Genomic DNA, 41,662 nt, shown 5'->3' on the forward strand with positions numbered 1-41,662 from the left:
CCGCCGTAGATATAAATCCCGGCGCACAGATCGGCTCGGGCGTGTTTTTCGACCACGCCACGGGGCTTGTCATCGGAGAAACGGCGATCATCGGCGATAACTGTCTGATCTATCAGGGCGTCACTCTCGGCGGCGTGAGCTTAGAGCACGGCAAGCGCCATCCAACGCTACAAAACGGCGTCGTAGTGGGCGCGGGGGCCAAAGTGCTAGGCAACATCACCATCGGCGAAAATTCCAAAATCGGCGCAAATTCCGTCGTCGTAAAGGACGTCGAGCCAAACTGCACCGCCGTGGGCGTGCCCGCTAGAATTTTAGGAAGCTGCTCGCATGAGCCTTTGGCGCATAATAAAATTCCCGATATCAGCCAGGAGCTTATCAAATATCTCATCAAGCGTATCGAAATTTTGGAAGAGTGTATCTGTAGCGGCAGAAAAGATATCGCCGCAATGGATGAGGATCTAAATAAATTCTACGAAGAGTATCTGAAATCATTAAAATAAAAGGCTTAAGGTGAAAAAAGCTCTATTTTTTACGATCTGTGCGATTTTATCGGCAAGCGGTAGCGATGCTAATAGCGCGAAAAATTCTGCGAACGATGCCGGAATAAATTTAGTAAAAAGCCTGTATAGCAAAAATGTATATTTCGGCGATCACAAAAATATCCTATCGGCTTCTTTCAAATCCGCGCTTATGCAAGATGAAGCATCTACCGGCGAAGGCGAGGTAGGCTGCTTGGACTACGATCCTGTGATTGCGGGCCAGGATGTCTGCGACGATGCGAAATATGATTTCGAACTAGCAGAGCGCGACACCATCGTAGTGACGCAGACCTGCCCCTACGGCACGCAGACGATAATATACAAACTCGTCCGTAGCGGAGGCGATTATAAAATCGACGATACCTACAACCAAAACCCGGATGGCGGCAGGGCTTTTAGCGTCAAAAATCAAATTTTAAATTGTCTAAACCAATCCAAGGAGAATAAATGAATCCGGTACTTTCTAATCGCGTAAAAATGCTCACAGAGAGCATCACGATAGCAATCAGCACGCAAGCTAAGCAGATGAGGGCACGGGGGCAAGACGTCGTCATTCTAAGCGCGGGCGAGCCTGATTTCGATACCGCCGAAGTCGCTAAAAAAGCGGTCATCGAGGCGATGGCTAAGGGTTGCGGCAAATATACGCCGATCTGCGGCACGCCCGAAATTTTAAATTTAATCGCGCAGAAGCTAAAGCGCGACAACGACCTAAATTACAGGCCCGATCAGATCATTACCAACGTTGGCGCCAAACACTCGCTATTTAACGCTTTTAGTTGCGTCGTCGATGATGGCGACGAGGTTATAATCCCTGCGCCCTACTGGGTCACCTACCCCGACATCGTAAAATTTTGCGGCGGCAAGCCGGTTTTTATAAACGCAAAGCCGCAAAACGGCTATAAAATCACCGCCGCAGAGCTTAAAGCCGCGATCACGCCGCGCACGAAGGCGCTGTGTCTTTTCAACCCGAGCAACCCCGCAGGCGCCGTGTATTCGCGCGAGGAACTACAAGAGCTTGCGGAGGTACTAAAAGGTACGGAAATTGTGGTGATCTCCGATGAAATTTATGAAAAGATCGTTTACGATAAAAAATTTGTAGCCGCGGCAAGTATCAGCGAGGATATGTTCGGGCGCACCGTGACGATCAACGGGCTAAGCAAATGCGGCGCGATGTGCGGTTGGCGCTTCGGATACACCGCGTGCGCAATCGACGAGCTAAATAAAGCGATGATCAGCCTGCAAAGCCAAAGCGTCAGCAACGTTGCAAGCATCGTCCAAGCGGGCGCGATGCCTGTGCTGCGGGGCGAGGCGGATGATTATATCGAAATGATGAGGCACGAATACCAGCGCAGACGCGATTTCGGCACCGACGCGATAGGTGCGATCCCTGGGCTTAGCGTCGTAAAACCCGACGGAGCGTTTTATCTATTCGTGGATTGCTCGCAGGTGGAGCCTGACAGCGCGAAATTTTGCACGCGAATGCTCGAAGAAGCGCTCGTAGCGACGGTACCTGGAGCGGGATTTGGCATGGACGGATACTTCCGCATAAGCTTTGCGTGCGGAATGGAGTTGCTAAAAGAGGGGCTCGCGCGCATAGAGCGGTTCGTAAAAAATTATCGCGGCTAGGCACGTGCTCATGATAAGTGGGATAAATTCCCACGGGTTTTTCATAGAAGATTGCGGCTAGACGCGACGGCAGAATTTTGACGTAAATTTAATGCAGCTAGGTAGCGAAATTTTACATAAATTTAATGTGGTGGCGGCAAATTTAGCGCGGTACAGCTTGGCCTAGTGCAAAAATTTAAAGCAAATCCAGTGCGACGCAATACAGAATTTAGCATAAATTTAGTGCGCCGCGGCGCAGCTCAGCTAGGAATTTAACGCGGTTGCGATAGCTAAGCACGATTAAATTTCGAGTCGCTTTATTCAAGAATGTTTAAATTTCACGCTGTTTTATTCAAATTCAAATGCGGCAAAATTTTACGCCGTTATATTACGGCGGACGCTACGTTTTGCGCTGCTTTACCGCTCCGATTTAAAATCTACGTTGCTTGCCGCTACCACGCTAAATTTAGCCAAACAGGGCAGTCGTACAAAATACGACGAACAAGACGAGCGCAACGAACACAACCTACGCCGCAGAGCAGAATATGTCGAACCAAAAAGCGCGCGGCGCAGATCGCAAACATGCTAAATTTTAAAATTTTACCGCGTCCGAGGCCTTGCACAATTTAAAACGCGATAAATTTTTATAATCCAGCAGACACTTGAGCCCTGGCGCATCAAATGAATTTTAAATGAAATTCTAACGCCGCCGCGCTATTTTATATTTTTATAAAGACTATTTTAGTAAAATCAGAGCTTTATGAGCGAAATAAAAATTTTAATCACCGACGAGGATCTGCGCGCCCCGAGGCGACTTTTGAGCAGGCGCGATAAGAAGCTAGCGCGCGAGCGAGCCCATCTGCGCGAGTTTCGCGTTTCGCGGGCGCTTAAGGCGCGCTTTAAAAAGCGCGGCAGATTTTGCATCTCGCACAAAAGCGCGGAAGGCAAAACGATCGTCGCCGTGGGTTTTGCGAGGCAAAAGTTCGGGCTCGATCTTGAAATTTTAAAACCGCGGGATTTTGCTGCAGCGAGCGAGTTTTGTTTCAACGCCTTTGAGCGCGAGCTTTTAGCGGCAGCAGACGAGAGCGAAAAGGCGCTCGTTTTTTATAAAATTTACACAATCAAAGAGGCGCTGATTAAGGCGCGAAGCCTGGGTTTTTACGCGCTTGCTCGCGTGGGGCTGGCGCGCGGCGCAGATGGAGAGGCTTTGGCACTTGATGAGCGCGGCAGGGCGTGGCCCTACAAGAGCTATATTTTGGAGGGCGAAATTTTGATTTCGCTCGTTTTTAGGGAGAATTTTTGAGACCTGTTTATCATTTTTACGCTATTTCTAAAACGGCTTTCATTCTGCTTTGCGCCGCGTTTTTTATAGGCGGATGTGCGCGCAAGGCGCCCGAGCAAATAGCGGAATTTAGCCAAAAGCAGTTCATCCTAACTGATCCTAACGGCGTAAAAAGCAGAGCCCTGATCTCAAAAATTTCACCCACAAGCGGCGAGGAGAGCCGCTACAAGCTCGTCTGGCTCGATATGCTAGGCGCGCCGATCGCACGTAAAATTTTATCGATCACGGGCGGTGAGGCTAAATTTCGCAACGACGGCTTCCTGCCGCCCGATTCGCAAAGCGAGCGAGTATTCTTAGCCCTGCTTGAGAATGCGGATAAAGCGAATTTCACCATAAACGCAAAGGGGCGCCGATATGACGCAGTATCTAAGTAGCCCCGGGCTCATCTGTGCGGGCGCAAACAGCGCCGCAGAGCTTTTTAGCGCGCTGTGCGAAAAAAGATCCGCGCTGCAAAAGCTTAGCGTCTGCGGTAAAAATTTCATCTTCGGGCGCGTGGATACGCCGCTGCCGCAGATCAAAGATCGCGCCTACGCCACGCGCACGAACGCTCTGGCGCTTTATGCCTGCCTCGGCGTGCAGGGGCAGATCGAGCAAGCCGTGCAAAAATTCGGCGCGCACCGCGTAGGCGTGGTGTTTGCGACCACCAACACCGGCGTGCAAGAAAACTATGCGGAATTTTTCGCCTGCGGCAAAGACGCAGGAAATTTTATCTCGCAAGACGGCGAAAATCCCGCTCCGTGCAGTGAAATTTCTACTGCAAACGGCGAAAATTTCGCCAAAAATTCGAAAGCCGCAAACGATAAATTTAAAAACTTCTGCTTCGAGCGCAACTCCCACGCAAACCCCGCAAATTTTATCCGCGAACGCTTCGGACTAAAATCCGTCGCGATCGGAGTTTCGAGCGCCTGCACCAGCGGAAACAAAGCTCTGATAGAAGCTTCGCGCCTCATCTGCGCGGGACTTTGCGACGCGGTCGTATTCGGCGGCGCCGACGCATTAGACGAGCTCACGCTGCAGGGATTTAGCGCGCTTGAAATTTTAAGCGAGCAGCCGCTAAAGCCGTTTTCAGAGGCGCGATCAGGCACAAATCTAGGCGAGGGAGCCTGCGCATTCGTGCTTTCGCGCGAGTGCATAAGCGATGTTGCGCTTTTGGCTCACGCCGCAAACTCCGACGCCTACCACATCACCAAGCCCGATCCCGGCGCGCGCATGCAGATCAAAGCGATCAAAACCGCGCTAAAATCGGCGCAGCTACAAAGCGTGGACTACGTCAATCTGCACGGCACCGGCACTGCGGCCAACGACGCGATGGAGGCCTTAGCTATGAGCACCGCCCTACCCTTAGCGCCCGCAAGCTCGTCCAAATGGGCGACCGGACACACCCTGGGCGCAGCGGGAGCGATCGAGCTTGCCGTGTGCTACGAGGCGATCAAACAAGGCGTGATCCCGCCAAATTTTACAAACGATAAAATTTGGCGCGGCTCGGAGGCTGAAATTTTTCGTGGCGCGCAGGCGCGGCACGGCTCGAACGATGAAATTTTAAACAGCGCAAGCGATCAAATTTTATGCAGCTCGGGCAGTGAAATTCTGCAAAACGCGCAGAGTGAAATTTCAAAAAGCAGCGCGGATGAAATTTTGGCTGCGTCTAAAGCTTTGCAAGGCGCGGACGATAAAATTTTAAAAAGCGACGCGGATCAAACTTCGCAAACGAGCGAAATTCCAGCGGCGCTATCTAAATTTAATCTCGCGTGCGAAGCAAAAAAAGCGCGCGTAGATACCGCGATGAATCTAAATTTTGCTTTCGGCGGCGACAACGCCGTAACCATAATAGGACGAGTATGAGAGCCTCTAGCATCCTACCGCAGAGCGGATATATGGTCTTCGCGGATGAAATTTTAGAGATTAGCGACGGGTATGCGAGCTGCGCGTTTAGCGTTAAAGAGGACTCGCCGTTTACCGAAGACGGCGAGCTCGGCAGCTACGCGTATATGGAGATTATGGCGCAGTGCATCGGCGTGTATTCGGGCTACAGAAACGACGGCGAGGCGAGGCTTGGGTTTTTGCTGGGAGTGCGAAACCTGGATATTTCGCGCGCAAGCTTAAAATTGGGCGAGCGCGTGATTACGACGGCGAAGCAGAGCGTGGGCGACGGCGAGGGGCTATATATCTTCGATTGCGAGATCCGCTGCGGCGGCGAACATATCGCAAGCGCCACGCTTAGCGTAATGCGCGCGAGCGACGAAATGATAAAGAGTATAAATGGCTAAGAGAATTTTAATTACCGGAGCAAGCGGCGGTATCGGCGAGGCGTGCGCGTTAAATTTAGCGCAAAAGGGCTATGGCTTGGCGTTAAACGGGCGTAATGAAGCGAAGCTAAAAAACGTAGCGAAACGCTGCTTGGACGCAGGTGCGGCGGAAGTTCAAATTTTAAAATTTGACGTCGCAGACACTGCCGCGGCGCAGGAGCGTATCGAAGCAGACATAGAGGCAAACGGCGCATACTGGGGCATCGTGCTAAACGCGGGCATTACGCGAGACAACTCCTTCGTGTGGTTTGAGCGCGAGGATTGGCAAAGCGTGATAGATACGAATTTAGGCGGGTTTTATAACGTCCTAAAGCCCGCACTGATGCCGATGATCCGCGCCAAAAAGGGCGGGCGTATCGTCGTGATGAGCTCGGTTAGCGGAATTGCCGGCAACCGCGGCCAGAGCAACTACGCCGCTAGCAAAGGAGGCCTAATCGCCGCGGCAAAATCGCTAGCGATAGAACTTGCAAGCCGCAAGATCACGGTAAACGTCGTAGCTCCTGGGCTCATCAAAACGGCGATGAGCGAAGGTATAAACGAAGCCGCAAGCGAGCAAATTTTAAGCGCGATTCCGCTAGGGCGCATCGGCGAGCCGAGCGAGGTGGCGCATTTGGTGGAGTTTTTACTAAGCGAAAATTCCGCATATATCACAAAAGAGGTTATTAAAATAGACGGTGGATTATGTTAAATAGAGTAGTTATTACGGGTTTTGGCAACGTCTGTGCATTCGGGCGGGACTGGGCGAGCATCAAGCAGAATTTGGCGCAGCAAAAAAGCGCCGTAGTTTATATGAGCGAATGGGATATTTTCGGCGAGGAGCTAAACACTAGGCTTGGCGCGCCGATACCAAACTACGCGCCGCCTGCGCACTGGAGCCGCAAAGATACCCGCTCGATGGGCAAGGTAGCGATGCTTGGCGTAGATGCCGCGGGTAAAGCTCTGGCGGATGCTAGGCTTTTAGAGGATGAGCGCATAAAGGACGGTCGTATGGGCGTCGCGGCGGGTAGCTGTAGCGGCGATGCAAAGGCTACTGGCGAAGTCGTAGATATTTTGCACGGCAAGGATAGCACCTTCAACGCCAACTCCTACGTCAAGATGATGCCCCACACCGTCGCTGCGAATATCGCGATCTACTACGGACTAAAAGGCAGACTCATCCCCACCGGCTCTGCGTGCACGAGCGCGTCTCAAGCGATCGGATACTCATACGAAGCGATAAAATTTGGCCTGATAGATATGATGCTGGCAGGCGGCGCAGACGAGCTGCACCCAAGCCAGGCGTTCGTATTTGACAAGCTCTACGCGACAAGCTGTAAAAACGACACCCCTACCCTCAGCCCCGCGCCGTTTGATATAGCGCGCGACGGGCTGGTTTTGGGCGAAGGCGGCGCCATATTCGTGCTGGAAAGCCTCAGAAGCGCACTTGCGCGCGGCGCTAAAATTTACGCCGAGATAGTGGGCTTCGGCACGACCTGCGACGGCACGCATATCACCCGCCCACAGAGCGAAACTATGCGCGCGGCGATGCAGTTGGCGCTCAAAGACGCCGCCATTTCGCCGGATCTCATCGGGCACGTAAACGCCCACGCCACGGCGACCAGACAGGGCGATATCGCAGAATCTACGGCGACGCATGAAATTTTCGGCTCGCAGACGCCCGTGAGCTCTTACAAGGGCTATTTAGGTCATACTTTGGGCGCGTGCGGAGCACTGGAGAGCTTCATCTCGGTGATGATGATGAACGAGGGGCTGTTCTATCCGAATCTAAATTTACAAGCTATCGATCCGGAATGTGCGCCGCTTAGATACCTCACGCAGCCGCAGGAGATAAAGACGAATTACGTCATGAATAATAACTTCGCTTTCGGCGGCGTAAACACCTCTTTGATTTTTAAAAAATTTATCGACTAAAGGAGAGAAAATGAAAAAATTTCTATTTTTCGCAGTTGCGGCGCTTTTCGTCGCTAATGCGGCTTATGCCAAAAACGACATCGTGCGCTTCCCTATCGCCGCGGCACTCGCAGAGCCCGACGCTAAAGCCAAGCTTGATCCGAACATAAAATTCTACTTCGGCAACAAATCCGCAGGCAGAAAGATCACGCAGCAGCTAAGCTCGAATAAAAAAGCAAACGGCGTCGGCAAGAGCGATCAAGCCGCATGCAACCGCGCGTTTTTATCGGCGCTACTTAGCTTTCAAGATCGCGCCAAAAAAGAGGGCGGCAACAAGGTCGTCAATATCACGAGCTACTATTACAAAAACGTTTTCGTGAGCGACAAAGAGTTTGAATGCGGCGTAGGCTCGATAATGAGCGGCGTCACGCTAAGAGGCTATATTGCAAAATAAACTAAGCTTCGGCGTAGCTTACGCAAGCGCGATAATTTCGGGCGAGCCGGCGGAATTTTATAAAAATTTCGCCGCTTGCTTGGACGGAATTTCTGAAGTAAATTTAGGCGGAAATTCCGATCTCGCTTGTGATGCAAATCAAAATTTTACGTATGATTTAGCGTTAAATTCTACGCAAGATTTTACAAATATTCCAGGTTGCGAGCAGAATTCTACAAATCTCGCAAATTTTGCAGCGTGCGAAAATGGTGAAAGCGTGGGGCGCGACCTTGCCGCAGAAGGTCTTTATAAAAATTATGCCAAGCTCGACTCGGAGCGGAGATTAGATAGTGAAGCGAACGGGTCTAAATTTAGCGTCTCGCGAGATTTCGATTGCAGCTCTGAGGAGACGGCGGAGATTTATAAAAATTTCGTCGCCTGCGAGGATGAAGCTTTACAAAAAAGCTCTGGAGAAAATTCAGAAATTTCTACCCACGCTCGCTTAAAAGAGGAAATTTTAGCCTTGGAGCCTTTAAAGAAAAAGCCGGCTCTTGAGCACATTCCGCCGTTACAGCGCCGCCGCTTGGGGCTCGGGGCAAAACTTTGCATCTCGCTTTTAGGCGAAATTTCTCAAAACGCGCCGCAGAGCTTAGCCGATAAGAGCTCCTTAAATTCCGTTCCGCAAAATTTAGATTTGGATAAAAACCACGCCGCTGTGCAAAACCCACCGCCGCAGGATTTTGCAAATGAAAATTCTTTAAATTTTATGCCGCAAAATTTAGATTCGGCGCCGCAGGATTTTGCAAATGAAAATTCCTTAAATTTCGCGAGGCAAAATTCCAAAACAAACGAAAGCTCGGGAGCCTGCGATCATGCGATGCAAAGCTCCGCAACGCAGCGCGAAAGGATGCCGCTCGTCTTTTGCTCGCGCCTAGGCGAGATCAACCGCTGTTTTAGCCTGCTCGGCTCGATGGACGAAAGCATCTCGCCTTCGAGCTTTTGCGTCAGCGTACTCAACGCGATCGCGGCGCAAAATGCGATTTTTACGCAAAACCATGCCGAAATTTCGACGATCTCCGCGGCGTGCGCGCTCGAAAACGGCGCAATAATCGCGGCTGCAAGGCTGAAAGAAAGCGCAGGGGAGTTCGGCTCCGCGCAGGACGCAAACGAAGCAGGCAAAAACGGCGAATGCAAGTCGGATAACGATAAAATCGCCCTGCTCTGCTATTTTGAGGAGGTAAATAACGATTATCTGAAGCGCTGCGACTTCGCCTGTGCCCTACTTCTGGTGCTTCAGCGCGGAGATGACGTGCAGATCGAAATTTCGCCGCACGTTGCGGACGCGACGGCGCAGAGCCTAGAGCCGCAAAATCCGAAACCGCGAGCCGAGAATGAAATTTTACGAAGTTTTAAAGAGGGCGGCAAAATCCCGCTAGATACCGCGGTGGAATTTTTAGCTAAAATCCTCTCCGGCAAGCGCGAATGGCGCAGCAGCGACGGGGTTTTGGACTATCTTTGGCGCGCCAAAGATCCAGCCAAAATCGCAGCTTTTTTAAGGCAAGATCGTGAGCACTAAAATAGTAAAATTTTATCGCATGAGCAAGCGCAGCGAGACGAGCAAATTTGATCAAAATCTCAGGCTACGCGGAGCCGCAAAGGCGCGAACGACGAGCTTTAAATTTAGCCGCTCCGCCAAACGCGGATATAGTGAAAGTTTTAAATTTAGCCGCGCCATCAAACACGAGCTCGCCCAAACGGCGCATCTTAAAAGCACGCCGAAAGGGCGCGCGCCGTGCGCCCCCAAATCGCGTTGCAGTAAGGCGCGCTACGAAAATACGCCGCCGAGGCATACGCAACGAACCCAAAAAAATCCACCTAAACGGTGCGAGTTGCGAGCTATAAAAATTTTACTGCAGCGGCGCGTAGAAAACACCGCACAATTCCGCTATAAAAACAGGTGCGGCGAGCCGAAACAGTACGCGCGGCGGGCTGTAAATTTTATAAATTTAGCAGAACAAAGTTTGCGCTACGAGTTTAAATTTAGCCGCGCGATGAACCGAGTAGCCGCTCGGGCAAGATGCGCACGGCAAGGCGGTTGCGATGAATTTTAAATTTAACTGCGCCGCGAGCTATAAATTTAACCAGACGGCGCGTCGTATGGCGGCGTCAAAACACCGCATATGGCGCTTCGCAGAAATTCTATCGCAATGGCGCGCGTGGCAAACCGCTGAAATTCTACCGCAACGATATGTGCAGCAAAAGATAGAAGCTCCATCGCAGCAATACGCACGACGAAGCGTGCGGCAAGCTACGGAAATTTCACCAAGGCAGCACATGCCGCAAACGGTAAGAATTCTACAAAAATGCAGTTTGCCGTGCGCCGCAAAAATTCCATCGTTTCGGCATATGCACGGCGCCGAGATCGACTCCGCTCAGACCATGAAAATTCTATTGCTTCGGCACACATCGCAAGGCGAAATATCGCGCGCAGAAAATCGCGAAAACTACGCTGCGATGCGGCAGGCGGCAAGCCGTAGAAATTTTATCGAGATCGCGCGCATGATGAGCCATCAAATCCCCGCCGAGAACCACAAAATCATCGCCGAAAGCTGTAAAATTCTCATCGAGAGGCATAAAATCCCCGCCGAAAGAGGCGTCGCGCGATGAAGCAGTTAAATCCGCTAAGGCGCAAGCTTAAACAGATCGGCATCGCGTTATCCTTCGCAAGCTTCGGCGCGCTGTGTATGTTAGGCAACCTACTCTTCCTCCCCGTAGCGCTACTACGGCTAAACCGAATAGAGGTCGTGCGAAATTTCGTGCGCGATTTCATAATGATCTCGTGGCGCATATTTTTGCTGCTCGCGCGACTTTACGGCAGCATCGGCGTGAGCTGGCGCTACACGCTCCCGCCTAGCGGCGCTCTCATCATCGCAAACCACCCTAGCCTGCTCGACGTGGTGATCTTTTTAGCTCACGTGCGACGCGCAAACTGCGTAGTCAAGGAAAGCCTGTGCAAAAACCCTTTCCTCTCCGCCGCCATCGCAGCTGCGGGCTACATCCCAAACACCGGCTCGGAAGCGATGATAGATGCGTGCCGAAGCGCCCTTGCGCGAGGAGAAAGCCTAATCATCTTCCCCGAGGGCACGCGCACCGCGGATCGCATCGCCATGCACAAAGCGGCGTTTTACATCGCGATAAATTTCGCAAAAAGCATAAACTGCGTCGCGATAAAAATGGATCCTAAAAGCCTAAAAAAAGGACAAGTATGGTACGATACGCCCGAGGTTCGGATGAAATACGACCTCTACGAGCTGTGCGCGCTGGATCTAACGGGCTTTGAGCCGGATCGCCCAAACCCGATCCGAGTGCGCAAACTCTACGAAAAAATATCAAATCTATATGAAAAGGAGAAGCTGTGAACGAAGAAATTTTGGAGCTTAAGGAGCTGATCATTTCGGGGCTGAACCTCGAAGACGTAGCGCCGGGCGACATAAATGACGATGAGCCGCTTTTTGGCGACGGGCTCGGGCTCGATTCGGTCGATGCGCTGGAGCTCGGGCTTTTGGTGCAGAAAAAATACGGCATCGTGCTTAACTCAAAAACCCAAAATTTAAAGCAAATTTTCTCATCCGTTGCGTCTTTGGCGCAATACATCGCCGAAAATAGGAGTAAAAATGAGTAAAGATGAAATTTTTGAAATTTTAAAAAAGGCGCTCGTGGAACTCTTCGAGATCGACGAGAGCAAGGTTGTGCCTGAGGCTAAAATTTACGAGGATCTGCAGATCGACAGCATCGACGCGATCGATCTGGTCGATTACGTCAAGAAAAACACGGGCTATAAGCTGATGCCCGATGATTTTAAAAACATACAAACCCTTGGCGACATCGTGGATGCCGTAGCGGCGAAGCTCGATCAAGGCGCGAGCGTGGAAACTACGGGCGGCGAGAGTTAAATTTCGCCGTGCGGCGCGGCAAGATCGCGTGCGTTGCGGTTTGGCAGTTTACTTTGCGGCGGCACAGAGGCGGCGATTGACTTGATAGATAAAACATACGGCAGCGTTTGTTTGACGACGCATGTTGAATTGATAATGTGCGGCACATATTATCAAAGGTGCGCGACGAGCGGCGAACGTTTTATTGAAAGAGTGTGGGGCGAGCGGCTTTTGCAGGCTTAGCGGTTAAGCGACATAGCGCAAAGCTCGCTTATTTGCCGCTTTTGAGCTAGCATGCAAAGCGCTTTGTAGATCAAAATTTTAAAATTTTAATCCGCGAGCTTGAGTGAAATTTTGAAATTTTAAAGGCGTTGTTTCTTTTGAGACCGTCGTTTTCGTAAAATTTCAAAATTTTAAAATTTCGGCTAAATTTGATTTAGCGGATCTGATCGCAAGTGCGGCGCCGCGAGTTAAATTAAGGCGCAGCTAAATTTAAAAGCGGCGCTGCCAGAATTACAATGCGGCGAGCAAGGCTAAATTTAAATTTTAAAAGCATAGCGCCTAAAATTTGAACGCCGAAGCTAAATTTAAAATATCGAAGCGCGGTAATAATCGCGCCGATCGCGCCTGCGGCAAGAGCCTAACCGCCGTAACAAAAACCAAAACCACCGCAACAAAGCCTAGCCGGCCGCGGTAAAACAAAATTGCCGCGGCAAAAAACCAAGCCCTCGCGGCTAAATTTAAGGATTACAAAGATTGCGACGAACGATATTTTTAAAAACAGCTACCATAATTTTAAGCGTGTTTTACCCTTTCGGCCTCTATTTTTTGCACGGCGGCGCGCGGGTCTGCTTGCTCGCGGCTATGAGCGCGCTATGGGGCGCGCGAGCTGTTTTTGAAAGTAAAGATCGCGCTATTAAGGGCGCGAGCGCGGCATTTTTTGCGCTGTGCGCTATATTTGGCAGCGGAGCGCTTGCGTATCTGTATCCACTCATAATAAATTTCTCGCTCGCGGCGCTTTTTGCGCTCAGCCTAAGATCGACGCCCGCGATCACGCGCCTAGCGCTTTTGAAGCGGCCAGGTCTCAACGAGCACGGCCGCGCCTACACGCGCAAGCTGACCGAAATTTGGCTCGGATTTTTCGTGCTAAACGGCCTACTTAGCGCGGCGCTGCTGTTACCGCGAGATAAAATTTATTGGAGCGTTTATTGCGGCGCGATCTCATACGTCCTCATCGGCGCGCTGATCGGCGGCGAGATGATTTTTAGGAAATTTTATGTTAAAAAATTTGATTAGTTATTTGAGGCCTTACGAGCGCGAAATCCTTGCCGCGGCGGCTCTTGCGCGCGATTTGGCGGAAACTCGGTGCAAGCAGAGCGAAGCGGCAAGCTTAAAAGGCGCGGATAAACTCCGAAGCAGCGCGGCAAGCGCAAATTTAAAAGGCGCGGAAAATTCCAGTAGAAGCGCAAATCTCAATGATGCGAAAAATTCTATCGACGGCGCAGGTGCCGCGCGCGCCCTGCAAGCGGCGCAGACGCAAGAGCAAAAAAACGCGCCGATGATCGAAATTTACGGCGAAGACGCGGCAGAGTTCATTGCGTTTTTTTTCGGCGCGCTGATTGCGGGCTTTGCGCCCGTGCTGCTGCGAGAGCCCAAATTTAGCGGCGAATTTCATCTCGGCGGCGACGTGAAAATTCTAAATCTCGCCGCAGCACAAAATTTAGACGAATTCTGCTCCCATGATTTAGAAAACATTTCGCCGCACGATACCGAAAAATCTGCGCCTAAAATTTCATCTAAAAACGCGCCGCAAAATCACGCGCCGTGCGAGCAAGAGGCTGTCTCTTTGCATCTGCTGCGCGCCGATCAAAAATTTTATATCAAAACTTCGGGCTCTACGGGCGAGGCGAAAAATATCGAAAAAAGCCTGCGCGATATGGTTTTGGAGGCGGAATTTTTGGTAGAACGATTCGGTCTTTGCGCAAGCGATCGATTTTTATCTGGCGTCTCGCACCAAAATATGTTCGGGCTCACCTTTAGCATCTTCGTGCCGCTGCTTTGCGGCTCACGCACGCAAAAAGGCGGGCTAAACTACCCTGAAATCATCCTCGCAGCCGATCTTGCAGGCGCCGTGCTGATCAGCTCGCCCACGGTGCTAGGTACGCTGTGCGAGCACGCAGATGCTGCAAACATAGCACCTTTGAGCACCATTTTTAGCGCGGGTGCGCCGCTAAGTCCTGCGATCCGAGATAGGTTGGCGGCGCTTAGCAGTGCCCGAATCATCGATATTTACGGCTCCAGCGAAACTGGCGTGATCGCCTCCAACGAGGGCGCGGGGCTTAAGAAATTCGCTCCCGTTAGCGTGCAGATCCGCACGGATATCGATAGCGGCGGTACGGCAAAACGCGAGGGCGAGCTCTTTGATCCTGCGGCAAGCTCTTGCGGCGAAAATTCTATGGCAGAGCCTAAAACGCGCTGTGCGGACGGGCAAAATACAGACGGGCAAGACACAAACCGCTTGGGCGAGCAGGCGTCTAAATTTAGTGCAGACGCTGGCGATAAAACCGCAGCCAGCCAGAAAAACAGCTCCGCACCGAGCTCCGCGACGAAACACGACGATAAATTTGCGCAGGCAGAGGGGCTTTGCGATAAATTTGGGGCAAAGCAGCCCGCCGACAAATTTTCGCAAACGGGCGAGTTTACGATCAGCTCTCCTTGGTGCGAGCGCTTTGAAAGCCGCGATTTCGGCTATGTGCGCGCAGACGAGATCACGCTTTTGGGGCGCGGCGACCGCACCGTCAAAATCAACGAAAACCGCGTGAGCCTCGATCTGCTCGAAGCCAAACTCCGCTCGCACGAATTTATCGGCGAGTGCAGGATCGATCTACACCCGCAGCGCGACCGCGCCGTAGCTCTTATCAAGCTTAGCGAGCGCGGCGAGCAGGCGTTTCGCGCAGGCGGCAAAAAGGGCGTCACGGATGAATTAAAGGCCTTTTTGAAGCCCGAATTCGGCGCGATTTTGCGCTACTTCAAAATCGCGAACAAGCTGCCTTTTAACGAGCAGGGCAAGCTAAGCAAAAAGGACTTTTTAAGCGCCCTACAGCGTTACGAGGTGCCGGTTTTTGAGCGGAGCGCGGAGAATGAGTTTTGCGCGAAGGTGCGTGCAAGCGATTTTTATTTCGACGGACACTTTGCGCGATTTCCGCTAGTGCCCGCGTTTATGCAGCTTCGCTTCGTATTGATCTGCGCAAAAGCCCTCGGCTACGAGCTGGACGGCACGCAAAAGATAGAAAATTTAAAATTTAAAAATTTCATCCGCCCGGGCGATGAAATTTTAATCAAAATCACCGAGGCAAGCGGCAAACTCCGCTTTGAAATTTCAAACGACAAGGTCTGCGCCAGTGGAAGAATTTACCTTTAAGCCCGCGTTTTTGCTGCCCTACTTCAACCACCCCGCGCGTATCGCCGAGCTCGTGCACGCCCTGGCGCCCATCGCGCCCGTGCTGATCGTGGACGACGGCAGCGACGAAGCGAGCAAAAGCGCGCTAAAGGGGCTTGCGGCTCAAATTTACACCCGCGCGCAAAACGGCGGCAAAGGCGCTGCCGTGTGCGACGGACTGGCGTGGGCGAAGGAGCTTGGATTTACGCATGCCTTTCAGATCGATGCGGATTTTCAGCACGACGTAAGCAGATGCGAGGAGTTTTTGACGTTTGCGGCGCGGCAGCCCGCCGCGCTGATCTGCGCTGCGCCAGTGTATGACGAAAGCGCGCCCAGATCCCGCTTGCACGGACGCAAGATAATGAATTTTTGGTGCGTGATAAATACCCTCTCGCACCGCATAAAAGACGCGATGTGCGGCTTCAGAATCTACCCGCTAGAGGGGATCGTGCCGCTTCTTCCCCGCACCAAAAGCCGCAGAATGAGCTTTGATGCCGAAATTTTAATCCTGGCCGTGCGCGCGGGGCTAGAGATAAAATGGCTCGATCTAGCGGTACGCTACGAAGCGGGCGGAGTAAGCCACTTCGCGCCGTTTCGGGATAATTTCGGAATTTCGCTGATGCACGCGAGGCTATTTTGCGGACTTCCGCTTTGGCTTGCAAAAAGAGCACTTCGCCGCTTTAGCTCGCTTTTTAGCGACGATGGCGGGCATAATGACGCGATAAGGCCGCGCAACATGATCGGTGCGGTGAAAAAGCACGATCGAGGCGCCGTAGAAAATAGCCGCGATATGGGGGCGCAAAATGATCTCGTCGCTGCACGAGAGCTGAAGGCTAAGAGCGCATATAGCGAGCCTTCCGTGCAAAAAGGTGCAAAGAGCGCTCCCGCCGCCGCAGAAGAAAGCCCTTGTGCCGTAAAAGATCTCGATTCAAGCACGACGGAAAATAGCCGCGACGAGAGGGAACGAGAGGATACCAACACTGCGCAAAAGCTCATAGCAAAAAGTGGGCGCGAAACGACCGGCAGCGGTACGCAGGCTAAACACTGGAGCGAAAACAACGAAAAGGCGGGCGCGGCGCTTTTAAATTTAACCCGCTTCATCACGCTTCACACGCCTGATTTTTGTATGCGAGGCACCGCGCTTTGCATCTCGGCGATCTATTTTGCGCTGCTTAAAAACGAGCGGCGCGCAATCGGGGAGTTTTTGCGGCGCGCGCTTGATCGCGAGCCCAAGATACGCGAAATTTACGCGAATTTTTATAAATTTTCCCTCAGTCTGTGCGAAAAAATCGCGGTTTGGAACGGCAAGATCGCGCTGGATCAAATTCGCGTACAAAGCGGTATGAAGGAGCTTTTAAGCGACGGAACGGGCAAAATTTTAATCACTTCTCACTTCGGCAACACCGAGATCGCGCGCGCCCTTTCGGCAAGCACGGCGGGGATAAAAATCAACGTGCTGATCTTTCGCAAGCACAGCGAAAATTTTATGAAATTTATCGAAAAAATGGGCGGCGGCGTGAAAATTCTATACGTCGGCGAGCTCGGTATCGGCGAGATGCTGCAAATCAAAGAGCTGCTGCAAAACGGCGAACATATCGCGGTAATGGGCGATCGCATGCCGGTGGGCTCGGATAAATTTCAAAGCGAGGATTTTTTAGGGCGCAGCGCGAACTTCCCGATCGGCGGCTATCTGCTCGCAAAAATTTTGGACGCGCCGCTATTTAGCCTATGGTGCTACGAGGGGCGCGAAGGGCGTGAGCTACGACTGCAGCCGCTACCTGCGCCGCTAAAGAGCCGCGATAAGGCGCGATCGGTCGCTCCGCCGCTTAAATGCTACGTGCGGCAGCTCGAGCTTTATGCCAAAGAATTTCCTTCTCAATGGTATAATTTCTTTGATTTTTGGGCGCAAGGGAAAAATGCGAACGATATAGAGCGCGACGGCGCGCAAAATTTCGACGAGACGGGTTCAAACGCTGCGTCAAATTTAAATGGCGCAGCGGATTTAAATGACACGGCGAGTTCAAGTACGGCGTCAAATTTAAAAAGTACGGCGGGCTCGGATACTGCGCTAAATTTAGATAATTCAAATTTGAGCGCTGCAAAATCCGCCGCGCAAGACGAAAAATTTCATAGCGGAGAGAGGAATGAAAGAGTATAAATTTCGCGCCAGATTTTACGACGCCGATCCGATGGGCGTGATGTGGCACGGCAACTACGTAAAGCTCTGCGAGGACGCTAGATGCGAGTTTTGGCGCGAGGCGGGCTACACATATATGCAGATGAGAGATGATGGATTTATATATCCCATTATCAAAATGGAGTTTAAATTTATCGCTCCGATACTTTTTGACGACGAGGTTACGGTGAGCATCGAGCTGCTTGAGTGCGACACGATAATAAAATTTTCATACCGAATCAAAAGCCCGTTGGGCGCGCTATTGGCCAAGGCAACTACGTCGCAAGCCGCGGTGGAGCTTGATTCCAAAAGGACGCTGTATGAGATACCGCCGCAACTAAGGGCGTGCGCGGATAAAATTTTAGCAAAGAAAAATTCCGCGAGTAAAATTTCGGTGGCAGATAAAATTTCAGCAGCAGATAAAATTTCATCGGCAAGCAAATCCGCGCCAGAGCGAGACCGCTCTCAAAACGCCGCGGCGAATGAAATTTTGTCTAGCGATAACGAGCAGTGAAATTTAGCGAGCATAAAAATTTAAAGGACTACGATGAAAATTTTAGCTTTATTTTTAGCGATTTTGGGACTTGCGAGCGCGCTTGAAGTAAGCGATCTGGCACTTAAGACCGACAATATCGGCGGCAAATTTAGCGAAACGCTCAGCATAGAGGGCTTTGCCGAGCCCGTGCGAAGCAGCGGCGAGTTTAGGATCAAAGGCGGCGAGCTGTTTTGGACGACGCTAAAGCCGGTGCGAAGCGAGCTGAAAATCGGCGCGGACGGCGTTTTTGAGCGCAGCGGCACGGCGTGGGTCAAAAGCGCCGATTCGCTTTTTGATAAGGACACCTTTTTGGCGATCTCGCGCCTGGACGTAGCGCGACTTAGCAAAAATTTCTCGATCGCGCTAAGCGGCAGCAAAGATGCGTGGCGCGCCGAACTAAGCCCAAAAGGGATGCTACAAAATATCTTTAAAAATATCGTGATCGAGGGCGGCGCCTACGTCAGGGTGCTGCGAATTAGCAGCGCTAACGGCGACGTGAGCGAAAACGTATTTTCAGGCGTCGTGAGCTTAGATGAGTAAGAGCGCGATCCTAGCGGCATTCGGCGCGGCATTCATCGCGCTTTGCGCCTTTATAGCGTTAAATTTAAACCGCGTAAATTCCGATTTTTACGAGCTAAGCGGCATCGAAATTTCGGGCGCGCAGAAACAGAGCGTCGAGGATTTCAACCGCGAGATTGCGCGGCAAATCATCGTCGCAAGTGCGGAGAGAGCGAACTTTGACGCGTTCATTGCAGATATGCAAAAAAGCGGGCTTTTTGAGAGCATAATCTATGAAGTAAAGGACGCGAGCGTGTATCAGAGCGAGCTTGCGCGCTTTGCGCCCGCGATGCTAGACGATGCGAGCGTAGAGCTTTTAAAAAGCGATCCGCAGGCTTTTTTTGAGCGTAGCGCGCGTGAGCTTTACTCAAAATTTCGCCCGCTTGGCCTCTCACAGGATTTTTTCTCGCTCAGCCTTCACTCGCGCCTTAGCTCTCGCGGCGCTATCAGACTTGATCCTGCGCAAAACCGCTTCATCGCGACCATTGACGGCGCGCCGCACTACTTCGCTACGGCCAAACTCGCTCCGAAAGCAAACGACGACGCGCTTAGCACTCTGGTGCACGAAGCGCAAAAGAGCGAAATTTTAATCTCCGGCACCGCCCTTTTTAGCGCATTGGGCAAAAGCGCGGGCGTGCGCGAAAGCTCCGTCGCGGGCGCCGTTTCGCTTAGCCTGTGTGCGGCGCTGCTGCTGGCGGCATTTTCGCGCGCACGGATCTTCTGTCTGCTACTGCCCGCGCTTTTCGGGCTTGCCTGCGGCGTAGCGGCTACGATGGCGATCCGCGGCTCGATCCACATCCTAAGCGCCGTGGTTTCGACGAGCCTAATCGGGCTGATGCTGGATTACGCGGTGCACTGGCTGGGCGCAAACATCGCGCGCAAAATCGAGGCTCGCTCGATAAAAAGCATGCGAAACATCCTACTTCTAGGGTTTTTCATCACGGCCGGAGGCTACTTCGTATTTTTATTTAGCCCGTTTTTTTTGCTAAAAGAGATCGCGATCTTTGCCATAGCCGCACTTGCGGGGGCATTTTGCTTTAGCTACTTCGCCCTGCCGCTACTTCTTGAAGGAGCGGAATTTCGCCCCGCCCCGCTCTTTGCAAAAGCTCTTGAACTCTACGCAAAGGCGCTTTGCAAGATAAGCTTAAGCTTTAAAGCGCTCGCCATCATTTGCGCGGCGCTGCTTGCGTTTTTGTATTTTAAAATGGAGCTTAAGGACGACGTCAGCGAATACGCGAGCTTGGATAAAAACCTAATCGCGATGAGCGCCAAGCTCGCAAGCATCGGAGGCTCCAGCTTCGATCTGATCGTGGGCAATGATGCAAGCGCGGTAGCCAAAGAGGCCGTAGCGCGCGGTCTTGCGGACTCCTACACTGGTGCGCCGATTTTGGATCCCGCTACGCAGAGCTTTATCAAGCAAGCCTTTGCAAACTACGATAGAAGTGCGTTTTTACATCTCGGGCTTAGCCGTGAGCTCGTGGACGCAAACTTTGCTAAGATCGCAGATGCGCCCATTTTAAGCTACGAGCAGGCTAGAAGCTCCGTCCTTTTTGCCGCGATGCCGAGTATCGATCCGCATATCGCTTTTTTGCGCGGCGTGCGCGATAAAGCGGCCGTAAGCGAGCTTGCCGCGCAGATGGGCGCGCTGCATCTAAATATGCGAAGCGCCGTAAGCGAGGCGTTTTCGCAGATCAAAATCAACGCCTTGTATCTAAAATGCGCCGCGTACGCCCTTGCGTTCGCACTATTGTGGGCGTTTTTCGGCGCGCGGACGGCGTGGCTGATCGTCATCTGCGTTTTTGCGACAAATTTAGCCGTGCTTGCCCTGCTTAGCGTATTCGGCGTGAGCGTGAATATATTTGCGATCTTTGCGCTGATCCTATCAGGCGCCGTGGGGATCGACTATATGATCTTTGCAAACAACGACAAGATGACACTTAGCGATAAAATTTTCGGCATCACACTCGCGTCTCTTACCAGCATTATCTCCTTTTTCACGCTCGCTTTCAGCTCCACCAAGGCCGTGGCGCTGTTTGGGCTCTGCGTCAGCCTCAATATCGCGCTAGCGGCGATCTTGGCGCAAGTTTTAGCAGCGAGCAAGAAAAACTAATCAAGCGAAAGTCAAAGGGCCGAAAGTACTAAATAGACGCTATTTGCGTCGCTTGCAGATAAAATTTTATAAAAGAGCGCGCCGTAAATTTACGTAGCCTCGGCGAATAAAAATTTAGCCTAGCGCGCCGCAAGATAAAATTTAGTCTGCATGTGCAAGATAAAATTTAACCGATTGGGGCGCAAGATAAAATTTGAGATGAAATTTCGACCAAGCAAGCTGCGAACCGAAATTTAAAAAACAAGGTTGCGGGATAAATTTTAAAAGCCGATCTTTGGCGCAGCGTCTCGAAGCATGCTATTAAATTTAAACCTATGCAGTGCATTTTTAAATTTAACCTTGCGGCGCGTTATTAAATTTAAATCTGCGCGCCGATCCGCCCTACGCGTCGCTTTTGCCTGCTTTTATCATCTTTATAAATTCCTTTGCGAGCTTGGAAGGTTTTTTATACACGACCGAAAACGACACGTCCAAAAGCGGCTCATCCGCGACGTCAAAGAGCGTGATGTAGTCTTTTTGCGTCTCAAAAATGTACCGCGCGAAGCTGAAGCTGACGCAAAGCCCCGCCGCGACCATCGCGTTAGCCACGTACAGATAGGAGGTGTCGCAGAAAATTTGAGGCGTAAAGCCCGCATTTTCGAATATTTTTTTAAAGTTCGACTCGCTTTTTAAAATTTTACTGCTGATTGCAAATTTATCGGATTTGAACTCGCTAAGTGCGATTTTAGGGTATTTCTCGGTAGAATTTATGCTCGCTCGCGAAACGGCAGGATGAGAGGAGCAGACGCTTAGAAGCAGCCTGCGCTTTTTTATAAACTCGCACTCAAGCCCCTCTGCAGCAAGCTCGCCGAAGTGCGCGGCATAGATGACATCAAGCTCGCCGCTTTTTAGCATCTCGATGAGCGCGGGCTCGGAGTGAGCGTGCACGACCCTGATATCGGCTTTGGAAAACCTGCTGTAAAACATCGCGATGATCTTTTCGATAAATTTAAAGCTGGTCGAGGTCGCGCCGATTACGAGCTTGCCCGTCTTAATCGACGAAAGCCCGCGGATTTCGTTATTTAGCTCCTTATTGAGCCTAAGCATATTTTTCGCTCTGGCGATGTAAATTTCGCCCGCGTATGTAAGTTCAAGGCCGTTTTTCCTATCGAAAATTTCGATCCCGAGCTCCTTTTCCAAAAGCATAATGCTCTTAGAAAGCGACGGCTGGGCGATGCCAAGCTCGCTCGCCGCTTTTGTAAAGCTTTTAAGCTCCGAAATTTTTACCGCAAATTCCATATGTCGCAGGCTCATTTTTTGCCCCTTCGGTTGAAATTTTATAGCCTTTAGCTATTAAATTATATACCAAATAACATTTGACTTACATAAAGATTTAATATAAAATTACGACATTAATCTTTAAGATTAAAAAATCTCTAAGTAAAGGGGCAATATGGAGAGACGCGATATACTGAAAATGGGTATGGTAGGCGCCGGCGCACTCGCACTTAGCGCGGTAAATGTGCAAGCAAGCGCAGTGGACGCAAAGGACGTCAAATTTGACGAAGAGTGGGACGTTATCATCATCGGTAGCGGGTTTGCGGGACTTGCGGCGGGCTTAAAAGCAGCCGAGAAAGGCAACAAAGTCTTGATTCTCGAAAAGATGGGCCGCATCGGCGGAAACTCCGTCATCAACGGCGGCGGTATGAGCGTGCCGATGAACCCCGTGCAGGAAAAAACGGGCGTTAAAGACAGCAAAGAGCTATTTATGAACGACTGCTTAAAGGCGGGTCTTGGCATCAACCATCCAGAGCTTTTGGGCACCCTAGCCGATCGCGGCTTGGACGCATTTAAATTCCTCGTCGATAGCGGCGTGCAATTTAAGATGGATCACTGCGCCCACTTCGGCGGGCACAGCGTCGCGCGCTCGATGCTAACTACAAATGATAGCGGCTCTGGCTACATCCAGCCTATGCTTGAAAAATTTGAAGCGCTAAAAGATAAGGGCTGCGAGCTTCGCCGCCGCGCAAAATTTGACGATTTCGTAATGGACGAAGGTCGCGTAGCGGGCGTCGTGATCCGCGAGGAGTATAAATTTGATCCGAATCTTTACAGCGACGATCTTGAAAACACCAGCGGTACAAAAAAGACGCTCAAAGCCAAAAAAGGCGTAGTGCTCGCAGCGGGCGGATTTTGCCGCGATAAAATTTTCCGCAAACTTCAAGATCCGCGCATTCCCGATGACGTCGATAGCACAAATCACGCGGGAGCTACCGCGGGCGCGCTACTAAAAGCCTTTGAGATCGGCGCGTATCCGGTGCAGGTCGATTGGATCCAGTTCGGTCCGTGGGCGAGCCCCGATGAGAAGGGCTTCGGTACCGCTCCGATCCTAACTCAGCAAGGCACCTTTAAATACGGTATCGCCGTGGACGTGCGCACGGGCAAGCGTTTTATGAACGAGCTTGCAGATCGCAAGACTCGTGCGGATGCGGAATTTAAAATTTTACGCGAGGATCCGAAAGCCTATCCGATAACCTTCGCCGATACTAAAATGGCGTTTAAAGACCTAAGCGAAGAGATTATTTCTAAAGGCATGGCAGGCGGTAAGGTAGTGGGCGAATGCGCGAGCCTAGATGAGATCGCCAGTAAATACGGCGTGCCTGCGGATGCCTTAAAAGAGAGCGTCAAAAAATACAACGAAGGCGTTAAGGCGAAAAAAGACGAATTCGGCAAGCAAGAAAGCGCGCTTAGCGAGATCAACGAAGCGGGACCTTTCTACGTCATCCGCCTATCGCCGAAGCCTCACCACACGATGGGCGGTCTAAAGATCAACGAAAAAGCGGAGGTAATCTCTTCTAAAACCAATAAGCCGATCCCGGGGCTTTGGGCTGCGGGCGAGATCACCGGCGGAACTCACGGAGCAAGCCGCTTAGGCACCGTCGCGATCACCGACTGCATAGTTTTCGGAATGATCGCGGGCGAGCAGATCGCCTAACTAGGCCCGAGCGCAAGCTCTTTAAAGCCTTGCCGGGTTAGCGAAAGCGGGCCCGCAAGGCACTTCTACAAAAGGTTGTAAATGAAAAATTTCAGTTTTACGGCATTAATTTTGTGCTGTATCATCGCGACTTTGTTCGGCGCGCCGTCTGCCAACGACGCCAACGCCACGGACATAGTCGTTTCAGATGAGCTTCGGGCAAAATACAAAATCAAACCTCATCACGAGCATTTGTCGTTTGACTGCGTCGATTGCCACATAAATCAAGGAAGCGATCCGTCTAAATTTAAAAGCATCGGCGACAAGGGCTGTATCAGCTGCCACGGCGATAAAAAGCAGCTCGCTTTGAGGCTTAAATTTATGGATACGCTTAAGGCTAATCCGCATAACTCCGTCCACGACGGTCCTACGCTATACTGCGACGAATGCCACAACGAGCACAAGGCATCTACGAATATGTGTACCGAATGCCACGAGCACGAAGTGCCGCAATGGATGGGGGTGACACCATGAGAATTTCTAAAAAATTACTAGCGCTTATCATCTTAATAAGCGGCATTATAGGGTTTTTCGTCGTCGTGCCGGTGCACTACGCGCTTGAGCAAACAAGCACCGATAAATTTTGCGACGTCTGCCACGAGATGGATCCGATGGTGATCGCCTATCAAGACGACGTCCACTCGGGCAAGGGCAAAACGGGCGTCAAAGCCCAATGCGTCGACTGCCACCTACCGCACGACAATATCGTAAAATACGTCTATCAAAAGGCCAAAAACGGCGTGCTGGAGGGCTACTCGCACTTCTTTGACGAGCCTGAGAAATACGACTGGAGCGCAAGGCGCAAAAACCGAGAGCATTATGTGTTTGACAACGGCTGCACGAGTTGCCACGCTACCGTGATCGACAGCAAGATCACCTCCGAGCAGGCGCAGCGCATGCACGCGCACTACAAAAAGCTCCTAGGCACCGAGCGCGAGCTTAAATGCGCGAGCTGCCATGTAAGCGCGGGCCACGGCATCGGGCTTCGCAACTACCTAGAGTACTGGCGACCGACGTATAAAATTTACGAAAAAAAGATGATGGAGGAGAAGATCAAAGCAAAGAAGGGATTTTTCGGCGACGAGTATAAACCGAGTGCCGAAGAGCAGGCGTTTATGGACGCTTCTAGCGCGAAGAAATAACACCTTGAGATTATAAGCGCTTCAATTCACGCTTTAATTCACATTCCGCCGCGGGTTAAATTTAAAACTCAAATTTAGGGCTTCGATTTAATCCGCGGCGATTAAATTTAGCGAAGTTAAATTTATCTCGCTTTTATTCCGCTTGATCTGCAAGTAAAATTTTATCTTTTTTCATCTCTTTTACGCTTTACGAACGAGCTTTAAAATTTATCAAATTTAAAATTTTACTAGAAGGCAGCTGTGCAAAAATCATTGCTTTTTTTTGATATCTTAGCCCGTATACTAGGGCGCAGTCAACGCCTGCTATATTAAGGGCTTAAAGACAAACATCAGTTTGCCGATGTCAGATATACAGTGCGCTTATTCTACGAAATGCTGCTGAAATTTTACTAGATTAAATAGCTGCGTTAAATTTAATAGTAAGGCTTTATAATTTTAAAATTTCACGGAGCAGATCGGCAAATTTAAAATTTCATCTCTCTAGGTTTCGCCGAATCTATCATTTAAATTTATCGTCTAAATTTTATCCTTGTTTCATTAAATTTAAGAGTCCGTGTAAATTTAGAGAGTTTGGATTGAAGCATTTAGCAAGCAAGGGCTCGCTTGATGATACGGATGATAAAGAATAAATTTTTCGGGTTTAAACGCCCTTTTTTGCGTCATATATGAGGCAAAATAATACGGATGAGAAAGAGCAGAAAATACTCCGCTCTTTAAAATTTTAGTTGCCGCTTAGATCAAATTTATACGCAGCCTGCAACCATATCTCGTTCTCGTCGAACTTTCTATTTACGCCGCTAGCGTAGTGGTCGCTTCTTTCAAGCGCAGTGTAGGTTACGCCCAAGCTTAGCCCCTTAACGGCCTTAGGAGCGTAGTTTGCCGTTACCGCCCAGCCCTCTACGTCCATGCTGGTGCCGACCTTTTGGCCCGCAGCCCCGCTAGCATTGATATTATTCGTGCCGCCTACTCTATCCTGATCGCCCTTTACGTAGTGCAGCGCGGTTTTGAAGCCGTCCAAGCCGATAGCGCCAAAGTTGTAATCAAGCACGACCTTGTGCGTATCCATACCCGCGTATCCTGTGAATACGAACGGACCTCTGATAGGCAGAGCAGTGTATGATCCCGGGCCGTTGCCGACGCCCAAAATAACGGCATCGTCATCGCTAACGGTCGTATAGGCATACGATAGGCCGAATCCGAAAAACTCGCTAACCGAGACTCTTGCACCGAACATATCGCCATCAAGCCTTCTTGGCTCCAGCCCTCCGTCTACGCGCGAGCCTTTGTAGTTAAGATCAAATCCCAGCTTTAAAATTTCGCCTACGGGCACTTTTACATTCGCCTCGGCAAGATACAAGCTAACGTCGCCGTCTTTTAGCGCGTTAGCCGGTTTAACGTCCGTTACCGCTGCGTAAGCGCCGGTTAAAGTAGTATAAGGCAAGGATTTGTTTTGAACATATGCGGAGAAGATATTTTCAAATTTTACGGCGACCGGACCGGTCATATTACCCAGAATCACTCTATCTTTAAACAAAGGAGCCTTTCCTTCGCCGGCCGGAGCGCCCATAGCGGTTTTGCTCCTGCCTTGGAATTTATAAAACCATCCGCCCCACAATGTAGTATCTGGGATATCTTTATTGGATATCGCTACGCCCTCGAAAGCCTCTTTAAACGCCCTTGTATAGTTGCCAGCAACGAGCGGAGTAACGACATATTGTCTACCCGCCTTTATATCGGTATTTCCTATGCCGTATCCTAGGTATAATTCCGATAATACCGCACCTTTAGTATACCACTCCTTATCGTAGGCGATCTTATTGCTTGAGCCTACGTGATACGGCATCAACCAGCCCTGTCCGGTAAGCCCTATTCTAAAGCCGTAAAGAGGATCGGTGACATATCCAAGCTCAAGACCCACGCCGAATGCCTCGTAGTCGTTATCGCCCGTAGCGGCTTCGCCTCTATTATCTACGGTTTTATTGGCGTAAGTGGTCTTTACCGTTCCGCCAAACTTACCGTTAGTGATCGCCTCGGCTACGCTATCCGCCGCGCTTAGCGAGGACACCGCGCATGCGCAAACCGCCACAGCTAAACTTAGTTTGATGAGTTTCATTCGAAATCTCCTTTCATTAAAATAGAATTTAAATCGAAATTTTAATCTTGTATCAATATTTTTGAAATGAATTATATCATATTTACATCTCTACTCTAAAATTTCGACATTACTAAACCTATAATCGTAATTATGACACTCACCCAAATAGAAGCATTTACTATAAACCAAAGTACGCATTCGACATAGTGATATATTATTTTTGCCCTATTTGAGATTTTATATTCCTCATAAGGTTGCTTTATATTCGGCTTATCGGCAAGCATCTCTCTAAAAGCGCCAAAAAGAAATATCCACTCTAAATGCTTCTCAGAACAAGCCTGCAAGCTCCTTATACTCATCAACATAGCCAATACAAATAATCCCATATCTATATTAAAAATTTTTAACCCATATTCTTACATCTCTTTCCTTACGTATTAAAAATTTTAGAGCTATGGTTTATCAGACTCAAAGTCAAACTCTCCTTGTCGAAAGCAACACCTCCAAATTTATCAATAATCTCTTGATTTTGTCTGATCGATATGGTCATGCTGCCATTGTCTAATATATAATATCTTTCTATTTTAAAAAGCTTTAGAATTTGAAATATTAAAACAAAAGACATATTTATTAGCATAGCCGGTATATAGACTAAAGTATCAGCTATTTTTTCTGATATTTTCATATTAGACTTATTACCAATTTTTTCGCCGAATCTAGGCATATATGAGTATGTAATTTTTGTTTTTTCATCAACTCCAAATTCTAAAATTTTACAATTACCGGTAAAGTCTACATAATCGCATTCAATTCTTTTATTAAAAATTCTAATTTGTAAGTTATTTACCAGCATACCTCTTACCATTGCCAAATCTTTAAAAATTGAACCAAAAAATACACATATGCAAAGCGCTAACTCGCTTTTTCTAAGGGCATTATTAAAAAGGCTTTCTATAGGAAAAATACATCTAATAGCGAAGATTGACGCTAATATTAAAAAGAAAATTCTTATAGCCAATTCGCTTTTTAACAAATAGTCATTTTTTACTATTATCGGCTCCTTATCGTAGTCCCTCATGAAATCCCCATTTTTATAAAAAATATTCTGGCGCATTTTATCCGTTTCATTCTTACGGTATATTTAAAATTTAAAACCGCTTTGCTCTATCCAATTTTAGGGTCTTTTGCTACTCTAAATTTTAAAATTTCAGACTTACGGAAGCGGATAAATTTTAAAATTTTAAACCCGCAAAGGCTTGCTAAATTTTAAAATTTAAAGCAAGCAAAGCATGGACAGAATTCTAAAATTTTATAATTCTAAAATTCTATCCTACTTCGCCTTCTTTGCGCTGTCTTTGCTAGTAGTTGCGTTGGCGTCGATATAGCCCATCTGGGCGAGTTTTTCGTAGATTTGCATTATCACAGGTCCTGCCGCGCTTCCGCCTCCGCCGCCGTGTTCGACGAGCACTGTTACGGCGTATTGCGGCTTGTCGTACGGTCCAAAGCTAGTCATCCAGGCGTGCGAGCGGTGGAAGTAGTCCATATCGGCCTCTTTCATTCGCTTTTTGGTGGTCTGCGAGATGCCTACGACCTGCGCGGTGCCGGTCTTGACCGCTAGAGGCACTACTGCGGTATGGATGAGCTTGTAGGCGGTGCCTCCGTCCGGGTTGTTACCGACCTCATACATCCCGCGTCGCACGAGGGGTAGCTGCGCCTTTTCTTTCGGCGTGAAAAGCTCGGTAGGGGTAAATTCCACCAGCTTACCGTCGATGCTTTTTAAAAAATGCGGCGTGATAGCCTTGCCCGAGGCGATCTGCGCGGTGTTTTTCGCCACCTGCATAGGGGTGACGAGCACGTCGCCCTGGCCGATCGAGGCATTGACCGTCTCGCCCTGATACCACGGGCGCTTAAATTTCTGCATTTTCCAGGCCTTATTAGGCATCGTGCCTACAAACTCATTGGGCAGATCGACGCCCGTTTTGCTACCGAAACCCAGACGCTGCAGATACGCGGACATATAGTCGATCCCCACTAGCAGCGAGCCTTCGTAAAAATACACGTCGCAGCTGCCTTTAATCGCCTCTACTAGGCTCACGCGGCCGTGACCCCAGCTCTTCCAGCAGCGAAATTTACGCCCCCCTAGCTCTATCGCGCCGCTGCAAAACACGCTCCAGTTTTCGTTGATCTTACCGCTGTTTAAAAAGCTCATCCCTACAGCCATCTTGATGACCGAGCCCGGCGGATAGAGGCCGTTTACGAGCTTATTCGTAAACGGATGGCGCGGATCTTTTATCAGCTCGTCCCACTGCGCCTGCGAAATTCCGCCCACGAAGGTGTTTAGATCGTACTCTGGGAAGCTGCCCGCCGCGATAATAGCGCCGTCGCGCAGATCCATCACGATCGCTACGCCGTCTTTATCTTTAAAAATTTCCTCGAGGTATTTTTGCAGCTCAAGATCGATGGTAAGCGAAATTTCGCTGCTGCTAGGCTCTTGCATCGAGATCTCCTCTACGACCTGATTTAGCGCCGTAACCTTCGTCTTGCGCTCGCCCTTGCTGCCCTGCAAAAGCTCGTTATAATACCCCTCGACGCCGCTTCTGCCATTGTATCCGGTAAGCGCGCTTAGAGGGTTGTTTTGGATATCTTTTTTATTGGCGCGGCCGACGTAGCCGATGATGTGCGAAGCAAGCGCGCCGTAAGGGTAGAAGCGCTGTGAAGCGGGCGAAATTTTGATATTTTCGTGTAGGCTCAAGCTCGCGAAATGCTCTATCGTGGCGTTGTAGTCCAAAAACGGCACGACTTCGATAAAGTCTTGATTGTAAGCGGAATTCGCGTCCTTGTAGCTCTTGCTCATCGCGGTGACGTTGAGATCTTTGAAGTAGCGCGAGATATTATTCAGCTCGCTTTGCAGCGCGGCGTCTTTTAGGTGCGGCGCGATGGATAGCGAAAAGCCGAGATTATTTATCGCGAGCGGGCGGCCTTTGGCGTCTAAAATTTGACCGCGCACCGGCGGGATGTATTCGGTAGAGATGACATTGTTTTTGGCGACCTGCTCGTAGAATTCGTTTGATTTGATCGAAAGATAATAAATTCTAACCAAAAGCATGCTAAAAAATAGTATCACAAATACAAATACAAACTTCAGCCTCATACCAGCCGCCCCTTAAAAAAGAGCAGAGCAAGCAAAATTTCAATCACGATGTAATTTAAATACTCGCCGCTTAGGGGCAGATACTCGCTCTTTTTGATCGCAGAGATCGCGTTGCTCACCACAAAGACCAAAACATAGCTAATCATCACGTAAAAGCAGATCAAAAAATTTCTAAATTTAATATATTTAAATGAGTTTTCATAGACCACGAAATAAAATATACAATACGCGATAGCCACGCTAAATAGGTTAAATCCGTGGATCTGCTCGGCGCAAAACAGATAAAAAATAGAGAAAAACCAGGTAAAGCCGAACTTTTTAAATTTCACGTCGTTTTCGTATTTTTGCACCACCATCGCCGTGAAAAAAAATCCGATCAGCGGCGGCAGCCCCCTATATACCGCACTTAAAAGCAGGTAAAAAAGAACTCCCGCGCTAAAAAGCGTGTCCGCTATAACGTATATATAAGTGCGATTTCGTTGCATACCGGAAACTTTTTGCATTTAATACAATCGGCCCAAATTTTTTGCGCGGGCAGCTCGTCTTTTGGGATTTCGGTAAAACCCAGACGCTCGAAAAATTCCTTTTGATAGGTGAGCGTAAATACGCTTTTTAGCCCGTAAAATTTCGCTTCACCGAGCAGCTCGTTTACGATAGCTCTGGCAATGCCCCGCCTGCGAAACTGCGGAGCGACGATGAGCGAGCGCACCTCGGCAAGATCCGCGTTAAAAATTTTAAGCGAAGCAAAGCCCGCTAAAATTGCGGCTTCTTTTAGACACCGCGATTCGCAAGGCTGCGAATATTCGGTCTGAGAAACTCTCGCTTCTTGCGAATATTCGCTCCGTAAAATTTGCTCTTTGCCCGCTTGTGCGCGACCCATTTGAGATATGGCTTGCGCTGCGCTATTTCGTGGCGCGCTATTTTGAGACGTATCTCGTTGCGACGCGAAATTGCCGGCGGCATCTTCGGCGGAATTTTCGGAAGTAATTTCGGCAAAATTTTCGGCGGAGCTTTGGATTAAATTTAAATCCGAGCCGTGCGCTAAATTTAAATCAGAATTCTCGGCTAAATTTAAATCGGAATTTTGTTTAGAATCAAAACTCAAATTTTCCTTGGAATCAAAACTCCTATCCGCCTTAGAATCACAACCGAACGCCAGCACGTATGAGCGGATATTTGATGCGATCTCATCGCTTTCAAGCGGCAAGATCACGCCGTTTTGAACCTCCTCTTTTACGAGCTCTTGCATACGCGAAATGTCGCAAAGGCGCGCTTTTTTTAGCCGTATCATCTAAAATTTTCCCTAATCTTCGCGCAATTTTCGCGGTGCATTTTATATCCGCTAAATTTAATTATTTTGAAATTCTGCGCCGCGAAATTTTGAGTATTTAAATTTAGAAATTTCATAATCCAAACGCCCTGCGCACGATGATCTCGCGCGCTTTTTGCAGCCCGCCGCCCTTTAGCGTAGAGACCAAAATCGCCTGCGGATCGTGCCTCAAAAGCTTTGCGCGCTCGCTTTGGTTGAGCTTGTCGGCTTTGGTGTAGAGCCTCACGACCTTTTGATCGCCGCGCAGAAAACTAGCGAGATAGTTTTGCAAATTTTTATCTATCGCAAGATCAAACTGCCTCGCGTCGATGAGATGGACGAAAAGCTTGATATTTAGGCGTTCTTTGATAAATTCGTCGAGATTTTTTTGCCAGATATAATGCAGTTTTTTAGAAACCTTAGCGTATCCAAACCCCGGCAGATCCACGAAGATCAAAGAGATATTTTCCCCCAAGCTAGCAAGATCCGAAAAGGCGGGGTTGCCCGCTAAGCTTAGCGCGGATCTACCTGTAAAATTTAATTCGGAGTTTTGCGCGGAATTCGGCGCGAAACCCGCCGCAAGATCTGTCTCGCGATCCGATCTAAAATCCGCCGAGGCGCTTTTTAAATTTAAAACGAAATCTTGCTTTAAATTTCGCTCAGACGCCGCAGCCGCCGCGTGATCTTGCGCGCAATTTGCAGCCGAGCTTAAAGCCTCTTTGCTCACTAGATCGGGCGATGTTTCATTTTGCAAGCCGTCCGCGCTTGCGGCAAGCTTTTGTTTAAATTTAACTTCGAAAAAATTTATCAGCTGCGTTTTACCCGGCGTCGAGCTTGATTTAGCTAGATTTTTGCGCCCGGTAAGCGCGTTTATCAGGCTGCTTTTGCCGACGTTGGAACGCCCCAAAAACGCCACTTCGCTCATCGCAAACTCGGGCGCACCCGCGATATTTGCGGCGGAGGTGATAAACTGCGCACTGCTAGGATAGATCATTTGTTTTGATCTTCGACCTGAAAGATCAGACGCACGGGCTTTTTCTCGCCGCCGCCGCTTTTTACTTCGTAAGTACCCTTTTGGCGATTTACGATGATCTTATCGCCGTAAACCTCCTTTTTGGTCTCGGCCTCGTGCAGATAGGCGTTGTTTTCGAGCATGTAGGCCTCTATGGTCGGATCATAGGTCAGCACGCCGCCCTTGCCGTCGTAATGCTTCTGATTGAGCAAAATTTTAAAATTTGCATTTCCCGTCGCGACGTATTTGGTAGGCTGGCGCTTGGCGTCGAAGTAGATCGTCACTTTATCGGAATTTAGCGTATCATAAGCGCCCTTTTTGATGCGAACGTTGCCCGTCAGCACGCTGATCTGCTTGATCTCGTCGGCGAAAAAATTATCCGCCGTGACCTCGACCTGCTCCTGCGCGGCACTAAGAGTAGTCGCGCTAAAGCCCGCAATTAGCGCAGATGCGAGTATTAGTTTGTGGAGTTTTGATCTTTTATTAAATACCATGCGTGGATTCCTTTTGAGTTTGTTTGTTTGGTTTTAGTATCGTAGCTGATGCTTGCGCCCGTGATGCGGTCGCCGCCTTGGCGCAGCACGTACGGCACGTCGGAGCGGACGATCTTGCTGCTCGTATCGTAGATGATCTCTTGCGCAGTGTAATCAAAGCCTCTGCTATTTACATAGTGCGCGTCGCCGTTAAATTTTATCAGCTTGCCTGCGCGCGTCGCGGTCTTTGAAACCAAAGTGTGATTCATATCCGCACCAATCTCCTCGGCTTTAAAATTTACAAACTCGTCGCGATCCTTATAGCGAGTGCCGCCGTCCGCGGTAAATTTAGCATCCACGCGCTCGCCGATCTGATAATCGACGATCTTTTTCATCTCCATATTCGCAATGCTTAGATCCTGCCTAAACATATCGCTAAAATATGGCGTCTGCACGCTTAAAAACACCATCGCGACGCAAAAGATCGCAATCGCGACGTAGAAAATCTTTATCACCATCGCTCGGTCCTCTTTGATCTGCGCGGAATTTCGCCTCTTGCAGGCATTCTCACGCGCGCTTGCGAAACTACAGCCATTTGCTATTCCACTCTTCGCGCATGCCGTTTTTATCGACGAGCATTTCGATCATCTCGCGCACCGCGCCGCAGCCGCCGTTTTTGCTTAGCGCGACGTCCGCTTTTAGCGAGCTTAGCGCATCGGCGGGCTTGAAGCTGATCGCGACCGCATTTAAAAGCTTAGCATCGTTTATATCATCGCCGATCGCAGCGGCCTCATCGAAGCTTAGGTTAAAATTTTTTAAAATTTGCTCCGCCCTTGAGAGCTTGTCTTTTTCGCCTTGAAAGAGCGTATCGATCTTTAGCTCGCGCGCGCGGTTTGCGACGATTTGCGAGCTTTTGCCAGTGATGATCGCGACCTTTAGCCCCAGCCGCTGCCACTCCTGGATGCCGAACCCGTCTTTTACGTTAAATTTCTTCATCTCTTCGCCGCCGTTTGAATGGTACAGCCCGCCGTCGCTAAGGCAGCCATCTACGTCTAAAAATATGATCTTTATCACTTTGTTTTCCGTTTTTTGAAATTTTATGATTTTAACGAAATTTGGCTGAATTTTTGGCAAACGCCGTATAAATTTAAGCTGCGATCTTAGCCCTTAATCGGCACGTAGCCGCTATTTTGAAATCTTTGCATAATGCAGACATGTCAAAGTGTATCGTCGAATCTCAAACACTCGACTCGGTTAAATTTGCGTTTTATTCGGCCGTAAGACTGTGTAATGAAAGCCAATATAACACGACCGCAACGACGATTGCTACGACTACAGTAATGGCGAGATTTCTTGCCCTACACCTCGTTCTGTCTTTAATAAATTGAATCAAATTTGAGATAAAAACTATAATCGGGGTCATAAATACAACCGCCCTCATGACTTTAAGAATGATTTGTTCGTAATCTATAGAAGCAGGACTAAATATAAGCATAAATAAAGCTCCAGTGGGCGATAGAAGTGCACACAACGTCGCACCGTATATAATTAAAGATAGGATCCCGGCGATGGTTAAATCCATTTCCAGCCTCTGCCGATCTGCACCGCTATAGCTAGAGCGAAGCCCAAATATACAAACGATAACGCAAAGAAGCGGCGCTACATAGATAAATATACAAAAATTATCAAAGCAAAACGATAAAAAATCCATACATTTCCTTTCTTGCTACGCCAATGCGATTTGGTGTACAAATTTTATTTTACAAGCGGTAATTTTAAAAGCCGCAAACTAACTAAAATCACAACTGCCACGATCGGTGCCAATTTAACCTCTAATCGGCACGTAGCCGCTATTTTCGATGATACTTTGCCCCTGCGGCGAAAGGATCCAATCTATCAAGATGCGGATATTTTCGTTTTTGTTGTTTTCATCGTAAACCGCGTAAATTTCGGCTACGAGCGGGTATTTGCGGCTAGCGATATTTTCTTTGTTCGGATACGCGCCGTTTAGGCTAAGCATCTTCACGCCGCCGTTTTGCACGATCCCCTCGACGTAATAGCGAAACGAAAAGCCGATCGCACTGCCGAAAAAGCCCGTGATCTTGCGCTTAGGCTGCGTCTCGCCCATAAATTTTAAAAACGCGCTCTGGCTGCCGCTGCCTACGTTTCGCTGCACGGCATCTATTCGCATGCGCTCGCCGCCGAGCTGCGACCAGTCGCTATATTGCCCCGAATAAATTCCTCGCACCTGATCCACAGTTAAATTCGATACTTTATTATTTGTATTTACGATAAAGACGAACGCCTCCAGCCCGATCGGCACGAAGCGTAAATTTGCGCCCTTTTCTCGCGCGTAATCAAGCTGCTGCTTTGAAGGGGCGGCGACAAAGATCAGATCCGCCTCGCCATCGCTTATAGCCTTGTACGCGCCGCGAGTGTTGTTAAATTTAAGCCTACTAGCATTCGTGAAATTTTACCCGTCAAATTCCACGCTGTCCTTAGGATAGCTCGCCGCGACGAATGCCGAAAATACCGGATATAGCGCGGCTGCGCCGTCGATTATCGGCAGATCGCCGCTAAGTTTTAAGCCAGAGCTGGCGCGCACGATCTGCGAGCCCTGCTCAAACGGCAGAAATTTATGCAGCTCGATCGATTTAGCTTGCATCTCGGCGCTGCTTTGATTTACGTATCGCTTCACGACGAGGCTGTAAAACGCAAAATCGAAAGCCGCAAAGCTAAGCAGCAGCAAAATGGCGATAATTGCACGCTTCATCTTAGTTTCCGTTTGCGATATAGGAGATGATTGAGCATTTGCTCTGAAGATACAGCGCCGCCCCCATCAGTGCGCAAACGCTGATCGCCCACGCCGTAATTATTACGGCGATCGTTTTTTGAAAAATTTCATCGCTCATTTTATGCCTCACATATGCGCAAGCGCACGGTCAAGTAGCCATAAAAAGCCGGCTAAGACTGCCGAAAAAATTATGAATAAAAACGCGGAGAGGATCAGGAGATTTCTAATCTTTCTGCGGCGCTCGGGCGCGCTTTTAGCAGATTTAATAAATTTTACCAAATACACGATGAGGAAAATAAACGAAATTATCGGCAGCGCGATCAAAACCGAGATCGAGATAAATAGATCCGGCAGCCACTCAAAATATACCAGCGGAGTAAGGGTGCATAAAAACGCAACCGTCGAAATGATTAGAAATTTTCTATCTCTTTTATGGCGCTCCGGCTCGTCTTTTGATCTGATAAATTTAATCAAACACACGATAAGCCAAACAAAGCAGATCAAAAACAGCACATTTAAAATCTCCATAAGCGATCCGAAATTATTCATCTTTTACCTTTAAATTTTAATATGCAAAGCGGCATTTTAGCGCTCAGGCAGTGCGAAATTTCATATAGCATAGTTCGCGGCTCGCGCGGCGGGCGCAAATGCGCCGCCAGCATAAGCGATCTTAATAAAGCGGCGTGCTTTGCTCGAGCAATGGCGAAATTTTGCAAATTTCAAGCGGCGGCGAGAGTAAAATTTCAAACGCCGATAAAATTACAAAACCGCGAATTGCTAATGTTGCTAAATTTGGCGCGCATTTGCCGCTATAAAACGCCCTTAGTGCTAGGCACGCCGGCGCGCTCGTTGATACTTATCGCGCGGCGGAATGCGACGGCAAACGCCTTAAACGCGGCCTCTGAAACGTGGTGGAGATTTTCGCCGCGGATCTGGCTTAGATGCAGCGTTAAATTTGCGTTGAAAGCCAAAGCGCGGAAAAATTCTTCCACGAGCTCGGCGTCAAATTCGCCGATCTTACCGCGCTTTAGGCTCGGGCAATCAAATACCAAAAACGCGCGGTTGGAAAAATCAAGCGCGGCGCTTACGGCGGCTTCGTCCATCACGACGACGCTATCGCCGAAGCGTTCGATGTTTTGCGCGGGATAGATCGCCTCTTTGATCGCGCTTCCGAGCACGATGCCGCAGTCCTCGACGCTGTGGTGAAAATCAACCTGTAAATCGCCCTCGCAGCGCAAGCTCAGATCGATCCACGCGTGCTTGGCAAACGCGCTAAGCATATGATCGAAAAAACCGATGCCCGTTTGTATCTGCGCCGCGCCGCGCCCGTAAAGCTCCAGCTCAAGCTCGATTTTAGTCTCTTTCGTAGCCCTATTTTTGCTTATCATCGCGCAATCCTTAAAACTAAATTTTGTTTGAAATCTATCTAAATTTCACTAAATTTTGGTTAAAATTTCGGCCAGCTTTTCGGAATTTACGCTGCCGATCTGGCGCAGGTTCGCAATCTCGGCGCCCTCTTTAAAAAACAGAATCGTAGGCGGACCGAATACGTTGAAATGCGCTTTTATCGCCCTATTTTGCTCGCTATCTTCGCTAAGATCGATCTTTAAAAGGCTAAATTTATCAAGAGTGCCCGCAAGAGCGGGATCTGCGAACGCTCGCTCGCTCTGCTCGCAATTTTTACACCAGCTAGCCCAAAAATCCACTATCACGGGCTTTTTGGAATTTTCTATTTCGCCGCGCAGCTGCGCCAGATCGTGCACAAACGAAAAATGCGCGCCGCTTAAATTTTTAGCGCGAGAAATTTCACCCGCTTGCAAGCTCTCGCCGCCGGGGCCCTCCTCGAAATATCTCGCGCTTTGCGGGATTAGATTACCAAGCGGTCTGGAAAAATCTTTCGCGCCGCTGGCAAAGCCTGCGAGTAGCAGCGCCGAATATAGCGCGATTATAAGAGCCAAAGCGCGCTTTATCCCGCCCGCGCCGCCGTCAAACAGCCCTAAAAATCCTGCAAAGATCGCGCCTAAAACTGCGTAAATCAGCAGGCTTAAATTTTCGCCGATGAGCGCGCGCGAAATCCACACTGCCGTAAAAAGCAACAAAAAGCCGAAAATTTTAGGCACCGCCTCCATCCAAGCTCCGGGCCTAGGCAGTGCGCCGCCGAGCCCTACCACAAGCAGTAGCGCGCCGCTTCCGAGCCCCAGCGCAAAAAGAGCCGCCGCACCCAGCAGAACGTCGCCGCTGCCCGCGATGTAAACGAGCGCGCCTGCAAGCGGAGCGGAGATGCATGGCGATACGACGAGCGCCGAGATAAGCCCCATCGAAAAAACTCCGATCAGGCCGCCAGCATTTTCGCTTTTGCTATTTAAGAAGCTTTGAAAGCGCGCAGGCAGGCGGATCTCGTAAAATCCAAACATAGAAAACGCGAGCGCAGCGAATATGAGCGAGGTTAGGATCAGTGCGGGCGGAGTTTGCAGCAGGCCCTGTAAATTTTGCCCGAAAACCGCCACGAAAGCTCCTAAAATCGCATACGAGCTCGCCATCCCGAAAATATACGCGAGGCTTACGGCGAGGCTTTTTTTCGCGCTCGGCTTCGAGGAAGTTTTCGCCACGATGATCGACGAGAGGATCGGGATGAGCGGATAGACGCAAGGACTTAGCGAGAGCAGCACGCCGTAGCCGAAAAACAGCGCGATCGCCGCGATGAAGCTCTTGCCGCCGAGAATATTTAAAATTTTATCCTGCTCGGAGATGGAATTTACGCCGCGAGAAGTTTTTTGCGCGGAGGTTTCGTCGGAATTTACCGCAGCGTTTCCCGCCGAGCTTGCCGCGGAATTTCCCGCCGCGTGCGAGCTTACCTCAGAATTTGCCGCGGCGCCCGAGGCTGCGGTATTACTTTCAAAATTTAAATTCCCGCTCTGTGCGCTGTACGTGTCAGAAATATGCGCGGAATTTGCGCCTTTTCGATATCTTTTCAGCTCAGAGTTTGAAATTTTACCGATCTCATAGCCCTCCGCCGCACGCTTGAAGCTAAAGCCGAACTGCTGCGGCTGGTAGCAAAAACCCGATTTCGTGCAGCCCAGAAAATCGCCGTTAAGCACAAAATCATCGCTGTTCGGGGCATTTGCGAGCACGAGGCCTAAAGGCACGGCGATACTAAATTTGCCCTCGTAAATTTTATAATCTTTGTATTCGGTCGCGGCGGGCAGATTTATTAAATTCGTCACCTCCGCACTACCGATGAAAATTTTTATCTCGTTTTGATAGAGATAGATTCCGTCTGCGATATCAAAGCTTAGCGTTACGCTATCGCTTTGCGCCGTCGCGTCAAGCTTGAACGCGTCGGAAGGTTTTAAGGGCTCGGCACCTAAACCCAAGAGAAAAAATGCTACCAAAATCAGCGATCTGATCAAATTTTATCCTTTGAAATTTTTTCCTACATTCTAACGTAATAAGTATGAATTTATAGTGTAATCTAAAGAAGTTTTTTGTAAAATTCCTTAAAATTTTTAGGAGGCGATATGAGCAAAGAGATCAAAACCGAAACGGGCGAAATAGCGCTGAAAGAGATAGAATTTAAAAGCTCAAAGTATGAAAAAATCTCGTTCAAAGACTACGAAACGCTGCTTGAGAGATACCAGATCGAGCTTTTGAAGCTGCAAAAATTCGTAAAAGAAAAGGGGCTAAAAATTTTGATTTTGATGGAGGGGCGCGACGCGGCGGGCAAAGGCGGCACGATCAAGCGGTTATGCGAGCATCTAAACCCGCGCGGATGCCGCATTGTAGCGCTCGAAAAGCCAAGCAACGTCGAAAAGACGCAGTGGTACTTCCAGCGCTACGTCGCGCACCTACCCAGCGGCGGCGAGATCACGATATTTGACCGCAGCTGGTACAACCGCGCGATGGTCGAGCCGGTGATGGGCTTTTGCACCCACGCCGAGCATAAAGATTTCCTGCGCCAGGTGCCTAAATTTGAGGAGCTTTTGGTAAGTGCGGGGGTAATTTTGTTTAAATTTTACTTCTCAGTCTCCAAAGAGGAGCAAAAAAGGCGCTTTGAATCGCGCCGTACCGACCCGCTGAAGCAATACAAGCTTTCGCCGGTGGATGCGAGATCGCAGGAGCTGTGGAATCAATACACGCTCGCAAAATACTCGATGCTGCTCGCTTCAAATACCGAGTTTGCGCCGTGGACGATCCTTGATAGCAATGACAAAAAGATCGCGCGACTAAACGCCTTTCGCTGCATCCTCTCACGCATAGACTATCCCGAAAAGATCGATGCGAAAGAGCTTGCGGTGGATCCAAACCTCGTGCGAAACGGCGCCAGGGAGATAGTGCTAATGGAGGATAGCCAAAAAAGCGAGGCTTGGCGCAAGCTGGAAAGCCCCTCTCGCAAGAACAAGAAGGATAAGAAAAAGGGTTAAATTTTAAGAATTTGACGGAATTTACGATGCGGACCCAGCTTGGATTTGATTAAGGCGAGTTCTTGGAAAATATTTGGTGCAGTAAAAGTAGTGCGGGTCTTATTTTGCTTTAACCAAAGCTTCCGCGGCTCGGCTACATTTGCTTTTGATTAAAGTCCTAGTTTGCCGCCTCCTTTCATTAAAACTCTCGCTTGCACTTCTCCTGCTTTTTAATTAAAACTTGCAATTAAATTTTATTTCATCCGCTTCGCTAGCGCGCCAAATTTTATATCAAAATTTTAAAGACTACCGATAAAATTTTAAAAGCGATCAGGGTTAAATTTTAAGATCGTATATGCCGAGGTATAAAATTTAGAATCAAACCCAGCCGGTACCCGAGAAGCAGAAAGGCAAATCAAGATTTTAAAACGGGGGCTTGGCGACATTCATTCAAGCCTTATATCAAAGAATGCCACACACAGTCGCAGCGCAAGAAAGAGGCACTGGTGCTACGAGCGCGATCTGTATTTGCCGCTGGGAAACATAACAATATGCTCCCGAATGGCGCTCATTTTTTAAAATTTTTAAAAAATTTCTTCAAAAGCGCCTTGTAAAAGATCGCGAATTTCGACTCTTTTTTCTCATAAATCACGCGAAAGACGCCCTGTAGATCCAGCTTTTCTTGCAAAGTAATGTTTTGCACTCTACTCTCCTATAAGTTTTTTTATCTTATGCAGTACAAACGCAGCGTCGTCGCTATCGAGCTCGCACAACATCTGGCATATCGCGGTCGCGGCCTGCGGCTTGGTCGTGCCCAAGCGCCAGTCCTGATACGTCCGCATCGACACGCCTAACCTCTGCGCCATTGCGGCATGGGAGATCTTTTTGCCGTTGTTTTTGGCTTCGACGGCATTGTGCAAAATGTTGAATATATCGCTCGTTTCTAACATATGAAAATTATACAAATTTATTCGTTAATTATACATAAAATCGTATAAAATGAATAAAAATCGTGTTATTCATAAGTAAAAATAGCAAAACACTTCGTTTATCCGTGTGAATTATACAGAATACTGCATAAAATAAACATAAAATTTTATAAAATTTTGCAGGTATGGGGTGGAGGAAAAATATAGATTTGGAATGGGATTAGACTTGAAATTTAAACTTATAAAATAGTGGATTTTTAAAAATTTATAGAAATATCAAACAAGAAAGCTGAAATTTCCAAGGATTAAATAAAATTGATTGATAAAATAGCGTAAAAGCCAGGCGAAGAATAGTAAAACGAACCGGCATAACCACCGGTCCGTTTTAGCTTTTTAAATTTTGATTTTAAAAGCCCTACTCGCCTTTAAAACATAATCTCAAACCCTGCATTGATAGCTCCGCCTCTTGTTTTGCCTAC

43 protein-coding genes and 2 pseudogenes are annotated in these 41,662 nt (G+C 49.1%); 26 read left to right on the plus strand and 19 right to left on the minus strand.

What is annotated here, in order from left to right; translation table 11 throughout:
- The 22 genes from epsC to Q0438_RS03655 all read left to right on the plus strand — a co-directional run.
- Window positions 1-500 (plus strand): serine O-acetyltransferase EpsC (gene epsC, locus Q0438_RS03550; protein ID WP_299187450.1); only part of this gene is annotated, 500 nt, incomplete at its 5' end.
- 10 nt (window positions 501-510) lie between these two features.
- Window positions 511-990, plus strand: a complete 480-nt coding sequence (locus Q0438_RS03555; RefSeq protein WP_299187452.1) for a hypothetical protein — start codon at window positions 511-513, stop codon at window positions 988-990.
- Window positions 987-2,165, plus strand: a complete 1,179-nt coding sequence (locus Q0438_RS03560) for a pyridoxal phosphate-dependent aminotransferase (RefSeq protein WP_299187454.1) — start codon at window positions 987-989, stop codon at window positions 2,163-2,165. Before Q0438_RS03555 ends, Q0438_RS03560 begins: the two co-directional genes overlap by 4 nt.
- Before the next feature lie 739 nt (window positions 2,166-2,904).
- Window positions 2,905-3,447, plus strand: a complete 543-nt coding sequence (locus tag Q0438_RS03565) for a 4'-phosphopantetheinyl transferase superfamily protein (RefSeq protein WP_299187456.1) — start codon at window positions 2,905-2,907, stop codon at window positions 3,445-3,447.
- The gene (locus Q0438_RS03570) at window positions 3,444-3,860 is read left to right on the plus strand and encodes a hypothetical protein (protein WP_299187458.1); all 417 of its coding nucleotides are present in this window, start codon (window positions 3,444-3,446) and stop codon (window positions 3,858-3,860) included. The genes Q0438_RS03565 and Q0438_RS03570 overlap by 4 nt, the downstream gene beginning before the upstream one ends.
- Window positions 3,841-5,328 (plus strand): beta-ketoacyl synthase N-terminal-like domain-containing protein, encoded by a 1,488-nt coding sequence (locus Q0438_RS03575; protein WP_299187459.1) that lies wholly within the window; start codon window positions 3,841-3,843, stop codon window positions 5,326-5,328. The genes Q0438_RS03570 and Q0438_RS03575 overlap by 20 nt, the downstream gene beginning before the upstream one ends.
- Window positions 5,325-5,753 carry a hypothetical protein gene (locus Q0438_RS03580; protein ID WP_297959609.1) on the plus strand — a complete coding sequence of 143 codons (429 nt, stop codon included), beginning with the start codon at window positions 5,325-5,327 and terminating at the stop codon, window positions 5,751-5,753. The genes Q0438_RS03575 and Q0438_RS03580 overlap by 4 nt, the downstream gene beginning before the upstream one ends.
- Entirely contained in the window at window positions 5,746-6,480 is a 735-nt protein-coding gene (gene fabG, locus Q0438_RS03585) for a 3-oxoacyl-ACP reductase FabG (RefSeq protein WP_299187461.1), read from the plus strand. The genes Q0438_RS03580 and fabG overlap by 8 nt, the downstream gene beginning before the upstream one ends.
- On the plus strand, window positions 6,474-7,703 hold the full coding sequence (locus Q0438_RS03590; protein WP_299187462.1) for a beta-ketoacyl-ACP synthase: 1,230 nt from the start codon (window positions 6,474-6,476) through the stop codon (window positions 7,701-7,703). The genes fabG and Q0438_RS03590 overlap by 7 nt, the downstream gene beginning before the upstream one ends.
- 10 nt (window positions 7,704-7,713) lie before the next feature.
- Window positions 7,714-8,136, plus strand: coding sequence for an excinuclease ABC subunit A (locus Q0438_RS03595; protein WP_299187464.1), 423 nt, complete (start codon window positions 7,714-7,716; stop codon window positions 8,134-8,136).
- On the plus strand, window positions 8,126-9,691 hold the full coding sequence (locus Q0438_RS03600) for a beta-ketoacyl synthase chain length factor (RefSeq protein ID WP_299187466.1): 1,566 nt from the start codon (window positions 8,126-8,128) through the stop codon (window positions 9,689-9,691). Before Q0438_RS03595 ends, Q0438_RS03600 begins: the two co-directional genes overlap by 11 nt.
- Complete coding sequence (locus tag Q0438_RS03605) at window positions 9,681-10,226, plus strand: hypothetical protein (RefSeq protein WP_299187468.1); 546 nt, start codon at window positions 9,681-9,683, stop codon at window positions 10,224-10,226. Before Q0438_RS03600 ends, Q0438_RS03605 begins: the two co-directional genes overlap by 11 nt.
- Window positions 10,216-10,782 (plus strand): hypothetical protein, encoded by a 567-nt coding sequence (locus Q0438_RS03610; RefSeq protein ID WP_299187470.1) that lies wholly within the window; start codon window positions 10,216-10,218, stop codon window positions 10,780-10,782. The genes Q0438_RS03605 and Q0438_RS03610 overlap by 11 nt, the downstream gene beginning before the upstream one ends.
- On the plus strand, window positions 10,779-11,534 hold the full coding sequence (locus tag Q0438_RS03615; RefSeq protein ID WP_299187473.1) for a 1-acyl-sn-glycerol-3-phosphate acyltransferase: 756 nt from the start codon (window positions 10,779-10,781) through the stop codon (window positions 11,532-11,534). The genes Q0438_RS03610 and Q0438_RS03615 overlap by 4 nt, the downstream gene beginning before the upstream one ends.
- A complete protein-coding gene (locus Q0438_RS03620; protein WP_177388711.1) occupies window positions 11,531-11,797 on the plus strand; it encodes a phosphopantetheine-binding protein in 267 nt (88 codons plus the stop codon). Before Q0438_RS03615 ends, Q0438_RS03620 begins: the two co-directional genes overlap by 4 nt.
- A complete protein-coding gene (locus tag Q0438_RS03625; RefSeq protein WP_295152246.1) occupies window positions 11,790-12,068 on the plus strand; it encodes an acyl carrier protein in 279 nt (92 codons plus the stop codon). The genes Q0438_RS03620 and Q0438_RS03625 overlap by 8 nt, the downstream gene beginning before the upstream one ends.
- A gap of 735 nt (window positions 12,069-12,803) precedes the next feature.
- The gene (locus Q0438_RS03630; protein ID WP_299187475.1) at window positions 12,804-13,343 is read left to right on the plus strand and encodes a DNA gyrase subunit B; all 540 of its coding nucleotides are present in this window, start codon (window positions 12,804-12,806) and stop codon (window positions 13,341-13,343) included.
- Window positions 13,324-15,468 (plus strand): AMP-binding protein, encoded by a 2,145-nt coding sequence (locus Q0438_RS03635; RefSeq protein ID WP_299187478.1) that lies wholly within the window; start codon window positions 13,324-13,326, stop codon window positions 15,466-15,468. Before Q0438_RS03630 ends, Q0438_RS03635 begins: the two co-directional genes overlap by 20 nt.
- Window positions 15,449-17,644: a glycosyltransferase gene (locus Q0438_RS03640; protein ID WP_299187480.1), complete on the plus strand. Its 2,196-nt coding sequence runs from the start codon at window positions 15,449-15,451 to the stop codon at window positions 17,642-17,644. The genes Q0438_RS03635 and Q0438_RS03640 overlap by 20 nt, the downstream gene beginning before the upstream one ends.
- Window positions 17,631-18,176: a thioesterase family protein gene (locus Q0438_RS03645; protein WP_299187482.1), complete on the plus strand. Its 546-nt coding sequence runs from the start codon at window positions 17,631-17,633 to the stop codon at window positions 18,174-18,176. The genes Q0438_RS03640 and Q0438_RS03645 overlap by 14 nt, the downstream gene beginning before the upstream one ends.
- A gap of 33 nt (window positions 18,177-18,209) precedes the next feature.
- The gene (locus Q0438_RS03650; protein WP_299187484.1) at window positions 18,210-18,737 is read left to right on the plus strand and encodes an outer membrane lipoprotein carrier protein LolA; all 528 of its coding nucleotides are present in this window, start codon (window positions 18,210-18,212) and stop codon (window positions 18,735-18,737) included.
- Window positions 18,730-20,865 carry a hypothetical protein gene (locus tag Q0438_RS03655; protein WP_299187486.1) on the plus strand — a complete coding sequence of 712 codons (2,136 nt, stop codon included), beginning with the start codon at window positions 18,730-18,732 and terminating at the stop codon, window positions 20,863-20,865. Before Q0438_RS03650 ends, Q0438_RS03655 begins: the two co-directional genes overlap by 8 nt.
- A gap of 381 nt (window positions 20,866-21,246) precedes the next feature.
- Here Q0438_RS03655 and Q0438_RS03660 read toward each other — a convergent pair whose 3' ends face one another.
- A complete protein-coding gene (locus tag Q0438_RS03660; RefSeq protein WP_299187487.1) occupies window positions 21,247-22,158 on the minus strand; it encodes a LysR family transcriptional regulator in 912 nt (303 codons plus the stop codon).
- A gap of 139 nt (window positions 22,159-22,297) precedes the next feature.
- Here Q0438_RS03660 and Q0438_RS03665 point away from each other — a divergent pair, with 139 nt between their 5' ends.
- From Q0438_RS03665 to Q0438_RS03675, 3 genes are all read left to right on the plus strand, one after another.
- Window positions 22,298-23,839 (plus strand): flavocytochrome c, encoded by a 1,542-nt coding sequence (locus tag Q0438_RS03665; RefSeq protein ID WP_299187489.1) that lies wholly within the window; start codon window positions 22,298-22,300, stop codon window positions 23,837-23,839.
- Window positions 23,840-23,920: 81 nt separating this feature from the next.
- Window positions 23,921-24,352 carry a cytochrome c3 family protein gene (locus Q0438_RS03670; protein ID WP_299187491.1) on the plus strand — a complete coding sequence of 144 codons (432 nt, stop codon included), beginning with the start codon at window positions 23,921-23,923 and terminating at the stop codon, window positions 24,350-24,352.
- Window positions 24,349-25,020, plus strand: coding sequence for a NapC/NirT family cytochrome c (locus tag Q0438_RS03675; RefSeq protein ID WP_299187526.1), 672 nt, complete (start codon window positions 24,349-24,351; stop codon window positions 25,018-25,020). Before Q0438_RS03670 ends, Q0438_RS03675 begins: the two co-directional genes overlap by 4 nt.
- A gap of 721 nt (window positions 25,021-25,741) precedes the next feature.
- Here the strand turns inward: Q0438_RS03675 and Q0438_RS03680 are convergent.
- From Q0438_RS03680 to dsbD, 16 genes and pseudogenes are all read right to left on the minus strand, one after another.
- The gene (locus tag Q0438_RS03680) at window positions 25,742-27,133 is read right to left on the minus strand and encodes an OprD family outer membrane porin (protein WP_299187493.1); all 1,392 of its coding nucleotides are present in this window, start codon (window positions 27,131-27,133) and stop codon (window positions 25,742-25,744) included.
- Window positions 27,134-27,545: 412 nt separating this feature from the next.
- Window positions 27,546-28,193: a hypothetical protein gene (locus tag Q0438_RS03685; protein ID WP_299187496.1), complete on the minus strand. Its 648-nt coding sequence runs from the start codon at window positions 28,191-28,193 to the stop codon at window positions 27,546-27,548.
- A gap of 252 nt (window positions 28,194-28,445) precedes the next feature.
- Window positions 28,446-30,266, minus strand: coding sequence for a penicillin-binding protein 2 (mrdA, locus tag Q0438_RS03690; RefSeq protein WP_299187498.1), 1,821 nt, complete (start codon window positions 30,264-30,266; stop codon window positions 28,446-28,448).
- Window positions 30,263-30,751: a hypothetical protein gene (locus tag Q0438_RS03695; RefSeq protein WP_299187500.1), complete on the minus strand. Its 489-nt coding sequence runs from the start codon at window positions 30,749-30,751 to the stop codon at window positions 30,263-30,265. Before Q0438_RS03695 ends, mrdA begins: the two co-directional genes overlap by 4 nt.
- Window positions 30,718-31,557, minus strand: coding sequence for a GNAT family N-acetyltransferase (locus tag Q0438_RS11125; RefSeq protein ID WP_367178490.1), 840 nt, complete (start codon window positions 31,555-31,557; stop codon window positions 30,718-30,720). The genes Q0438_RS03695 and Q0438_RS11125 overlap by 34 nt, the downstream gene beginning before the upstream one ends.
- 799 nt (window positions 31,558-32,356) lie before the next feature.
- Window positions 32,357-32,569: pseudogene (locus tag Q0438_RS11130) on the minus strand (GTPase); the annotation flags it as partial.
- Window positions 32,566-33,081 (minus strand): lipopolysaccharide transport periplasmic protein LptA, encoded by a 516-nt coding sequence (lptA, locus tag Q0438_RS03715; protein WP_299187505.1) that lies wholly within the window; start codon window positions 33,079-33,081, stop codon window positions 32,566-32,568. The pseudogene Q0438_RS11130 and the gene lptA, both read right to left, overlap by 4 nt.
- The gene (gene lptC, locus Q0438_RS03720; protein WP_299187507.1) at window positions 33,045-33,578 is read right to left on the minus strand and encodes an LPS export ABC transporter periplasmic protein LptC; all 534 of its coding nucleotides are present in this window, start codon (window positions 33,576-33,578) and stop codon (window positions 33,045-33,047) included. Before lptC ends, lptA begins: the two co-directional genes overlap by 37 nt.
- 67 nt (window positions 33,579-33,645) lie before the next feature.
- Entirely contained in the window at window positions 33,646-34,134 is a 489-nt protein-coding gene (locus Q0438_RS03725) for an HAD family hydrolase (protein WP_297961976.1), read from the minus strand.
- 193 nt (window positions 34,135-34,327) lie between these two features.
- Window positions 34,328-34,771: a hypothetical protein gene (locus tag Q0438_RS03730; RefSeq protein ID WP_299187509.1), complete on the minus strand. Its 444-nt coding sequence runs from the start codon at window positions 34,769-34,771 to the stop codon at window positions 34,328-34,330.
- A gap of 114 nt (window positions 34,772-34,885) precedes the next feature.
- Window positions 34,886-35,497 (minus strand): annotated as a pseudogene (locus tag Q0438_RS03735) (PstS family phosphate ABC transporter substrate-binding protein); the annotation flags it as partial.
- 36 nt (window positions 35,498-35,533) lie between these two features.
- Window positions 35,534-35,833, minus strand: a complete 300-nt coding sequence (locus tag Q0438_RS03740) for a hypothetical protein (protein ID WP_299187512.1) — start codon at window positions 35,831-35,833, stop codon at window positions 35,534-35,536.
- Between the two features lies 1 nt (window position 35,834).
- Window positions 35,835-35,972, minus strand: coding sequence for a hypothetical protein (locus Q0438_RS03745; protein ID WP_299187515.1), 138 nt, complete (start codon window positions 35,970-35,972; stop codon window positions 35,835-35,837).
- An 8-nt stretch (window positions 35,973-35,980) separates the two neighbouring features.
- The gene (locus Q0438_RS03750; protein ID WP_299187518.1) at window positions 35,981-36,403 is read right to left on the minus strand and encodes a hypothetical protein; all 423 of its coding nucleotides are present in this window, start codon (window positions 36,401-36,403) and stop codon (window positions 35,981-35,983) included.
- Window positions 36,404-36,663: 260 nt separating this feature from the next.
- The gene (hisB, locus tag Q0438_RS03755; protein WP_299187521.1) at window positions 36,664-37,242 is read right to left on the minus strand and encodes an imidazoleglycerol-phosphate dehydratase HisB; all 579 of its coding nucleotides are present in this window, start codon (window positions 37,240-37,242) and stop codon (window positions 36,664-36,666) included.
- A gap of 48 nt (window positions 37,243-37,290) precedes the next feature.
- Window positions 37,291-39,264 (minus strand): protein-disulfide reductase DsbD, encoded by a 1,974-nt coding sequence (dsbD, locus tag Q0438_RS03760; RefSeq protein WP_299187523.1) that lies wholly within the window; start codon window positions 39,262-39,264, stop codon window positions 37,291-37,293.
- A gap of 108 nt (window positions 39,265-39,372) precedes the next feature.
- Here dsbD and ppk2 point away from each other — a divergent pair, with 108 nt between their 5' ends.
- A complete protein-coding gene (ppk2, locus tag Q0438_RS03765; RefSeq protein ID WP_299187524.1) occupies window positions 39,373-40,275 on the plus strand; it encodes a polyphosphate kinase 2 in 903 nt (300 codons plus the stop codon).
- A gap of 547 nt (window positions 40,276-40,822) precedes the next feature.
- Here ppk2 and Q0438_RS03770 read toward each other — a convergent pair.
- Together Q0438_RS03770 and Q0438_RS03775 are read right to left on the minus strand one after the other, a co-directional pair.
- A complete protein-coding gene (locus tag Q0438_RS03770) occupies window positions 40,823-40,957 on the minus strand; it encodes a hypothetical protein (protein ID WP_005869088.1) in 135 nt (44 codons plus the stop codon).
- 1 nt (window position 40,958) lies between these two features.
- Window positions 40,959-41,204: a helix-turn-helix transcriptional regulator gene (locus Q0438_RS03775; RefSeq protein ID WP_040303199.1), complete on the minus strand. Its 246-nt coding sequence runs from the start codon at window positions 41,202-41,204 to the stop codon at window positions 40,959-40,961.
- Between the last annotated feature and the right edge of the window lie 458 nt (window positions 41,205-41,662).

Origin of the sequence: uncultured Campylobacter sp. (assembly GCF_938030785.1) — a bacterium.
In the GTDB taxonomy this organism is placed as follows: domain Bacteria; phylum Campylobacterota; class Campylobacteria; order Campylobacterales; family Campylobacteraceae; genus Campylobacter_B.

What these genes read in the sequence shown, in the direction of transcription:
- Q0438_RS03645 (WP_299187482.1), top strand. Translation starts at nt 17,631, where the DNA reads ATGAAAGAGTATAAATTTCGCGCCAGATTTTACGACGCCGATCCGATG.
- Q0438_RS03595 (WP_299187464.1), top strand. Translation starts at nt 7,714, where the DNA reads ATGAAAAAATTTCTATTTTTCGCAGTTGCGGCGCTTTTCGTCGCTAAT.
- Q0438_RS03680 (WP_299187493.1), bottom strand. Translation starts at nt 27,133, where the DNA reads ATGAAACTCATCAAACTAAGTTTAGCTGTGGCGGTTTGCGCATGCGCG.
- Q0438_RS03650 (WP_299187484.1), top strand. Translation starts at nt 18,210, where the DNA reads ATGAAAATTTTAGCTTTATTTTTAGCGATTTTGGGACTTGCGAGCGCG.
- ppk2 (WP_299187524.1), top strand. Translation starts at nt 39,373, where the DNA reads ATGAGCAAAGAGATCAAAACCGAAACGGGCGAAATAGCGCTGAAAGAG.
- mrdA (WP_299187498.1), bottom strand. Translation starts at nt 30,266, where the DNA reads ATGAGGCTGAAGTTTGTATTTGTATTTGTGATACTATTTTTTAGCATG.
- hisB (WP_299187521.1), bottom strand. Translation starts at nt 37,242, where the DNA reads ATGATAAGCAAAAATAGGGCTACGAAAGAGACTAAAATCGAGCTTGAG.
- Q0438_RS03695 (WP_299187500.1), bottom strand. Translation starts at nt 30,751, where the DNA reads ATGCAACGAAATCGCACTTATATATACGTTATAGCGGACACGCTTTTT.
- Q0438_RS03575 (WP_299187459.1), top strand. Translation starts at nt 3,841, where the DNA reads ATGACGCAGTATCTAAGTAGCCCCGGGCTCATCTGTGCGGGCGCAAAC.
- Q0438_RS03635 (WP_299187478.1), top strand. Translation starts at nt 13,324, where the DNA reads ATGTTAAAAAATTTGATTAGTTATTTGAGGCCTTACGAGCGCGAAATC.
- Q0438_RS03560 (WP_299187454.1), top strand. Translation starts at nt 987, where the DNA reads ATGAATCCGGTACTTTCTAATCGCGTAAAAATGCTCACAGAGAGCATC.
- lptA (WP_299187505.1), bottom strand. Translation starts at nt 33,081, where the DNA reads ATGGTATTTAATAAAAGATCAAAACTCCACAAACTAATACTCGCATCT.
- Q0438_RS03745 (WP_299187515.1), bottom strand. Translation starts at nt 35,972, where the DNA reads ATGAGCGATGAAATTTTTCAAAAAACGATCGCCGTAATAATTACGGCG.
- Q0438_RS03775 (WP_040303199.1), bottom strand. Translation starts at nt 41,204, where the DNA reads ATGTTAGAAACGAGCGATATATTCAACATTTTGCACAATGCCGTCGAA.
- Q0438_RS03565 (WP_299187456.1), top strand. Translation starts at nt 2,905, where the DNA reads ATGAGCGAAATAAAAATTTTAATCACCGACGAGGATCTGCGCGCCCCG.
- Q0438_RS03670 (WP_299187491.1), top strand. Translation starts at nt 23,921, where the DNA reads ATGAAAAATTTCAGTTTTACGGCATTAATTTTGTGCTGTATCATCGCG.
- Q0438_RS03740 (WP_299187512.1), bottom strand. Translation starts at nt 35,833, where the DNA reads ATGAAGCGTGCAATTATCGCCATTTTGCTGCTGCTTAGCTTTGCGGCT.
- Q0438_RS03655 (WP_299187486.1), top strand. Translation starts at nt 18,730, where the DNA reads ATGAGTAAGAGCGCGATCCTAGCGGCATTCGGCGCGGCATTCATCGCG.
- Q0438_RS03590 (WP_299187462.1), top strand. Translation starts at nt 6,474, where the DNA reads ATGTTAAATAGAGTAGTTATTACGGGTTTTGGCAACGTCTGTGCATTC.
- lptC (WP_299187507.1), bottom strand. Translation starts at nt 33,578, where the DNA reads ATGGTGATAAAGATTTTCTACGTCGCGATTGCGATCTTTTGCGTCGCG.
- Q0438_RS03730 (WP_299187509.1), bottom strand. Translation starts at nt 34,771, where the DNA reads ATGGATTTTTTATCGTTTTGCTTTGATAATTTTTGTATATTTATCTAT.
- Q0438_RS03580 (WP_297959609.1), top strand. Translation starts at nt 5,325, where the DNA reads ATGAGAGCCTCTAGCATCCTACCGCAGAGCGGATATATGGTCTTCGCG.
- Q0438_RS03665 (WP_299187489.1), top strand. Translation starts at nt 22,298, where the DNA reads ATGGAGAGACGCGATATACTGAAAATGGGTATGGTAGGCGCCGGCGCA.
- Q0438_RS03660 (WP_299187487.1), bottom strand. Translation starts at nt 22,158, where the DNA reads ATGAGCCTGCGACATATGGAATTTGCGGTAAAAATTTCGGAGCTTAAA.
- fabG (WP_299187461.1), top strand. Translation starts at nt 5,746, where the DNA reads ATGGCTAAGAGAATTTTAATTACCGGAGCAAGCGGCGGTATCGGCGAG.
- Q0438_RS03685 (WP_299187496.1), bottom strand. Translation starts at nt 28,193, where the DNA reads ATGAGGGACTACGATAAGGAGCCGATAATAGTAAAAAATGACTATTTG.
- Q0438_RS03675 (WP_299187526.1), top strand. Translation starts at nt 24,349, where the DNA reads ATGAGAATTTCTAAAAAATTACTAGCGCTTATCATCTTAATAAGCGGC.
- Q0438_RS03615 (WP_299187473.1), top strand. Translation starts at nt 10,779, where the DNA reads ATGAAGCAGTTAAATCCGCTAAGGCGCAAGCTTAAACAGATCGGCATC.
- Q0438_RS03750 (WP_299187518.1), bottom strand. Translation starts at nt 36,403, where the DNA reads ATGAATAATTTCGGATCGCTTATGGAGATTTTAAATGTGCTGTTTTTG.
- Q0438_RS03610 (WP_299187470.1), top strand. Translation starts at nt 10,216, where the DNA reads ATGAATTTTAAATTTAACTGCGCCGCGAGCTATAAATTTAACCAGACG.
- Q0438_RS11125 (WP_367178490.1), bottom strand. Translation starts at nt 31,557, where the DNA reads ATGATACGGCTAAAAAAAGCGCGCCTTTGCGACATTTCGCGTATGCAA.
- Q0438_RS03625 (WP_295152246.1), top strand. Translation starts at nt 11,790, where the DNA reads ATGAGTAAAGATGAAATTTTTGAAATTTTAAAAAAGGCGCTCGTGGAA.